This is a genomic window from Aeromicrobium sp., assembly GCF_047607065.1.
Taxonomy (GTDB): Bacteria; Actinomycetota; Actinomycetes; order Propionibacteriales; family Nocardioidaceae; genus Aeromicrobium.
The window spans coordinates 1-56,807 of sequence record NZ_JASGDU010000059.1; the positions used below are offsets into that span (position 1 = coordinate 1).

Consider the following 56,807-nt stretch of genomic DNA (forward strand, 5'->3'; position numbering starts at 1 on the left):
CGTAGGCCGCTTGCGGCCGGAGCCTCGAAGCCTGCGGTGGTAGGTCATTTCGAGGCTCGCAAGCTCGCACCTCAATGACCGGGTTCCGCCTATCCGCGCGGGTTTTAAAGGTCCCGCACACTCCGCCAACGAGACGTGCTCCGCCGGCCCCCGGCTCGCCGGGGCGAGGGGCGGACGACGGAGCACATCCGGTGACGCGGTGAACGACTCAGCGAGCGGCGCTGCCCTCGACGTAGTCGGCGTCGGACTGCTTCCACGCGAAGTGGGCGCGCAGGTTCTTGCCGGTCGTCTCGATCGGGTGACCGGCCTCCTTCTCGCGCAGCTGCAGGAACTCGGCCGCGCCATTGTCCTGGTCGGCGATGAAGCGCTCGGCGAAGGCACCGGACTGGATGTCGGCCAGCACCTCCTGCATGCGCTCCTTGACCGAGGCGTCGATGACGCGCGGGCCGGAGACGTAGTCGCCGTACTCGGCGGTGTCGGAGATGCTCCACCGCTGCTTGGCGATGCCGCCCTCCCACATGAGGTCGACGATGAGCTTCAGCTCGTGCAGCACCTCGAAGTAGGCGATCTCCGGCTGGTAGCCGGCCTCGGTCAGCGTCTCGAAGCCCGCCTGGACCAGGTGCGACACGCCGCCGCACAGCACGGCCTGCTCGCCGAACAGGTCGGTCTCGGTCTCTTCGGTGAAGGTCGTCTTGATGACGCCGGCGCGCGTGCCGCCGATGGCCTTGGCGTACGACAGCGCGAGGTCCCAGGCCTTGCCGGTGGCATCCTGCTCGACACCGATGATGTCGGGGATGCCGCGACCGGCGACGAACTCGCGGCGCACCGTATGGCCGGGGGCCTTCGGGGCGACCAGCAGCACGTCGACGCCCTCGGGCGCGGTGATGTAGCCGAAGCGGATGTTGAAGCCGTGGCCGAACACCAGGGCGTCGCCGGCCACGAGATGCGGGGCGATCTCCTCGGCGTACAGCGAGCGCTGCACCTGGTCGGGCGCAAGGATCACGATAACGTCGGCCTCCTCGACGGCCTCGGCCACGGGCAGGACCCGCAGGCCCTCGGCCTCGGCCTTGGCCTTGCTCTTGGAGCCTTCCTTCAGGCCGATGCGGACGTCGACGCCCGAATCGCGCAGGTTGAGGGCGTGGGCATGGCCCTGGCTGCCGTAACCGATGACCGCGACGTTGCGGCCCTGGATGATCGACAGGTCGGCATCGTCGTCGTAGAACAACTCGGGCACGTTCTCTCCTTGGGTGGGGTATTCAGGACACCTGGGTGCCGGGCACGGCACGCAGGCTGCGGTCGGTGATGGAGCGGGCGCCGCGGCCGATGGCGACGCGGCCGGACTGGGCGATCTCACGGATGCCGAACGGTTCGAGCACCCGCAGCATCGCGTTGAGCTTGCCCGAATCGCCGGTCGCCTCGATGGTGACGGCGTCGGGGGCCACGTCGACGACCTTGGCGCGGAACAACTGCACCGTCTCGAGCACCTGGCCGCGGGTCGCCGAGTCAGTCTTGACCTTGACGAGCATGAGTTCGCGCTCCACGGCCGTCGAGGTGTCGAGTTCGACGATCTTGAGCACGTTGACCAGCTTGTTGAGCTGCTTGGTCACCTGCTCCAAGGGCAGCTCGTCGACGTTGACGACGATGGTCATGCGGCTGATCTCGGGGATCTCCGTCGGGCCGACCGCCAGCGACTCGATGTTGAAGCCCCGGCGCATGAACAGGCTGGAGACCCGCGCGAGCACGCCCGGCGTGTTCTCCACCAGGACCGAAAGGGTGTGTTGGGTCGTCATCAGAGTTCGTCTGCCTCCCAGTCGGGCGCGAGGTCGCGCGCGATCTTGATGTCGTCGTTGCTCGTGCCGGCGGCCACCATCGGCCAGACCATCGCGTCGCGCTCGACGACGAAGTCGATAACGACCGGCCGGTCGGTGACGGCCATCGCCTTCTCGATCACCTGATCGATCTCGTCGACGGACTCGCAGCGCAGGCCCACGCAGCCGTAGGCCTCGGCCAGCTTGACGAAATCGGGGATGCGCAGCGCGCCGATACTCTCCGGACCGGTGTTGAGGTCGGTGTTGGAGTAGCGGCCGTCGTAGAAGAGGGTCTGCCACTGGCGGACCATGCCGAGCGAGGAGTTGTTGATGACCGCGACCTTGATCGGAATGCCCTCGATGGCACAGGTAGCCAGCTCCTGATTGGTCATCTGGAAGCAGCCGTCGCCGTCGATGGCCCAGACCACCCGGTCGGGGGCACCCACCTGGGCACCCATCGCCGCAGGCACCGCGTAGCCCATCGTGCCGGCACCGCCGGAGTTGAGCCACTGGCGCGGGCGCTCGAAGTCGACGAAGTGCGCCGCCCACATCTGGTGCTGACCGACGCCTGCGGCGTACACGGCCTCGGGGCCGGCGATGGCGCTGAGCCGTTCGATGACGGTCTGCGGTGCCACGCCCTCGGCGGGAGCCTCGTAGGCGACCGGGTACTTGGCCTTGAGCGCGGCCATCTGCGCACGCCAGGCGGCATAGTCGCCCCGCTCGCCGTCCTCGGCCAGCGCGCCGAGCACCCCGAGGAGATCGGCGATGACCTCGCGGCAGTCGCCGACGATGGGCACGTCGGCGTGCCGGTTCTTGGAGATCTCCGCCGGGTCGATGTCGGCGTGGATCACCTTGGCACCGGGCGCGAAGGAGTCCAGATTGCCGGTGACCCGGTCGTCGAATCGCGCGCCGAGGCTGACCAGCAGATCGGCCTTCTGCAGCGCGGCCACCGCCGCGACGCTGCCGTGCATGCCCGGCATGCCCAGGTGCAGCTCGTGACTATCGGGGAAGGCACCGCGGGCCATCAGCGTCGTCACGACCGGGATGCCGTAGTCCTCGGCGAGCCGCAGCAGTTCGGCCGAGGCGCCGGCCTTGATGACGCCGCCGCCGACGTAGAGCACCGGGCATTCGGCGTCGATCATCATGCGCGCCGCCTCGCGCACCTGCTTGCCGTGCGGGTGCGTGGTCGGCCGGTAGCCGGGCAACGCCAGCTCGGTCGGCCAGGCGTACGGAACCTCGGCCTGCAGGGCGTCCTTGGCGATGTCGACGAGCACCGGGCCGGGCCGGCCGGTGCCGGCGATGTGGAAAGCCTCGGCGATCACGCGCGGGATCTGCGTCGCGTCCGTCACGAGGAAACTGTGCTTGGTGATCGGCATGGTGATGCCGCGGATGTCGGCCTCCTGGAAGCCGTCCGTGCCGATCAGGTGCGTGGAGACCTGACCGGTGATCGCGACGATGGGCACCGAGTCCATGTAGGCGTCGGCGATGGCCGTGACCAGGTTGGTCGCGCCCGGCCCCGACGTCGCCATGCAGACGCCCACCCGGCCGGTGACCATCGCGTAACCCTGCGCAGCGTGGCCGGCACCCTGCTCGTGTCGCACCAGGATGTGCCGGATCGAGGAGTCGAACAGCGGATCGTAGGCCGGCAGGATCGCACCGCCGGGAATCCCGAAGATGACCTCGACTCCGACCTGCTCCAGCGAGCGAACGAGGCTCTGGGCACCGCTCAGCGTCGGTGCCTCGGCGTCAATCGACGAAGGAGAGTTCGTCTGGCCCGTCATGGTGTGTCCTTCGGTGGTGCTGGTCGATGGTCAGGAGAATCCGGCCGGTGCGTCACATCTAGCCCGTGACATAAAAAAGCCCCTCGGCCCGAGGGCAAACGAGGGTGACGTGCGCCCCGGCGGGGCGATCACGTCATACGGATACGAGAGGAAGCGCGTACACGCGCCCCAGTCTGACCCGCCGATCCCTCCTGGTCAAGTTCCGAGACACTTGATACCACGATGTGGACGGCGGCGGGTCCTCCGGCGTCCGCCCAACCCGCCACCGCCTTACCATGAATCCCTCAGACCGCGCATAGCGTCGGCCCGTCAGGAAGAAGCGCCATGACCACCTCCGCCCCGCACCGGCTCGCCACCGGCCTGCTGCTGACCGCCCTCACCGCTGCGGCCCTGGCCGCATGCTCGGGCGAACGCCCAGACCCGGCCGACCTGAAGAAGGGGCTGACCGCCGACTCCTCACTCTTCCCGGTCGCCGAACAGCAGGCTGCGTGCGCCGCGAAGCTGCTGACGAAGTCCGACCTGTCCGACGAGGCGCTGCGCGCCATCGCCGACAGCGACGCCGACTACACCTTCACCGACGAGGAGACGTCGGACCTCGGTACTCTTCAGGTTCACGTTCTGACCGATTGCGCTCCGTGAGCCGCTCCGACTGCCGCCGATCGCCGAAAAGAAAGAAGCTCCCCCCCCAATGAAGACTCCCCTCCTCACCGCCGTTGCGGTCGCCGTCCTCGCTCTGGCCGGAGCGTGCGGAGACAGTGATCCGAAGTCCGACCCGACGAGCAAGGCCGAGGACAAGCGCCCCAGCGCCAGCGACATCTCCGAGGCCCTCTCCGCAGACGATGCCGACCCCTTCGAGATCGAGGGTTACGACGAGGTCGCCGACTGCATCGCCGAGGCGATCTACGACTCCAAACTGTCCGACGACGAGGTGCAGAACATCGTCGACGGCCAGGAGTACAACATCGACGAGGTCCGCAGCAGTTTCACGACGGCTGTCGTCTGCCAGCGCGAGGGCCGCCCCACCAGCGACGAACTCGCCGACACCTTCGAGAGCCAGAGCAGCGACAGCCTGCCCATCGACCGCGCGGGTGCCGAGTGCATGGCGGGAGTCCTGCTGAACTCCGCCATCTCCGACGAGACCTTGCGAGACATCGCCGACGAGATGATCAACATCACCGGCCTCACCGTGAGCATGCCCAGCAGCGACATCGAAGCGTGGCAAGCCATCACCGACGACGTGGTCGCCTGCCTTGCGTGACCGCGTGCCGCCCCGCTTTGCGCGCGCGACGCGGGGACGGCACAATGTGGCCCAAGAGCGGCACCACGACCGCGTAACCACCAGGAGCATAGGGAACTGCGAATGAAGAAGATCATGGCCATCACTGGTGCCAGCGCGGCGCTGATGTTCACTGCAGCCTGCGGTGCAGACCGTCCCACCGAGGCTGAGCTCTCGAAGACCATCGAGAGCCAGAGCAGCGACAGCCTGCCCATCGATGGCGACGCCGCCGACTGCATCGCCAAGTTGCTCGTCAAGTCCGATATCTCCAACGGCACGCTGGCCGATATCGCCGACGAGGAGATCAAGGTCACCGGTTACACGGTGCGCATGCCCGAAGATGACATCAAGGCATGGGAAGAGATCACCGACGACGTCGTCGCGTGCGTCATGTGATCTGCCTGCATCGATGACGGCGGCCCGTCCCGGATCTTCGGATCGGGGACGGGCCGTTGCCGTTGGGCACTTCGGCCGAGCCAGGTCCCTTTGAAGGGTGCTGCGCTCGCGCCTGCGGGGTTGACCTCGGTCCCTGAGGTGCGAGCTTGCGAGCCTCGAAGGGACTCCACCGTCGCAGGCTTCGAGGCTCACTCGTTCCTCGCTCGCACCTCAGCCAGCGGGGCCTACTGGCGGACGTTCTAAGGCGCGTAGGCCACCCGAGACTGAGCCTTCTACCAGGGGGAGGGCTCGTAGTCCTTGAGGAAGACGCCGTACAGGTCCTGCCCCGCCTCGCCGCACACGATGGGGTCGTAGACGCGCGCGGCCCCGTCAACGAGGTCCAGCGGTGCCTTGAAGCCCTCGGCGGCCAGCCGCACCTTGGTCGTGTAGGGACGCTCGTCGGTGATCCAGCCGGTGTCGACGGCCGTCATCAAGATCCTGTCGGCCTCGAACATCTCCTCGGCGCTCGTGCGGGTGAGCATGTTGAGCGCCGCCTTGGCCATGTTGGTGTGCGGGTGCCCCGCACCCTTGTAGCGCCGGCCGAACTGGCCCTCCATCGCCGAAACGTTGACCACGTACTTGCGCCGCGCGCGCGAGGCCGCCATCGCCGGCCGCAGTCGGCTGACGAGGATGAACGGCGCGACACTGTTGCACAACTGCACTTCCAGCAGTTCGAGCGCATCGACCTCGCCGACGGTCTGCACCCAGCTATTGGTGTCGACGACATCGGGCAGCAGTCCCCCGGCGTCGATGCGGTCGACGTCGGCCGACCCTGCGGTCAGCGCGATGGCCGTCAGTTCGTCGGCGGTGGTCGCGTCGGCGGCCAGCACCGGGTGCGCTTCCACCGAGCCGACCAGGGCGGCCGGATGGGCGTCGCTGGTGTGCCCGAAGGTGACCAGCTCGACCGGCGAACCGGCCGGCAGCGGCTGCGTCTCGGCCTCGGCGAGCGCCGAATAGGCACCCGGACGGCGTTTGACGGTCTGCGCGGCGTTGTTGATGAGGATGTCCAACGGCCCTGCGGCAGCGACATCGTCGGCCAGGCCGATGACCTGGGCCGGATCGCGCAGGTCGATACCCACGACCTTGAGCCGGTGCAGCCATTGGTCGGCGTCGGGCATCTGCGAGAACCGGCGCACCGCATCGCGCGGGAAGCGGGTGGTGATCGTCAGGTGGGCGCCGTCGCGCAGCAGCCGCAGGGCGATGTACATGCCGATCTTCGCCCGCCCGCCGGTCAGCAACGCCCGGCGGCCACTCAGGTCGGTGCGGGCGTCGCGCTTGGCGTGGCTGAAGGCGGCGCACTGCGGGCACAACTGGTGATAGAAGGCGTCGACCGTCGTGTACTTGTTCTTGCAGATGTAGCAGCCGCGCGGAACCAGCAACTCCCCCGCCGTCGCGCCCGGCGCGCTGGAAACCAGCGGGATACCGGCCGTCTCGTCGTCGATGCGGCTGGCCGATCCGGTCGCGGTCTGCTCGACGACGGCCCGGTCGGCGGCGTTGACCGCATCGCGCTTCACCTGGCGGCGATGGCGCTTGGCGTCCTTGAAGAAGGTCGAGGTCGCCCGGCGCAGGGCGACGAAGTCCGGATGCTCGTTGTCGAGCTGCCCGGCCTCCTTGAGCACCCGCAGGGCGATGTCCAGGTCGTCGGGATCGATGCTCACCGAAGGAGGCTATCGACCTCGAACGTCACCGGGAACGGACGGGTGAGCGTGACTGTCTGCCCCGCGCGCCAGGTGCCCAGTTCGGTGTAGACATCCGCACCGGGTTCGAGGCATAGGCCGTCAGCGCCACCTCCGGATCGATCTCGACTCGCCAGTACGCGCCGATGCCCGCAGCCGCGTACTGCGCGGGCTTGGTGATGCGATCGGTCGTCAGCGACGACCGAGACGACTTCGACGGCCAACAGAATGTCCGTCGGCGCGAGCCATTTCCCGGTCGGACTGACGTCGGAGCGCACCACCACATCGGGCTGACGGTAATTGCGGGCACCGAACTGCACCCCCATCTCGGCCGCCGGCAGATATTCATCTCCCAGTTCTCGCGACGGAACCCGGACGAGCCGCGTCGCGATGCGCGGATAGGCGCTGGCTGAGGTGCGTAGGCCTCTTGCGGCCGGAGTGGGGGCACCTCCCTGCACGAAGTGCTCCTGGGATCGAAGCCTGCGGTGGTGGGTCATTTCGCCCTTCGAGGCTGGGGGCACCTCCCTGAACGGAGCGCAGCGGAGTTCTCGGGGGACTCCTTCGTCGCAGCACCTCAGGACCCGGCTCGCAAGCTCGCACCTCAGTGACCGGCCCCGCCGAACTGCGAAATCTCGTAGGCTGCGACGGTGAGGCTTCCGATCCCCGCCGCAGCACGCACCGTGATCGACGGCGGCGAGCGGCTGCTCACCTACGAGATCGCCCAGAGCACCGTCGGCGAGAACCGGATCGGCATGACCGGCCGACCGCAGATCATCGCCCGCGTCCATTGGCGCCTGTGGCGCTATCTCAACCCGCTCAACTGGGAGACGCCGCCCATCGAGTTCGACGAAGGCGTCGCGCAACGCTGGGTCGCCGGGATCGGGACCACCGGAGGCACCGACTCGCGAGCGACCCGCGCCCGGCAGGCGATGGAGGCCGTGGGCGCGGGAGGAGGCGTCCTCGTGACCGATCGACGCCTCCTGCTGGTCGCCCTCCCCCACGGCGGCAACCCCGTCGTCCACCTGGCGCTGCCGCGCCACGACGTCGCCGAAGCCCGGTGGAGGCCGCGGCTGTTCATGGCCGGCCGGGTCATCGTGCGCTTCACCGACAGCTCGACCCTCGCCCTCATGTGCGGAATGCTCTCGCCCTTCGCTGCCCGCCGGCTGCGGCGCGCGCTGTCGACACCATCCTGAGCAGACGCCGCTTACGCGGCGGCGCGGGCGTTCATCGACCGGGGCTAGCCGGTCCGTCCGGATGCTTGGCGATCCACTTGCGCGCGGCCGCGTAACCGGCGTCGTAGAGGGACTGCTGCTGCTCGCGGCTGAGGTCGAAATCCGTCCAGCGCACGCCCTTGGGCCGGGCGAAGATCGTCCGCTCGGCGTCACGGGGATCGTCCAGGTGACGGATCTGCGTCGAATCGACCGTCGTGTAAATGAGGCTGCGCAGCATCGAGATCGGCCCGGTGACCGGTACCGCCGGGGCGCGCTCACTGGCCCGCGAACTCAGCCGGACGCCGATGGTCGGCCAGCGCGCCGGCTCGTCGTCGGTACGGTCGAAGGCCGCCACCGGATAACTCTCCAGCAGGGAGCCGTCGGCCAGCGTCGACTCGCCGTACCGACCCTTGAGCCGGACCGGCTCGAACAGGAACGGGATACCCGACGACGCCCGCACGGCCACCGGCACCGAGAACCGGTCCGGGTCGATGCCGTAGGCCGGCAGATCCCACGGAATGCGCAGGACCCGCTGACGCGACAGGTCGCTGGTGGTCACGACGAGCCGCGAGCGATGCCGCAGGTCAGAGTCGGGGTCCTCGATCACCAGGTCGCCGAAGGTCCGCACCCCGAGGTCGCCCAGCACACCGCGCAGCCAGTCGGTCAGGTGTGAGCCGCGGTACATGCCCAGGTGGAACAGGATCCCCCAGGCGTCGGCCACCCGCGGCAGACGGCTCAGCCGGTCCATCGGCGGGCGCCGGTCGAGCATGCGCCGGTAGTCGAGGGTGCGGACGATTTCGTCGGCGCCGCTGAGTGGTTCGCCGGCCTGCTGCATCGCCGCGATCACCGAGCCGACGATGGCTCCTGCCGAGGACCCGGCTACCCGTTCGAAGCGCCATCCCGCCTCGTCCAGCGCTGCGGCGGCTCCGACGAGGGCGATGCCTTTGACTCCGCCGCCTTCGAGGACCAGATCGGCCGAGCGTCGTGAATCGGGCATGTCCCGACTCTAGGCGTGGCAGTATGCAGCCTGTGATTCAGCCCGCACTCGTCCACTTCCACGATGTCGTCAGCGCCGACGGCACCACGCTGCGCGCCTGGGGCAACGACGGCGACGGGCCGCAGGTCGTCATCTCCAACGGCCTCGGCACCAACCCCTACGCCTGGCCGACGATCCTGCAGCCCGACAGCGGCCTACGGGCGGTGGGCTGGAACCACCGCGGCATCGGCGGTTCGGAGCGGCCCGCCTCCGGCCGCATCGACGTCGAGGCGCACCTGGACGACCTGGTGGCGGTCATGGACGACGCGGGCATGGAACGCCCGGTCATCGTCGCCTGGTCCATCGGAGTCAACGTGGCCTTCGAGTTCGCCGTACGCCACCCCGAGCGGGTAGCCGGCATCCTGGCGGTCGCGGGTGTCCCCGGCTCGACCTTCTCGACGATGCTCGAACCGTGGAAGGTGCCCCCGCCGGTCGCCGAACAGATCATGGTCAACCTGGCGCGCGTCACAACCGTCACAGGACACGGGCTGGCCCCCTTCACCAGCCGTATCCCGTGGACACGGTTCTCGGTCAATCTGCTCAAGATGGCCGGCCTGTTCTCCTCCGAGGCCGACAGTGCCGTGCTGCAGTCGGTCGTGCAGGAGTTCTGCACCTCCCATCCGGCCTGGTATGCGCATCTGGCGCTGGAAGCCGCGCGTCACGACCGGGTCTCGCTGTCGCAGGTGACCGTGCCGACGACGCTCATCGCCGGCACCAAGGACCTGCTGGCCGGGCCGGGCGCGATGCGCAGCGCGGCCGAGCGCATCCCCGGTGCCCGCTACCGGATCGTCGAGGGCACGCATTTCATCCCCGTGGAGCGCCCCGATGTGGTCCTCGACGAGCTGCGCCGCCTGATCGAGCGCGTGCGCGAATAAGAGATTCCGCAGATAGGCGGAACCGGTCATTGTCCCCCGCAAGCGGGAGGGGACACCAGTGCGCGTGCAGCACACCGGGTTCTGAGGTGCTGCGACGAAGGAGTCCCCCGAGAACTCCGCTGCGCTCCGTTCAGGGAGGTGCCCCCAGCCTCGAAGGGCGAAATGACCACCACCGCAAACTTCGCCCTTCGAGGTTCGGCCGTGAACGGCCTCACACCTCAGGACCCGGCTCGCTCGCACCTCAATGAGCGGCATCAACCTGTAAATCAGCGGATCCTCCGTGAACCTCGACCCCTGGAGGTGCAGCGAGGAACGAAGACGCGCGGTGCCTGTGGAAGGGCGTTTGACGGCGGCCTGACGAGCGGTGAGGCTCGGAGCAGGGTCGATCAGGGGGTGGTGAGGCACCATGAGTGTCATGGAGACGTTGCAGGTGGAGGGGCCGTGGACGGTGGCCCAGCGAGATGCGCTGCCCGATGACGGCCGCCGGTACGAGGTCGTCGACGGGGTGCTGCTCGTGAGTCCGGCACCGCGACCCGCCCATCAGGGCGTCGTCGCCCTCCTGTGGCACCTGCTACACGACGCCGCGCCGTCCGGACTTCGGGTGTACTTCGCACCATTGGATGTCGTCTTGGCCGGCGACACCGTGGTCGAACCCGATGTGCTCGTGGCACCGCGCGAGGCGTTCACCGATCTCAACCTCCCGTCGGCCCCGCTGCTGGCTGTCGAGGTGTTGTCGCCCGGCACCCGCATGATCGACCTCAATCTGAAGAAGCAGCGTTACGAACGCGCCGGCATCCCGTCGTACTGGGTCATCGACCCCGACACCCTGGTACTGACGGTCTTCGAACGGCGCGACGGCACCTACGCCGGCGTCGCGGAGGTCGGACCCGGCCAGTCCTGGACCGCCGAGCGTCCCTTCCCGGTCACGATCACGCCGGAAGACCTGCGCTACTGACCGGATCAGCCGAGTTTGTCGAGGATCAGCTCGCGGACACGGGCGGCGTCGGCCTGGCCCTTCATCTCCTTCATCACCGCGCCGATCAGTGCGCCGGCGGCCTGCACCTTGCCGTCACGGATTTTGCCGGCCACGTCCGGATTCGCCGCAATCGCACGATCCACCGCCTCGCCCAGGGCGCCGTCGTCGGAGACGACCTCCAAGCTGCGGGCGACCACGACTTCCTCGGGCGTGCCCTCCCCGGCGAGCACGCCGTCGAACACCTCGCGGGCGAGCTTATCGTTGATCCGTCCGGCGTCGATGAGCGCCTGGATGCCGGCCACCTGCGCCGGGCTGATCGCCAGCTCGGTCAGATCGACCCCGGTGTCGTTGGAACGGCGCGCCAGCTCGCCGAGCCACCACTTGCGGGCGGCCTGCGGCGCGGCACCGGCCGCGATGGTGTCGGCGACCAGATCGAGCGCCCCGGCACCGATGGTGTCGCGCATGTCGAGGTCGGAGAAACCCCACTCGGCCTGCAACCGCTTGCGCCGCTCGGCCGGCGGCTCGGGCAGCGTGCCGCGCAGCTCCTCTACCCATTCCTGTGACGGCGCGACCGGCGCGAGGTCCGGCTCGGGGAAGTAGCGGTAGTCCTCGGCGTCGGACTTCTCCCGGCCCGGTGACGTGGAGCCGTCGGACTCGTGGAAGTGTCGCGTCTCCTGCACGACCTTCTCCCCCGCGTCGAGCAGGCCTGCGTGGCGGCCGATCTCGAAGCGCACCGCCCGCTCGACCGAACGGAAGGAGTTGACGTTCTTGGTCTCGCTGCGCGTGCCGAGCACGTCGGAGCCGGTCGGCTTGAGCGACAGGTTCACGTCGGCGCGCAACGACCCCTGGTCCATGCGGGCATCGGAGACGTCGAGCGCCACCATGAGGTCGCGCAACTGGTTGACGTACGCCCGCGCGACGGCCGGAGCCTTGTCACCGGGCACCTCGATCGTCTTGGTGACGATCTCGATGAGCGGGATGCCCGCGCGGTTGTAGTCGAGCAGCGAGTGGTCGGCACCGTGGATGCGGCCGGTCGCGCCGCCGACGTGCAGCGATTTTCCGGTGTCCTCCTCCATGTGCGCCCGCTCGATCTCGATCCGGTACGTCTCGCCCTCAACCTCGACGTCCATGTAGCCGTCGAAGGCAATCGGTTCGTCGTACTGGGAGGTCTGGAAGTTCTTCGGCATGTCCGGGTAGAAGTAGTTCTTCCGGGCGAACCGGCACCACTGCGCGATCTCGCAGTTGAGCGCCAGGCCGATGCGGACGGCCGACTCGACGGCCTTGGCGTTGACGACCGGCAGCGCGCCGGGCAGGCCCAGGCACACCGGGCAGACCTGGGTGTTCGGCTCGGCACCGAAGGCCGTGGCGCAGCCGCAGAACATCTTCGTCGCGGTGTTCAGCTCGACGTGGACCTCCAGGCCCATGACCGGCTCGTAGCGGGTCAGCGCGTCCTCGAAGGAAACCATCTTGCTCATCGGACGACCTCCTCCAGGGCGGGGGCGGACACGAGGCGCTCCAGGGCGGCACCGGCGTTGTAGAGCCGATCATCGGCCATCGCCGGAGCGAGGAACTGAGCGCCGACGGGCAACCCGTCGGCCAGGCCGATGGGCACGCTGATGCCCGGCACTCCGGCGAGGTTCGCCGGGATCGTGCAGACGTCCTCCAGGTACATCGCCAGCGGGTCGGCCGACTTCTCGCCGAGCCTCCAGGCCGTCGCCGGGGCCGTCGGCGACAGCAGCACGTCGACGGTCTCGAAGGCGGCCGCGAAGTCGCGCGCGATGAGCGTGCGGACCTTCTGTGCCGAGCCGTAGTAGGCATCGTAGTAGCCGCTCGACAGCGCGTAGGTGCCCAAGACGATGCGGCGCTTGACCTCGTCGCCGAAGCCCGCCTCACGGCTGGCGGCCATGACCTGCTCGGCGGACGGATCGCCGCCCGGCAGCACCCGCAGGCCGTAGCGCATCGCGTCGAAACGGGCGAGGTTGCTGGAGACCTCACTGGGCATCACCAGGTAGTAGGCGGCGATGCCGTGGACGAAACTCGGGCAGGAAACCTCGACGATCTCCGCCCCCGCCTCGGCCAGTTTCGTGACGGCCTCGTCGAAGCGGGCGCGCACACCGGGGGCGAAGCCCTCGCCGCCCAGTTCGGCGATGACGCCGATCCTCAAACCCTCGACATCGCCGCGACGGGCCGCTTCGACGACCGACGGCACGGGCGCGTCGATGCTGGTCGAATCCATCGGATCGTGACCGGCGATGACCTCGTGCAGCAGCGCCGCGTCGAGCACCGTGCGGGCCATCGGGCCGACCTGATCCAGGCTGGACGCCATCGCGATGACACCGTAGCGCGAGACACCGCCGTAGGTGGGCTTGACGCCGACCGTGCCGGTCATGGCACCCGGCTGGCGGATCGAGCCTCCGGTGTCGGTGCCGAGGGCCAGCGGCGCTTCGTACCCGGCGACCGCCGCCGCCGAACCACCGCTGGAGCCGCCGGGGATGCGGGCGGTGTCCCACGGGTTGCGCGCCGGGCCGTACGCGGAATGCTCGTTGGACGACCCCATCGCGAACTCGTCGAGGTTGGTCTTGCCGAGGATCGGCAGGCCCGCAGCACGCAGCCGCGAAACAACCGTAGCGTCGTACGGCGGGACCCAGCCTTCGAGCATTTTCGAGCCGGCCGTGGTGGGCTGGCCGGTGGTGTTGATGAGATCCTTGACCGCGATGGGAACGCCCGCGAGCGTCGGCAGGCTCTCGCCTGCGGCCCGGCGCGTATCCACATCGGCCGCAGCCGCGATGGCCCCCTCGGCATCGATGTGCAGGAAGGCGTTCAGTGCGTCGTCGACCGCCGCGATGCGGTCGAGGTGGGCCTGCGTCGCCTCGACGGAGGTGACGTCACCGGCGGCGAGCGCGGCGGCAAGGTCGGCGGCAGTACGCCGGGTCAGATCTCCCACGATCACTCCTCCCCCAGGATCTTCGGGACGAGGAAGCGCTGCTCCTCGCTGGCCGGAGCACCGGCCAGCGCCGCCTCGGGCGTCAGGCCCGCTCGCACCTCGTCGACGCGGAACACGTTCGTGACGGGCACCGGATGGCTCATCGGCGCGACGTCGCCACCGGCGGACTCGACCACGCTCTGCACGGCGGCAACATGGTCGAGAATCGCGGGCAGCTCGGCACCGAGACGGTCGAGTTCGGTATCGGTCAGGCTGATGCGGGCGAGGCTCGCCAGATGGGCGACGTCCTCACGCGAGAGGGGCGACGACATGCGTCTCCTGGGTCGGATGGGCAGTACCGCGCCATCCTAGTGCTCCTCGCGCTGCTCCTGATCGCGGCGCTCGCGCTCGTCGAGCTGGCGCTGTAGGTCCTTGACCTGCCGACGACGGCGGGCGGCCAGGATCGACGTGATCGTTCCGGCAGTCACGAGGACGACCGCCACCGCCGCGCCGATGGCCGAGGCCGTCCGGAATCCGGGGCCGTCGACGTCGAGGATGCGCTCGCCGGCGTGGGCCGCACGACTCGTTCCGAGAACCACCGACAGGGTGAGCCAGTTCGGGATCGCCAGGAGAACGGCGATCCCGACGAGTACGCCGCGCCACGGCCAGGAGAAGAAGGGGCGGCGCACCTGTGCCAGAACGACCAGGGGCACCGCGACGAAGACGAAACCATAGAACAGCCCCCAGAGCGTGCCGCTGGCCATCGAGCCGTCGACGCGGTCGGCGATGCGCTGCGCCCACCACCGGGGGAAGAAGGCCAGCGCCAACCGGTAGGCGACGTAGCCGAGCGCGAGGGCCACGAGCAGAAGCAGGATCCGCTTCGGCCAGCGGTTCGGGTCCTGCGGCCTTTGCCATGCCGGCCGCGAGGATTCGGGCTGCAGTGACGGCGTCTCGGGCGTGCTCATGGAGTTCATCATGTCAGCCGCAGCGGCTCCGGGGGCGATTCCACGGGAGGCCCGCCGGGCAAGGCGTCTTCGTGGTGGTGAACCGCCCGCTTCCAGCGTGCTCCGCTCTGCCGCCGAACCGGCTATTTCCGCCCGTGCCTTCCTGGACAGTGAAACGAAATCCACTGCGTTGCCTCACGATCAGGCATCGCATAGGCGGAAGTCGGTCGATCCGGCTGACTCTCCACGGATATCAATCCGAGGCGGCGAGTCCTCCGCCGTCTAGCCCGAAGCTGCCGCCGAGCACGTCGAACACAACGATCAAAAAGGGTGGTCCTTCGGTGGTCATGGGTCTCCCAGTCCGTTGGCCGAGGCCCGACTCACGAGTCGGTCAGTACCGCCGGCGAGGATGCGGAGCCATCCGTGGTCGATCAGAAGGCCAGCACAGTTGTACGCGAGCGCGCCCAGGGTCGACCCCGTGGTGACCTGGGGGCAGGGAGCGATTCCACAGCCCGAGCCTCATCGATGTCCAGTACCTGAACCAGCACGATGGCCGATCCGACGACGGCTGGCAGGAGCCTGCGGTCTTTTCAAAGCAACACCGAGCATCGCCGCCCAGTTCTCACACGTTGAACCGAAATTCGACCACGTCGCCGTCGGACATGACGTAGTCCTTGCCTTCCATGCGGACCTTGCCGGCGGCTTTGGCGTCGTTCATCGAACCCGCCGCCACGAGATCGGCGAAGGAGACCACCTCGGCCTTGATGAAGCCCTTCTGGAAGTCCGTGTGGATGACGCCCGCAGCCTCCGGAGCCGTCGCGCCCTTGCGGATGGTCCAGGCCCGCGCCTCCTTCGGCCCGGCCGTCAGATAGGTCTGCAGGCCGAGGGTGTCGAAGCCGACGCGGGCGAGCTGGTCCAAGCCGGGTTCGGTGATACCCAAATCCGCCAGCATCTCGGCGCGCATTGCCTGCGCCTCCTCGTCGTCACCCAACTCGACCAGCTCGGCCTCACTCTTGGCGTCGAGGAACACCGCCTCGGCCGGTGCCACGAGATCGCGCATCTTCGCCTTGAGGTCCTCATCGGCCAGCTCGTCGGCATCACAGTTGAACACGTAGAGGAACCGCTTAGCTGTCAGCAGGTGCAGGTCGCGCAACAACTCCAGGTCGAGGCCCGCCTTGAGCACGCCCGTTCCGGCCTCCAGCGCCTCCTTGGCCTTCTTCGCCTCCTCCAGCGCCGGAGCGAGCGCCTTGTCGCGGCGGGCTTCCTTCTCCAGGCGCGGGATCGCGTTGTCGACGGTCTGCAAGTCGGCCAGCACGAGTTCGATGGTGATCGTCTCGATATCGCTGCTGGGGTTGACCTCGCCGTCGACGTGCGTCACGTCCTCGTCGCGGAACACCCGCGTCACCTGGCAGATCGCGTCCGACTCGCGGATATGGGACAGGAACTTGTTCCCCATGCCCTCGCCCTCGGACGCACCGCGCACGATGCCGGCGATGTCGACGAACTGCACCGTCGCGGGCAGGATGCGCTCCGAGCCGAAGATCTCGGCGAGCTTGGCCAGCCGCTCGTCGGGGACGCCGACGACACCCACATTGGGTTCGATCGTCGCGAACGGATAGTTCGCCGCGAGGACGTCGTTCTGGGTCAGGGCGTTGAAGAGGGTGGACTTGCCCGCATTGGGGAGTCCGACGATGCCGATGGTGAGAGCCACGACGCATGAGCCTACTGGGCATATCGGACACTCCAGCGATCAGTGCAGCGGCAGCCGGTACAGCCGGCGATCCCGGCCTGCCAGGGATCGGGATAGTTCCCCGAGTTCCTCCGACCCCAAGCACCGGACTACCGCCAGAGGCCGACCGCCGGGAGTCGGAACACGGGAGTCCGTCAACCCGGTATTCGTCGTGAAAACCGCCATTGGCACCGAGCGGCGGTGCCCCTTGCGCTTCCTCATGTGTCCGACACGACCCCCACTCTGCCGCTCAGGTCCGACATCGTGACCCGTGCCCGGCTACCGTCGGAGTATGGCCGTCCTCGCCCCCATCACGACGCTGGCGCAGCGCGACCTGACTCCGGGCATTGCCGTGCTCGGCTCGGCCGGCCTCGTTCTGGCCATGACAGTGGCCGATCTGCTCGACGGCAGCCTCGGTGCCTGGACGACCCTCGGAATCCTCATGGCTGCCGCCACCGTGCCGCTCGCACTCGCGCGCCCGCACCTGTGGAACGCGATCTTCTTCCCGCCGCTGCTGCTCGGCATCGCCATGCTGCTCGTAGCCTTCTTCGTTCCCGGAGCCATCGTGCCCGACGGCATCCCGGCCACGGCGACACCCGGCGGCCGGGCGCTCGCGGGCTTCGTCGACCGGGGTGTGGCCCTCGCCGTCGCCGAACTGGTCACCCTGGCGACCATCGGCCTGCGCTACCTCGGCCGCGAGTGAGCAGTTTCGCGGATAGCCGCTGGCTGAGGTGTGTAGGCCGCAAGCGGTCGGAGCCGGGTCCTGAGGTGCGACGAGGAACGAGGAGCCTCGAAGGGCGAAGCCTCAATGACCGAGTTCCGCCTATCCGCGTTCTCAGGCTTGGGCCTTCTTGAGGTCGCGGCGCAGCTCGGGCGGCAGCGCGAAGATCAGGCTCTCGTCGGCGGTGCGGATCGCCTTCGCGTCGCCGATCCCCCGCTCGGCGAGGTAGGCCAGCACGTCCTGCACGAGGTCGTCGGGAACGGAGGCCCCCGAGGTGACGCCCACGGTGCTCACACCGTCGAGCCAGGCCTCGTCGATCTCGCTGATGTCGTCGATGCGGTACGAAGCCTTGGCACCGGCCTCCAGCGCCACCTCGACGAGGCGGACCGAGTTGGAGCTGTTGGCCGAGCCGACCACGATCACCAGATCGGCGTCCTGTGCGATCTCCTTGACCGCGACCTGCCGGTTCTGGGTGGCGTAACAGATGTCGTCGCTCGGCGGGTCCTCCAGCTGCGGGAACTTCTCGCGCAGCCGACGCACCGTCTCCATCGTCTCATCGACGCTCAGCGTGGTCTGGGACAGCCACGACAGCCGCGTTCCCTCGGGGAACTCCAGGCCGTCGACGTCATCGGGATGCTCGACCAGGGTGATGTGCTCGGGAGCCTCACCAGCCGTGCCCTCGACCTCCTCGTGACCGGCGTGCCCGATGAGCAAGATGCGGTAGCCGTCCTTGGCGAAACGCTTGGCCTCGTGATGCACCTTCGTCACCAGCGGGCAGGTGGCGTCGATGGTCTTGAGGTCGCGCTCGGCGGCCTGCTGGTGGACCATCGGCGACACACCGTGGGCGCTGAAGACGACGGTCGCCCCCTCGGGTACCTCGTCCAGCTCCTCGACGAAGACCGCCCCCCGTGCGGCGAGGTTCTGCACGACGTGCTTGTTGTGGACGATCTGCTTGCGCACGTAGACCGGCGCGCCGTACAGGTCGAGCGCCTTCTCGACGGTGATGACCGCGCGGTCGACGCCGGCGCAGTAGCCGCGGGGGTCGGCGAGCAGCACTTGACCGCCGACCGGAGGCATACCCAGTTCAACCGTGGAAGACACAGCGCCATCGTAACGGGCCTGTCGGTGGCCGCCTCTAGGGTGAAGGCATGGCCTTGGACACGAGCGCGGACTCCCCCGCCCCGCTGCGCACGATCTCGCAGGCGATGGACGAGTACATCGGCCGGCTCGGCGCGGTGTGGGTGGAGGCCGAGGTCGCCCAGCTCAATCGCCGTCCGGGCATGTGCTTCCTGACCTTGCGCGATCTGGAGGCGAAGGTCTCGATGAGCGCCAAATGTCATGTCAGCGTGCTCGACTCCTGCCCGGTGCCGGTCACTGCGGGCGCACGGGTCGTGGTCCAGGCCAAGCCCGCCTTCTACGGCCCCAACGGCAGCCTGTCACTCGATATCCGGGAGATCCGCCCCGCAGGCGAGGGCGAACTGCTGGCCCAGTTGGAGCGCCGCAAACAGCTACTCGCCGCCGAGGGTCTGTTCGAGGCGCGCTGGAAGAAGCCGCTGCCGGTGCTACCGCTCGGCATCGGACTCATCACCGGACGCGCCTCGGCGGCCGAGCGCGACGTCGTCCAGAACGTGCGGCTGCGCTGGCCCGCCGCGCCGCTGCGGGTGCGGTACTCGCTCATGCAGGGCACCGAGTGTGCCGGCGGCGTCATCGACGCGCTCGGCGAACTCGACGCCGATCCTGCCGTCGACCTCATCGTCATCGCACGCGGCGGCGGATCGGTCGAGGATCTGCTGCCGTTCAGCGACGAGGCTCTGGTACGGGCCGTGTTCGCCTGCGCCACGCCGGTCGTGTCGGCCATCGGGCACGAACCGGACACGCCGCTGCTCGATCTCGTGGCCGACCTGCGCGCCTCGACCCCCACCGACGCCGCCAAGCGCATCGTGCCCGACGCCGCTGCCGAATCCGAGCAGATCGCGGCCATGCGCGAGCGGGCGCAGTACGCGATGCGTCGGCTTCTCGACCGGGAGTCCACCGCGCTGGCGGCCGTGCGCAGCCGACCTGCGCTGGCGCGGCCGAGCGTGCTCATCGACGCGCAAGCCGAACTCGTCACCGAGGCCCGCGACCGGGTCCGGCGCGCGCTCGGGCATCGTCTCGACCGGGCGCACGACGAGATCGGTCATCATCTGGCCCGGGTTCACGCCCTCTCCCCGCTGGCCACGCTCCAGCGCGGCTACGCCGTGGCCCGGCACCCCGACGGCACGGTCCTGACCTCGGTCGGCGACGTTCCCGAGGAGTTCTCGATCCGTCTGGCCGACGGGCACATCGCGGCCCGCCGCGTCTCGATCACTCCGACCACCTCCGACAAGGACCCCGCATGAGCGACACCCCCGACCTCACCTACGAACAGGCCCGCGACGAGCTGGTCGCCACGGTGCAGCGCCTCGAGACCGGCGGAACGACGCTGGAGGAATCACTAGCCCTGTGGGAGCGGGGCGAGGAACTGGCACGGGTCTGCCAGCAGTGGCTCGACGGAGCCCGCGAACGCCTCGACACCGCCGTGACCCCCGCCGACCCCGAATCCCCGGCCTGACTACCGGCGTGTCTCGCCTGCGTATCCGACGACCACGATCTGGTGGTTGACCGCCGAATGCAGATAGGACAGCAGATGGCATTGGGCGAGTAGTCGCGGTATCCGCTGGTCCCGCTGCCGAGATTGCCGAGCCAGGTGACACCGCACGCATAGTGGTGGTTCATTGCAGGACCTCCGAGAGGCGGTAGCCAACGACCTCGTCCAACTGCCGGTAGGTACACGATTCCGGCTCCCGGTCGATCCGCCAGCGTTTGAACTGGGCGGTGTGCCGGAAGCGGGCCTCCTCTCCCGGTCCCTCCATGTGCTCGTAGCCGACCTCGGCGACGCGGGTTAGCGCGATGGGCACGAAGGAGAGGTCTTTGCCCGCCGACCAGCGGTTCTGGCCCATCGCGAGGGCGCGCCACGGGTGGTCGGCGAGATCGACGGCCTCGGCCGACAACTCGGCGGCGAGTTCGGCCCGGCGGGCGGCGGTGAACGACGCGCACACGCCGACGTGATGCAGCGAACCGTCGGAGGCATACAGGCCCAGCAGCATCGAGCCGAGCAGCGGTTCGTCGGCGGTGGAGTTCTTGTGGAGGCGGTATCCGGCGACCACGACGTCAGCGGTGCGTTTGTGCTTGATCTTGAGCATGGTGCGTCCGCCCGGCGTATAGCCCAAGTCGAGCGGTTTGGCGATGACGCCGTCGAGTCCGGCTCCTTCGAACCGGGTGAACCACTCGGCGGCCACGTCGGCGTCGGCGGTCACGCGGGTGAGGTGGATCGGCGGGACGACACCGGCGAGCAGGCTCTCGGCACGGGCGCGTCGCTCCCGCAGCGGCAGATCGAGCAGCGACTCGTCGCCGGACGCGAGCAGATCGAAGACGACCAGGCGCGCGGGCATCGCCTCGCTCAGTTCATCGATGCGTGACTGCGCCGGATGGATACGGGCGCTGAGCAGGTCGAATTCGAGGCGATCCCCCGCGACCACCACCAGCTCGCCGTCGACGACACACCGTTCGGGCAGGTGTTCGCGGGCAGCGGCGACGATCTCCGGGAAGTAGCGCGTGAGCGGCTTGGTCGACCGGCTCGTGAGCTCGACCTCGTTGCCGTCGCGGAACACCAGGCAACGAAAACCGTCCCACTTCGGCTCGTACAGGAAGCCCCCGGCCTGGGGCAGGCGCGGCGTCGACTTGGCCAGCATCGGCTGAATAGGCGGCATCACAGGCAGGTCCACGACTCGACCCTAGATCCCGCCGGATTTAGAGATTCCGCAGATAGGCGGAGCCGGTCATGCAGGTGCGCCCTTCGAGGCCCCTCCTTCGTCGGGGCACCTCAGGATCCGCGCAGCACACCTCGAAATGACCCGCCCACCGCAGGCTTCGAGGCTCCGGCCGCAGGCGGCCTACGCACCTCAGCCAGCGCCTATCCGCGCGTCCGTAGGCACCTCTAGACTGTGCCGGTGCCTGCTCCCGCCGTCGAGATCCGCGATCTCGTGATGCGCTACCGGGAGCGGACGGCGGTCGACGGCCTCGATCTCGACGTTGAGGCGGGTTCGGTGACGGCGATCCTCGGACCGAATGGTGCCGGTAAGACCACCACCATCGAAACCTGTGAGGGATTCCGCGCGGTGCAAGAGGGCACCGTCCGCGTGCTCGGCCGCGACCCGCGCGACCCGGAACTGCGGCCCCGCATCGGTGTCATGTTGCAGTCCGGCGGGGCCTGGTCGGGATCGCGGGCCGACGAGATGCTGCGGCACATCGCCGCCCTGCACGCCCATCCGCTCGACGTCGACGCGCTCATCGAACGGCTCGGCCTCGGCTCCTGCGGCCGCACCCCCTACCGCCGGCTGTCCGGCGGCCAACAGCAGCGTCTCTCCCTCGCGATGGCCATCGTCGGACGCCCCGAGCTGCTCTTCCTCGACGAGCCGACCGCCGGCCTCGACCCGCAAGCCCGCCGTGCCGCGTGGGATCTGATCGACGAACTGCGCGACCACGGCGTCACCACCGTCCTCACCACGCATTTCATGGACGAGGCCGAGCAGCTCAGCGACACCATCCACATCATCGACTCCGGCCGCGTCATCGCCTCCGGCACACCCGACGAACTGACCCGCGAGAGCGCCCGCGGAACGCTGCGGATCACCGCCGAACCCGGCCTCGACGTCGTCTCGCTCATGCACGCGCTCGGCTACGAGACGAAGGCCGAGGAACGCACCGACGGCTCCTACATCGTCTCCGGCGACATCGACCCAGCCCTCCTCTCAGCCGTCACCGCCTGGTGCGCCGACCAGGACGTGCTGGTCGAGTCGATCCTCGTCGAACAGCAGACCCTCGAAGACCGCTTCCTCGATCTGACCGGACGGAGCCTGCGATGAGCCTCGACGTCTCCCCGAAACCGGGAGCCGCGCCGGCCGCCGCGATGTTGCGGGCGCAGACGCTCATGGAACTCAAGCTCATGCTGCGCAACGGCGAACAGGTGCTGTTGACCCTCGTCATCCCGCTGCTCCTGCTGTTCATGGGCACCCGCGCCGACAGCATCGTGGACCTCGGGCCGGGCCGCACCATCGACATCATCGCCCCCGGAGTCATCGCGCTGGCCGTGCTCTCGACCTCCTTCACCTCGCTGGCCATCAGCACCGGATTCGACCGACGATACGGCGTGCTCAAGCGACTCGGGGCTTCTCCCCTGCCCCGCTCGATCCTGCTGCTGGGCAAGGTGGGTGCCGTGGCCGCCGTCGAAGCCATCCAGCTCGTCGTGCTGACCGTCGTCGCCCTGCTGCTCGGCTGGCAGCCGCAGGCGGCCGGCTGGCCGTGGATGATCGCGCTCGTCGTCGCCGGGACGGCCGCCTTCGGCGCGCTCGGCCTGCTCATCGCCGGCACGCTACGCGCCGAGGCGACGCTCGCAGTCGCCAATCTGGTCTACGTGCTGCTGCTGGTCGGCGGCGGCCTCATGGTGCCGCTCTCGCGCTACCCCGAGGCGGGGCGGCGCGTCATGGAGCTGATCCCCTCCGGAGCCATCGGCCAGGGCCTGCGTGACGCCTTCGCCGGCGAGCCGGCCCTCGGAGCGCTGCTCACGCTGACCGGCTGGGCCGTGATCGCCGGTGTCACGACAGCCCGCACCTTCAAGTGGGAGTGAACGTGAACGTCAGGTTCTGGGCATGGGCCTCGGTCGTGGCCAATATCGTCATCATCTTGACCGGCGGGCTGGTCCGGCTGACCGGTTCGGGCCTGGGCTGTGACGAATGGCCCAAATGCACCGAAGACTCCTGGACGGCACACGGTTCCCTCGGCATCCACGGTGCCATCGAGTTCGGCAACCGCCTATTGATGTTCGCCCTCATCGGGGTGGCCGCCACCACGTTCCTCGCCGTGTGGCGCTGGTCGGGCACGAACCGCTCCCTGCGCCGTCACGCGGCCGTGCTGACCGTGGGGGTTCCGTTCCAGGGCGTCATCGGCGGCATCGTCGTCCTGACCGAACTGAATCCCTGGATCGTCGCACTGCATCTGGTGCTGTCGATGGCGCTGGTCGCCGGGTCGATCTGGCTCGTGCAGCGCGTCGGCGACCGGCCGCCCGTGGCGATCTCGCCGCGCCTGCACGCCCTCGCATGGGCCACCTTCGCGGCGTTGCTCGTGGCAATCTACCTCGGCACCATCGTCACCGGTTCCGGCCCGCACGCCGGCGACGAAAAGGCCCCGCGCAACAACCTCAACCCCGAACAGTGGAGCAAGATCCATGCCACGAGCGTCTGGCTGCTGGTCGCCCTGACCGTGGCCCTGGTCGTTCTCCTGCGCTCACGCATCGTCGCCATCCTGCTGCTCGCCGAACTCGCCCAAGGCACCATCGGCTACGTGCAGTACTTCACCGACCTGCCGATCGCCCTGGTCGCCGCCCACCTCGTCGGCGCGGCAACCCTGCTGGCCATCGCGACGCGGATCGTGGTGGGGGTCAGGGGAACCGACGTTGCTGCGCGCACGTGACGCACTCCATCGGCCGACGAGGCGCGCGACGCCCGGAAGTAAGAGGTTCCGGCGATAGATCCGCCGGCTAAGGCGGTCCCTTCGAGGCTCGGCCGCGAGCGGCCTCGCACCTCAGCGACCGGCCAACAGCACACAACCCGAATACATCAGCACTCCCTCAGCCGATGAACGGATCGGCTGCGGCGGCGACGAAGAGCAGGGCGAGGTAGGCGTTGCTGAGGTGGAACAGGCGCATCGGCTTGATGATGCTCAGTTCCTCGGTGTCGCGCGCGCGGCTCTGCAGGTCGTAGGCCTCGACCAGGAAGATCACCCCGAGCACGATGGCCGCCGACGGGTAGAACCACCCGGTCTCGGCCACCGGCCACAGCGCCAGGGACGTGGCGAACATGACCCACGAATAGCCGACGATCTGCCGGGCCACCTCCCGAGAGGAGGCCACCGAGGGCAGCATCGGCACATCGGCCGCCGCGTAGTCCTCGCGGTAGCGCATGCCGAGCGACCAGAAGTGCGGCGGCGTCCAGAAGAAGACCACACCGAACAGCACGACCGGTGCCCAGGCGAGTTCGCCGGTGACCGCGGTCCAGCCGATCAGTGCCGGGAAACAGCCGGCGGCTCCCCCCCAGACGATGTTCTGCGGGGTGCGCCGCTTGAGCAGCATCGTGTAGCCGACGACGTAGAACACATTGGCCGCGAGCGCCAGCATCGACGACAGCCAGTTGACGAACATGCCGAGCCACAGTGTCGACACGACGCCCAGCACCAGGCCGAAGACCAGCGCCCGCTGCGTCGAGACCTGGTGGCGCGGCAGCGGGCGACGCGACGTACGGCGCATCTTCTGGTCGATATCGGCATCGACCACACAGTTCAGCGCGTTCGCGCTGCCGGCCGACAGCGTGCCGCCGACCATCGTGGCCACGACGAGCCACAGATCGGGCACGTCGCGGGCCGCCAAGAACATGACCGGCACCGTCGTCAGCAACAAGAGCTCGATGATGCGCGGTTTCGTCAGCGCGACATAGGCGGCGACGACATCGCGCACCGATGCCGTCCCGGTCTGCTGCTGTTCGGCATCGACAAGACTCACGTGACCGATTCTAATCCACCCGAGTAGGCTCGATGTGACCCACGGTCCGCCCTTCCGAGGAGATCTGCTCGTGACCTCTGCCCCCGCCCCTCTCGACTGGTCCGAACTCGACGCGCGTGCCGTCGACACCGCCCGTCTCCTCGCCGCCGACGCGGTGCAGAAAGTCGGCAACGGCCACCCCGGCACCGCAATGAGCCTGGCCCCTGCGGCCTACCTGCTGTACCAGAAGGTCATGCGGCACGACCCCGCCGATCCGGCCTGGATCGGCCGGGACCGGTTCGTCCTGTCGTGCGGCCATTCGAGCCTGACGCAATACGTGCAGTTGTACCTCGCCGGTTACCCGATGAGCCTGGACGACCTCAAGAGCCTGCGCACCTGGGGCAGCCAGACCCCCGGCCACCCGGAGCACGGACACACCCCCGGCGTCGAGGTGACGACCGGCCCGCTCGGCCAGGGCATCGCCAACGCCGTCGGCATGGCGATGGCGGCTCGCCGCGAGCGCGGCCTCCTCGACCCGGGTGCCCCGGCCGGACAGAGTCCGTTCGACCATCACGTCTACGTGCTGGCCTCCGACGGCGATGTGCAGGAGGGCGTCTCCGGCGAGGCGTCCTCCCTCGCCGGGCACCAGGAGCTCGGCAACCTCACGGTGATCTACGACGACAACCAGATCTCCATCGAGGACGACACCGACGTCGCCTTCAGCGAGGACGTCGCCGCCCGGTACGCCGCCTACGGCTGGCACGTGCAGACCGTCGACTGGCGGGCCGGTGCCGAGTATCGCGAGGACGTGCCCGCCCTGTGGGAGGCGATCTCGGCGGCGCAGGCCGAGACCGGCAAGCCGAGCCTGATCGTCCTGCGCACGATCATCGCCTGGCCGGCGCCGAACGCGCAGAACACCGGAGCCTCCCACGGTTCGGCCCTGGGTGCCGAGGAGATCGCCGCCACCAAGGAGATCCTGGGCTTTCCCACCGGGGAGAGTTTCGTCGTCGAGGACGCCGTGCTCGCCAACATCGAGGCGTCGCGCGAGCGTGGACGGGCCGCCCATGCGGCCTGGGCCACGGGTTTCGACGCCTGGAGCGCCACCCACCCCGAGGCTGCGGCGCTGCTCGACCGCCTGAGCGTCCGCGAACTGCCCGACGGCTGGGACGCCGACCTGCCGGTCTACGAACCCTCCGAGAAGGGCGTCGCCACACGGGTCGCCTCCGGTGACTTCCTGACCGCCGCCGCGCCGCACCTGCCCGAGTTGTGGGGCGGTTCGGCCGATCTGGCCGGCTCGAACAACACCACCCCGAAGGGCCAGCCGTCCTTCCTGCCGCCGCGCCGCTCGACCGGCAAGTTCACCGGCGACTGGTACGGCCGGGTACTGCACTTCGGCATCCGCGAACACGCGATGGGGTCGATCCTCAACGGCATCGCCCTGCACGGCCCGACGCGGCCCTACGGCGGCACCTTCCTCGTCTTCAGCGACTACATGCGCCCGGCGGTCCGGCTCTCGGCGCTGCAGCAACTGCCGGTCACCTACGTCTGGACGCACGACTCCATCGGCCTGGGCGAGGACGGCCCCACCCATCAGCCGGTCGAGCATCTGGCCTCGCTGCGAGCCATCCCCGGCCTCGACGTCATCCGCCCAGCCGACGCCAACGAGACCATCGCCTGCTGGAAGGCCGTCGTCGCCCAGCACGAGCGTCCGGCTGCCCTCGCGTTGAGCCGCCAGAACCTCCCGGTCTTCCCGCGCGGCGGCGAATGGGGCGAGGCCTCCCTGGCCGCCCGCGGTGCCTACACGCTGATCGACACCCCCGGCGGCGAGCCGGACGTGATCCTCCTGGCCACCGGATCGGAGGTGCAGCTCGCCGTGGCCGCCCGCGAACAGCTGGCCGCTCAGGGTGTCGGCGCGCGGGTCGTGTCGATGCCGTCGCGCGAATGGTTCGAGGCCCAGGACGCCGAGTACCGCGACAGCGTCCTACCGCCAGCCGTCCGGGCGCGGGTCGCGGTCGAGGCGGGCGTAGCGCTCGGCTGGCGCGAGTTGGTCGGCGACGCCGGGCGCATCGTCAGCCTGGACCATTTCGGCGCTTCGGCCGACTACCAGCGTCTCTACTCCGAATTCGGCATCACCGCCGAAGCCGTTACCGAGGCCGCCACCGCATCCCTCGCCGCCGCTCGATAGGAGCACCGATGAACGCACGACTGCAGGCCCTGTCCGATGCCGGAGTCTCCCTCTGGCTCGATGATCTGTCCCGCGAGCGCCTCGACTCGGGCAACCTCGCCGCGATGGTCGCCGACAGCAATATCGTCGGCGTCACCACCAATCCGACGATCTTCGCCGCCGCGCTGGCCGACGGCACGCGGTACGCCGGTCAGGTGGCCGAGTTGAAGGCGGCCGGCACCGACGTGGGCGAGGCGATCTTCGAGTTGACCTGCACCGATGTTCAGCGGGCGTGCGATGTGCTCCGTCCCGTCTACGACGCCACGGGCGGCGTCGACGGGCGCGTGTCCATCGAGGTCGAGCCGGGTCTGGCCCGCGACACCGAGGCGACCGTGGCGATGGCGCAGCAGTTGTGGGAGCGCGTCGACCGGCCGAACGCGATGATCAAGATCCCCGCGACCGAGGAGGGCCTGCCCGCCATCGCCGAGACCATCGCGCGCGGCATCAGCGTCAACGTGACACTGATCTTCGCGCTGGAGCGCTACCGCGGGGTCATGGACGCCTACCTCGACGGCTTGGAGCGGGCTGCGGCCAATGGGCACGACCTGGCGGGCATCCACTCGGTCGCCTCGTTCTTCGTCAGCCGCGTCGACACCGAGGTCGACCGCCGCCTGCCCGCCGACAGCCCGCTGCGCGGCACCGCCGCCCTCGCCAACGCCCGGCTCGCCTACGCGGCCTACCAGGAGGTCTTCGAGGGTGAGCGGTTCGCGGCCCTCGCCGCCGCCGGAGCGCATCCCCAGCGTCCGCTGTGGGCGTCCACCGGCGTCAAGGACCCGGCCCTGCCCGACACCCTCTATCTCAGCGAACTCGTCGTCGCCGGAACAGTCAACACGGTGCCGGCGAAGACCCTGGAGGCTTTCGCCGACCACGGCGAGGTCCACGGCGACACCGTGACCGGCACCGCCGCCGAGGCGCAGCAGACCATCGACGCGCTGGCCGATGCCGGCGTCCCTTACGAGGAGGTGGTCGAGGTGCTGGAGACCGAGGGACTGCAGAAGTTCGACGATTCCTGGTCCGATCTCGTGTCGACCGTCGGCGACGCACTCGCGGGGGCCTGATCGTGGGAACCGTTCACGTCTCGGCTCCGGTCCGCGCCTACGAGGCCGTGCTCCGGCGGCTGGTGAAGGACAAGTTCGCGTCGCGGCTCGGTGCCCGCGATCACACGCTCTGGGGTCCGGCCGCCGAGGCGGAGGCCGCGCAACGGCTGGCCTGGATCGACCTGGCGAAAACCTCCCGGCCCCTGCTGCCGCGCATCGCGGCGGCGCGAGACGACTTCAAGAGCGCCGGACTCGATCACGTCGTGCTGTGCGGGATGGGCGGGTCCTCCCTGGCACCCGAAGTCATCTGCGCGAGCGCGGGGGTCGCCCTGACCGTGCTGGACTCCTCCGATCCGAGCATGGTGCGCCGCGCCGTCGCCGACCGCCCGGAGAACACCGTCGTCGTGGTGGCGAGCAAGTCCGGCGGCACTGTCGAAACCGACAGCCAGCGCCGCGCTTTCGAGCAGGTGTACGGGGCGGCGGCCCGCGATCACCTGGTCGTCGTCACCGATCCCGGTTCGCCGCTGGACGAATACGCGACTGCGGCCGGATACCGCGTCTTCCGTGCCGATCCGCAGGTCGGCGGGCGCTACTCGGCGCTCTCGGCCTTCGGTCTCGTCCCGTGCGGGCTGGCCGGGGTGCCGTTGGCTCCGCTGCTGGAGCAGGCCGCCGCCGTGCATGAGGACTACACCGGCGACTCGGTGGAGAACCTCGCGTTGCGGCTCGGTGTCCTGCTCGGGGTCGCCGCCGACAACGACGTCGACAAACTCGTCCTGGTCGATCACACCGGCCATGGCATCGGCGACTGGATCGAACAACTCGTCGCCGAGTCGACCGGCAAGGACGGACGCGGCATCCTGCCGGTCGTCGCCACGCCGGAGGCCGTCGGCGCTGTGACACCGGACTGCCTCGTGGTCGCCATCGGCACCGAAGAACTGCCCGACTGCCCCTCCGGATACGCCGCAGCCATCGACCTCGACCTCGGTGCACAGATGCTCCTGTGGGAGGTCGCTACGGCCGTCGCGGGCGAGATCATCGACATCAATCCCTTCGACCAGCCCGATGTCGAGAGCGCCAAGAAGGCCGCCCGCAGCCTGCTCGGCGGTGACGTCGAGTTGCCCGCCCCAGCGGCCGTCGACGGAGTCATCGAGCTGTTCGGCACCGAGGCCGCCACCGCCGAGGACGCCCTGACCGAACTGTTCGCCGCCGTGGACCCGGCGGCCGGCTACCTCGCGGTCCAGGTCTACCTCGACCGCTGGTCGCACGCCGACCTGGCGGCCGTCCGGGTGCCGCTGAGCGAACGGCTCGGCCGACCGGTGACCTTCGGTTGGGGTCCGCGCTTCCTGCACTCGACCGGCCAGTACCACAAGGGCGGTGCCCCGACCGGGGTCTTCCTTCAGGTCACCGGTGCCAACGATCCCGACCTCGAGGTCCCGGACCGCGACTTCACCTTCGGCGGATTCATCACGGCCCAGGCCGTCGGCGACGGGCAAGTGCTCGCCGAGCGCGGGCGTCCTGTGCTACGGCTGCACCTGACCGATGTCGCGCAGGGGCTGGCCCGGCTGCGCGAGTTGCTGGCGTGATCGTCACCGACGATCCGGCCGGGACCCTGGCCGCCGCGTTGACCGAACGCATCGCCGCAGTACAGGCAGGCGGTAACGTCGCGCGTATCGCCTTGACCGGCGGGACCATCGCTGCCGAGGCATACCGGCGACTCGGCCCCGGTAAGGCCGACTGGTCGCGGGTCAAGTTCTGGTGGAGCGACGAACGTTTCGTGCCCGAGGGACATGCGGATCGCAACGCCGTCCAGGCGCGCGAGGCATTCCTGGACCGGCTCGCGGTCCCGCCGGAGCATATCCATCCGATGCCGGCGCACGGCTGCGACCGGTCGATGGCCGACGCTGCGGACGACTACGCGACGAGCCTGCCCGAGGGCGGCTTCGACGTCATGCTGCTCGGCCTCGGACCCGACGGGCATGTCGCGTCGCTGTTCCCCGGCTTCGCCCAATTGACCGAAACGCGCCGCCGGGTCGTCGAAGTGTTCGGCTCCCCCAAGCCGCCGCCGGAGCGGATCACGCTGACCTATCCGGCCCTCAACGACGCCGATGCCGTGTGGCTCGTGGCCAGCGGCGAGGGCAAGGCCGAGGCCGTTGCCCGCGCGTTGGCCACCGAAGGCAGCGTGGCCGAAACCCCCGCCCGCGGCGTCCAGGGCCGGGCCGAGACCCGCTGGTTCCTCGACCCCGCCGCAGCCTCGAAAGCGGACCTCACCGGCCCCTGAGGTTCACCTACCGGCGGAACCTCTCAAAACACGCGCCCATAGGCCCGCTGGCTGAGGTGCGAGCGAGCCTCGAAGCCCCGCTGCGGGTGGGTCCCTTCGAGGCTCGCAAGCTCGCACCTCAGGGACCGAATTCACCTATCCGGCGGAACCTCAGAAGATCAGTTCACCGGACTTGCGGCGGGAACGAAGCAACTGCAGCGCTTCGTCGAGGATCTGCTTGGCCTCGTCGTCGCTGCGGCGTTCTTTCACGTAAGCCAAATGCGTCTTGTACGGCTCGGTCTTCGGCGCGGTCGGCCGGTTCGCGGCATCAACGCTCGCCGGCAGGCCGCAGCGCGGACAGTCCCACGAATCGGGTACATCCGCTTCGACCGAGAACATCAGCGCCGTCTCGTGGTCGTTCGCGCAGAAGTACTGCACACGCTGCCGGGGGGCGGCCTCGCCGCGCTCGGCCTCCCCCATCGGCCCCGAGCCGATGCGGCTGCCGCGGATCGCTCCGGCAGCCACTAGCTGTTCACCTTCAGCAGCAGGCCGAGGGCGAACACGCACACGACCCACACCACCGCGATACCGACGGTGATGCGATCGAGGTTGCGCTCGGCCACCGACGAGCCGCCGAGCGAACTGGAGACGCCGCCGCCGAACATGTCGGACAGGCCGCCGCCACGCCCCTTGTGCATCAGGACGAGCAAGATCAGCAGCAGGCTGCTGATCGCCAGCACAATCGAGAAGAGCAGGATCACGAGACAGGCTTCCTGTAGGTCGGTTTCGGGTTCAGATCGTCGGCAGGGCGTAAAAGCGCGCGATGCCCGCGAACTCGTCCGCCTGCAGGCTCGCACCACCGACCAGGGCACCGTCCACATCGGGCTGGGCCATGATCGAGGCGACATTGGCTGCCTTGACCGATCCGCCGTACAGGATACGCAATCCCTCGGCGGCCTCGGGCGAGAAGGTCTCCGCGACACGCCCGCGGATGGCGGCGCACACCTCCTGAGCGTCCTCCGGCGTGGCGACCTCGCCGGTACCGATGGCCCACACCGGCTCGTAAGCCACCACCAGGCCGGCGACCTGCTCGGCGGTGAAACCGGCCAGCGATCCGTCGAGCTGCGCGAGCGTGTAGGCGACATGCTCGCCGGACTGCCGGACCTCCAGGCCCTCGCCGACACAGACGATGGGCGTCATGTCGGCGGCGAGCGCCTTGGCGGCCTTGGTGTTGACCACGGCATCGCTCTCGGCGTGGTATTCGCGCCGCTCGGAGTGCCCCACCACCACGTAGGAACAGCCGAGCTTGGCCAGCATCGCCGCACTGATCTCGCCGGTGTAGGCACCGCCGTCGTGCTCGGAGACGTCCTGGGCACCGTAGCGGATCGACAGGCGATCTCCGTCGACGAGCGTCTGCACGCTGCGGATGTCGGTGAACGGCGGAATGACGACGACCTCGGACTTCTCGAAGTCGTGCTTCTTGTCCTGCAGGGTCCAGGCGAGCTTCTGGACGAGCACCACGGCCTCTTGGTGATTGAGGTTGCTCTTCCAGTTGCCGGCCATCAGCGGGGTACGGGTCATCGTGACTGCTCCTCCAGGACGGCCAGGCCCGGCAGGGTCTTGCCTTCGAGATATTCCAAGCTGGCACCGCCACCGGTCGAGATGTGACCGAACTGGTCGTCGGCGAAGCCCAACTGACGCACGGCTGCGGCCGAGTCGCCGCCGCCCACGACCGACAACCCGTCGGTCCGTGTCAGCGCCTCGGCGACCGCGCGGGTGCCGCCGGCGAACGCCTCGAACTCGAAGACGCCCATCGGCCCGTTCCAGAAGACGGTCTTCGCTCCCCGCACGTACTCGGCGAACACCGCCGCCGAATCCGGGCCGATGTCCAGGCCCATCTGATCGTCCGGGATGGCATCGGCCGCCACCACCGTGGCCGGCGCGTCGGCGGCGAACGCCGGGGCGACCACGACGTCGGTCGGCAGCAGGAGATCGACCCCGGCCGCCGCAGCTCGCTCGATGTAGCCACGGGCGACGTCGATCTGGTCGGCTTCCAACAGTGACGAGCCGACGCCGTGACCTTGCGCGGCGAGGAAGGTGAAGACCATGCCGCCGCCGATGAGCAGGCTGTCGGCCTTCTCGATGAGGTTGTCGATGACGCCGAGCTTGTCGGAGACCTTCGAGCCGCCCAGCACCACGACGTACGGACGCTCCGGCGACTCGGTCAGCCGGCGCAGCACCTCCACCTCGGCCTGCACGAGGTCACCGACCGCAGCCGGGAGCCGGGTGGCGACGTCGTACACACTGGCCTGCTTGCGGTGGACCACGCCGAAGCCGTCGGAGACGAACATGTCGGCGAGGGCCGCCAACTGGTCGGCGAAGGCACCCCGCTCGGCGTCGTCCTTGCTGGTCTCACCGGCGTTGAAACGCACGTTCTCCAGCACTGCGATCTGGCCGTCGGACAACTCCGCAGCCACCCGCTGCGCCTCCGGGCCGACGGTATCGGTCGCGAAGGCGACCGGCCCGCCGAGCAGTTCGGAGAGCCGAGCGGCCACCGGAGCCAGCGAGAACGCCGGATCCGGCTCGCCCTTCGGGCGGCCGAGATGCGCCGTTACCAGCACTCGCGCCCCGGCCTCGGTGAGGCGGCGGAGCGTCGGCAGGCTCGCGCGGATGCGGCCGTCATCGGTGATAGTCGCGCCGTCGAGGGGCACGTTGAGGTCGCTACGGACGAGCACCCGCTTGCCGCGGAGGTCGCCCAGGTCGGAGATCGTCTTCACGGTCGAGGGACCCCGCAGTTCAGCGGGAAGTGCCGACGTGCGCGACCAGGTCGACCAGGCGGTTGGAGTAGCCCCACTCGTTGTCGTACCAGGACACGACCTTGACCTGGTCGCCGATGACCTTGGTCAGGCCCGAGTCGAAGATGCTCGACGCGGGATCGGTGACGATGTCGGTGGAGACGATGGGGTCCTCGGTGTAGGTCAGGAAGCCCTTCATCGCGCCCTCGGAGGCGTCCTTGACGATCTGGTTGACCTCTTCGACCGTGGTCTCGCGGCTCGCGGTGAAGGTCAGGTCGGTGGCCGAGCCGGTCGGCACCGGCACGCGCAGCGCGTAGCCGTCCAGCTTGCCCTTCAACTCGGGCAGCACGAGGCTGACGGCCTTCGCGGCCCCGGTCGAGGTCGGGACGATGTTCAGCGCGGCGGCGCGGGCGCGGCGCAGGTCCTTGTGCGGCGCGTCCTGCAGGTTCTGGTCCTGCGTGTAGGCGTGGATCGTCGTCATCAGGCCGCGCTCGATGCCGAGGGCGTCGTTGAGGGCCTTGGCCAGCGGCGCGAGACAGTTGGTGGTGCAGGAGGCGTTCGAGATGACCGTGTGCGCCGCCGGGTCGTACAACTCGTGGTTGACGCCCATGACGATGGTGATGTCTTCGTTGCTGGCGGGCGCGGAGATGATGACCTTCTTCGCGCCCCCGTCGATGTGGGCCTTCGCCTTGGTGGCGTCGGTGAAGAAGCCGGTCGACTCCACCACGATGTCGACGCCGACGGCGGCCCAGTCGAGGTTCGCCGGGTCGCGCTCGGCGAAGGCGGCGATCTTCTGGTCGCCGACGGTGATCGAGGTGTCGTCGTAGGTGACGTCGGCGTCGAGGCGACCGAGGATCGAGTCGTACTTCAGCAGCGTGGCGAGCGTCTTGTTATCGGTGAGGTCGTTGACGGCGACGATCTCGATGTCGGCGCCTGCGGCACGCGCCGCCCGGAAAAAATTGCGGCCAATGCGGCCAAAGCCATTGATGCCAACGCGAACGGTCACGGCGTGATGCTCCTGAAAGTGGATGTACCAAGGTCAGAGGCCAGCCTAACGGGGCCGGTAGGCCGTCGCGACTGCGGTGGCCTACCGGCCGTTCTCATACGCGCTCCCGTTCATGCGTCGCCCAACTCGTCGAGCGTCGCCTCGGTGTTCGGGATACCGCGCTCGGCGGCGGTTTTGTCGGCCATCGCCAGCAGCCGGCGGATGCGCCCAGCGATGGCGTCCTTCGTCAGCGGCGGCTCGTGCAACTGGCCCAACTCCTCCAGGCTCGCCTGACGATGCTCGACCCGTAAGGCGCCCGCGAGGCGCAGATGGTCGGGTACGTCGTCGCCGAGGATCTCCAGCGCACGCTGCGCCCGTGCTCCGGCAGCCACTGCGGCGCGGGCCGAGCGGCGCAGATTGGCGTCGTCGAAGTTGGCGAGCCGGTTGGCGGTGGCGCGCACTTCGCGGCGCAGTCGTCGCTCCTCCCACGCCAGCAGCGTCTCGTGCGCGCCGAGCCGGGTCAGCAGGGCACCGATGGCCTCGCCGTCACGGATGACGACTCGGTCGAATCCCCGTACCTCCTTGGACTTCGCCGAGATTCCCAAGCGGCGCGCAGCCCCCACGAGCGCCAGCGCCGCCTCGTGGCCGGGGCAACTCACTTCGAGCGCCGACGAGCGACCTGGCTCGGTCAGTGATCCGTGGGCGAGGAAGGCACCACGCCACACCGACACCGCATCGCACGACGCCCCTCCGACGACCGCAGGCGGCAGCCCGCGAATCGGGCGGCCGGCACCGTCGACGATGCCGGTCTGCTGGGCCAGGGCGTCTCCCCCGGCACTCACCCGCACGACATAGGTGGTGTTCTTGCGCAGGCCGTTGGGCTGCAAGACAACGATGTCGCTGCGATGGCCGTAGACCTCGGCGATGTCCTTGCGCAGGCGGCGCGCGGCCGCTCCGCTGTCGAGTTCGGCTTCGATCACCACCTGACCGGCGACGAGGTGCAATCCCCCGGCAAAACGCAGGATGGAGGTCACCTCGGCCTTGCGACAACAGGCCTTCGTCACGGTGGTGGCCACCAATTCGGACTTCACCTGGGAGGTCAACGCCATGCGGGACACTCTATGCCGGGGTCAGAAACCCGCCGAACGCCTCGGCCAGCCGGGCCGCGTCGTGCTGATCGCTGCCGGGCGAGCGAGCCACGTCGGCCACGATCAGGCGCGCCCCGAGTTTGCCGGCCATGGCCTCGAGGCTGCCGGCCGCGTCGACCACACTGCGGTCGGCAACCACGGCGTCGAGGCCGAGTTCGGGCGCATGCGCCGCGAGCACATCGAGGTGGTCGGTGGCGTTCAGGCCCGCCGTCTCGCGGTCGCCGCGCAGGTTCAGCACGAGGGCGCGCCGCGCGCGGGTGCGCAGCAGGGCATCGCGCAACTCCGGCACCATCAACGTCGGCATGACGCTGGTGAACCAGGATCCGGGACCGACAACGACCCAGTCGGCCTCCTCGACGGCCTCGACGGCCTCCGGGCAGGCCGGCGGATCATGCGGATCGAGGCGGACGCTGACCACCTGGCCGTCGACCGAGGCAACCTCTGCCTGCCCCCGCACGACGGTCAGCCGGTCGGGTGCGGAGAGGAGATGAACATCGGCCTCGATGTCGAGCGGGACCGCTGCCATGGGCAGCACCCGGCCTTGCGAGCCGAGCAGGTCGCCCACGAGGTCGAGGCCCGCGACGTGATCCCCCAGTTGATCCCAGATCGCGGCGATCAGCAGGTTGCCGAGGGCGTGTCCGCCAAGCGGGCCGTCGCCGGCGAAACGGTGCTGCAGGACGCTGGCCCACTGCTGCCCGCGGTCATCGTCGCCGCTGAGCGCCGCCAGGGCCATGCGCAGGTCCCCCGGCGGCAGGATGCCGAACTCCTGGCGGAGCCGCCCGGAGGAACCGCCGTTGTCGGCGACGGTGACGATGCCGGTGAGTGCGGGCGTCAGCCGGCGCAAGGCGGTCAAACTGGCGGCCAGCCCGTGCCCGCCGCCGAGGGCCGCCACCCGCAGCGGACCGGCGCTCATTCGCGCCCCAGGTCGCGGTGGACGACGAGCGTGCTGACGCCGTGGGCGCGCAGCCGCTCGGCGAACGCCTCCGACATCGCCACCGAGCGGTGCCGGCCGCCGGTACAGCCGATGGCGAGGGTCAGGAAGTGTTTGTCCTCGTGGAGGAAGCCGTCGGTGAGCAGCGAGATCAGCTCCTCGTAACGGTCGAGGAACTCCACCGCCCTCGGCTGGCCGCGCACGAACTCGCGCACCGGGTCGTCCAGGCCGCTCATCGGACGCAGCTCGGGGTCCCAATACGGATTCGGCAGGAAGCGCATATCGGCCACCATGTCGGCGTCGATAGGGATGCCGTATTTGAATCCGAAGGACATCACCGAGGCCCGCAGGCCGGTCGACCCCGGCTCGCCGAACGCCGCCCGGAGCCGCTGGCCGAGCAGGTGGACGTTGAGCGACGTTGTGTCGAGGACGAGATCGGCACGCGCCCGGACCCGGCGCAGTAACTCGCGCTCCTTGACGAAGCCGTCCATGAGCCGGCCCTCCAGGCTGAGCGGATGAGGGCGGCGGGCCGCCTCCTGCCGGCGGACCAGAACCTCGTCGGAAGCCTCCAGGTAGAGCACGCGCGTTGGCAGCCCGCGCTGACGCAGGCGCACCAGGGCGTCGTCCAGTTCGCCGAAGAACGAGCGGGAGCGCGCGTCGACCACCACCGCGAGCAGGTCGATGTCGCTGGCCGCCTCGACCGTGTCGAGGGTGCGGTCCAGCAGGATCGGCGGCAGGTTATCGATGACGTAGTAGCCGAGTTTCTCCAGCACCTTGGCCGCCGTGCCGCGACCGGCCCCCGTCATGCCGGTGATGAGCACGACCTCGTTGAGCTTGGTCATCGCGGGACCTCCTGATTCACTCCTCGACCACCTCGCCAGTGGCAGTGTTGATCGCCACCGTACTGGGTGTCTGCGCGAGCGCCTCGGCAATCACCGCCGCAGTGGCCGGACCGATGCCCGGAACCTCGGCGATCTGTGCCGGATCGGCCGCACGCAGCTTCTTGAGCGAGCCGAAATGCTTCATCAGCGCCGCCCGGCGCGACGGCCCCAGGCCCTCGATACCGTCGAGCGCGGAGACCGTCATCGAGCGGTCGCGGCGCTTACGGTGGTGCGAGATCGCGAAGCGGTGTGCCTCGTCACGCACTCGCTGCAGCAAGTACAGGCCCTCGCTGGAGCGGGGGAGGATGACCGCATACTCGTCGTCGGGCAGCCAGACCTCCTCGAGCCGTTTGGCCAGGCCGACGAGGGCGATATCACTGATACCAAGTTCGTCGAGGGCCCGTTGCGCGGCGGCCACCTGGGGCGGTCCGCCGTCGACCACGACCAGCGACGGCCGGTAGGCGAAGCGCCGCCGCCCTTCCTGCGGTTCGTCGGCGACGGCTTCCTCGCGCTGGCGCCGGAAGCGCCGGGTGATGACCTCGTGCATCGCCGCGACGTCGCTCTGGCCCTCGTGGCGCACCACGAACCGGCGGTACTCGGACTTGCGCGGCAGTCCGTCCTCGAAGACCACCATCGAGGCGACGATCTCGGTGCCCTGGAGGTTGGAGATGTCGAAGCATTCGATGCGCAGCGGTGCTTCGGGCAGCGCCAGGGCCTCCTGCAGTTCCTCCAGGGCGCGGCTGCGGGTGGTGAGATCACCGGCCCGCTTGAGCTTGTGGCGGGCGAGCGCCTGCTGGGCGTTCTGCTCCACGGTCTCCATGAGCCGGCGCTTGTCGCCGCGCTGCGGCACCCGGAACCGCACCGGCCCGCCGCGCTGCTCGGCCAGCAACTCCTCCAGCGCGGCGGTATCGGCCGGGAGGACGGGGACGAGCACTTCGCGGGGAACCGCCGTCGGCGCACCGTCCTCGTAGAGCGCCATCACCGCGCGCTGGACGAGTTCGGGCAGGTCGGTGTCGGCTGTGGACGCGCCGGCATCCGTGCTCGCAGCCGACGGCAGCGGTGCCGGCCGGTCGGCGACCCAGCCGCGCTGCCCGCGGATGCGCCCGCCGCGCACCGAGAAGATCTGGACGGCCACCTCCAGCGGATCCTCGGCGAAGGCGAGCACGTCGGCGTCGGTGCCATCGGCCAACACCACGGCCTGCTTCTCCAGCACTTTGTCGATGGCGGCCAGGTCGTCGCGGTATTTCGCGGCCAGCTCGAACTCCAGGTCGTCGGAGGCCCGCTGCATCTTGGCTGTCAGGTCACGGGTGATGACGCCGGTGCTGCCGCCGAGGAATCCGAGGAAGTCCTCGACGATCTCGCGGTGTTCTTCGGGACTGACCCGCGCGACGCACGGCGCGGCGCATTTGCCGATGTCGCCGAGCAGGCAGGGCCGCCCGCTGACCCGCGCGCTTCGGAACACCCCGGCCGAGCACGAGCGCATGGGGAAGACCCGCAGGAGGGTGTCAACGGTGTCGCGGATGGCCCAGGCGTGAGAGTACGGGCCGAAGTAGCGCACCCCCTTGCGCTGAGCACCGCGCATGACCTGGACGCGCGGAAACTCCTCACCCACGGTGACCGCGAGCCACGGGTAGGACTTGTCGTCGCGGTATTTGACGTTGAATCGCGGATCGAACTCCTTGATCCAGGTGTACTCCAGTTGCAGCGCCTCGACCTCGGTGGCGACCACCGTCCATTCCACGGACGCGGCGGTGAAGACCATGCGCCGGGTACGTTCGTGCAGGCCTGCGGGATCGGCGAAGTAGGAGGTGAGCCGTTGCCGCAGCGACTTGGCCTTGCCGACGTAGATGACGCGCTGCTCGGCATCCCGGAACTTGTAGACGCCCGGATCGGTGGGGATCTCACCGGTCTTCGGGCGGTAGGTCGCGGGATCGGCCATGCCGTCAGACTACGACCGTGGACCGACAGAATCGGCCGCGTGGAGGCGCGAGGGCGTCGCCGCGCTCCTGTCCGAACAACTGGTCACCGGGGAACTCGGCCTTGACCTGGGCGATGATGGCCCGCGCCTCCTCCACCGTGAGTTGCCAGCCCGGTTCGCTACCGCTGACGTCGGCGAACTCCCCTTCGTCGTCGCGTAAAAGCCTCAAGCCCGGCAAATAATCAGCGACCACATCAGCCACGTTCGCTGTCATTCCCCCATCGACATCTGTCATGCGACCAGCCCGCCGCTGGCGACCGACGGGAATCAAGGAATGTGTTCGCCGAGCAGGGGCTTGAGGAAGTGGCCGGTGTGGCTGGCCTCGACGAGGGCGACCTCCTCGGGCGTGCCCTCAGCGATCACCATGCCGCCTCCGCTGCCGCCCTCCGGACCCATGTCGATGATCCAGTCAGCGGTCTTGATGACGTCGAGATTGTGCTCGATCACCACGACCGAGTTGCCGTTGTCGACCAACCGGCCGAGGACCAGCAGCAGTTTGCGGATGTCCTCGAAGTGCAGGCCCGTCGTCGGCTCATCGAGGACGTAGAGGGTGCGACCGGTGGACCGCTTCTGCAGCTCGGCGGCGAGCTTGACGCGCTGCGCCTCACCACCGGACAGCGTCGGAGCCGGCTGGCCGAGCCGCACATAGCCCAGGCCGACATCGACGAGCGTGCGCAGGTGACGGGCGATGGCCGGGATGGCCTCGAAAAAGTCGACAGCCTCCTCGATGGGCATGTCGAGCACTTCGGCGATGGTCTTGCCCTTGTAGTGGACCTCCAGCGTCTCGCGGTTGTAGCGCGCGCCGTGACACACCTCGCACGGCACATAGACATCCGGCAGGAAGTTCATCTCGATCTTGATCGTGCCGTCGCCCGAGCACGCCTCGCAGCGGCCGCCCTTGATGTTGAACGAGAAGCGCCCCTGCTGATAGCCGCGCATCTTGGCCTCGGGCGTCTGGGCGAACAGTTTGCGCACGTGGTCGAAGACGCCCGTGTAGGTGGCCGGGTTCGAGCGCGGCGTGCGACCGATGGGCGACTGGTCGACGTGGATGACCTTGTCGACCTGATCGAGTCCGTCGATGGTGCGGTGGCGGCCAGGGATCGTGCGCGCACCGTAGATGCTGCGCGCCAGCGACGTGTAGAGGATGTCGTTGACCAGCGTGGACTTGCCCGAGCCGGAGACGCCCGTAACGGCGACAAGCTGGCCCAGTGGGAAGGTCACGTCGACGTCGCGCAGATTGTTCTCGCGTGCACCGCGAACGGTCAGTTCACGGCCCGGCTGGCGCGGCCGACGAACCTGCGGCACGGGGATCTTCTCGCGCCCCGACAGGTACTTGCCAGTGATCGAGTCCTTGCTGGTCAGCAGCTTCTTGACCGGCCCGGAGACGATGACCTCGCCGCCGTGCTCGCCGGCCCCCGGACCGATGTCGACCACCCAGTCGGCCACGGCGATGGTGTCTTCGTCGTGCTCGACCACGATCAGCGTGTTGCCGAGGTCGCGGAGGCGTTCGAGGGTGTCGATGAGCCGGCGGTTGTCGCGCTGATGCAGGCCGATGGACGGTTCGTCGAGCACGTAGAGCACGCCCACGAGTCCGGCGCCGATCTGCGTGGCGAGCCGGATGCGCTGCGCCTCACCGCCCGAGAGCGAACCGGCCGCCCGGTCGAGCGAGAGATAGTCGAGGCCGACGTCGAGCAGGAACTGCAGGCGCTCGTGGATCTCCTTGAGCACACGCTCGCCGATCTGCCGCTCGCGCTCGCTCATGGCCAGGCCCTTGAGGTAGTCGGCGGCCTCGGCGATGGACAGGCGGGCGACCTCGGCGATGTTCTTGGGACCGAGGTCGGGGTGATCGAGCAGCACCGCCCGGATCACCGGCTTGAGGCGGGTGCCGTCGCAGGCACCGCACGGCACTTCGCGCATGAAGCCCTCGAGCCGTTCGCGGTTGGTCTCGGACTCGGTCTCGGCGTGGCGGCGCTGCACGAACTCGACCGCGCCGTCGAAGACGGTGTCGTACTCGCGGCGTCGGCCGTAGCGGTTCTGGTAGACGACATGCACCGAGCCGGGGCGGCCGTACATGAGCAGCTTCTTGACCTCGTCGGACAGGTCGCCGTAGGGGACGTCGGTGCGGAACCCCTCCTCGCGGGCAAGGGCCTGAAGGATGCGCAGGAAGTAGTCCGACATCTGGTTGTAGGACCAGGGGGCGATGGCACCGTCGTCGAGTGACTTGGCGGGGTCGGGCACGACCAGTTCCGGATCGACCTCCATGCGCACGCCGAGGCCGTGGCACTCCGCGCAGGCACCGAAGGGTGCATTGAAGGAGAACGAGCGCGGCTCCAACTCGTCGACCGCGAGCGCATGGTCATGGGGGCAGGCGAGTTTCTCGGAGAAACGGCGAGTGCGGCCCGCATCGTCGTCGGGCAGGTCAACGAAGTCGACGATGACCAGGCCGTCGGCCAGCCCGAGGGCGGTCTCGATGGACTCGGTGAGCCGCTGCTGTGCGCTGCGCTTGGCCTGGAGCCGGTCGACCACGACCTCGATGGTGTGCTTCTTCTGCTTGGCGAGCTTCGGCGGCTCGTCGGCGAGCAGGTGCGGCTGGCCGTCGACGACCGCCCGGCTGAAGCCCTGCGACTGCAGTTGCCGGAACAGGTCCAGGTACTCCCCCTTGCGGCCGCGGACGACCGGCGCGAGCACCTGGAAGCGGGTGCCCTCCGGCGAGGCGAGGATGCGGTCGACGATCTGCTGCGGGGTCTGCCGGGTGATCGGCTCGCCGCACTCGGGGCAGTGCGGCCGGCCGGCACGGGCGTAGAGCAGGCGCAGGTAGTCGTAGACCTCGGTGATCGTGCCGACCGTGGAGCGCGGGTTGCGGGAGGTGGACTTCTGGTCGATGGAGACCGCCGGCGACAGGCCCTCGATGAAGTCGACATCGGGCTTGTCCATCTGGCCGAGGAACTGGCGGGCGTACGCCGACAGCGACTCCACGTAGCGGCGCTGCCCCTCGGCGAAGATCGTGTCGAAGGCAAGCGAGGACTTGCCCGAGCCGGACAGCCCGGTGAACACGATCAGCGCATCGCGGGGAAGGTCGAGGGAAACGTCCTTGAGGTTGTGCTCGCGGGCACCGCGGACGACGATCCGGTCGATGCTGGAACGGGGGGACGACGACGCTCGAGTGGCCACCCAATCAGCCTAGCCACGGCCTCGGACAGTTTTCGGCCGCGCGTGAGCAACCTCTCCCTGAACGGCACGCCGTCGTCGTTCAGCCGCGTCGGCGAAGCGTCATCTGGGCCGCGATGAGATCGCGGCTATGCCGGTGCTGCGCGTCCCGCTCGAAACGGTCGGCCGCAAGAACCTCCACAATGCGCCCCCGATGCATGACGGCGATCCGGTCGGCCAGGTGCTGAACGACGCCGATGTCATGTCCGATCAAGAGCTGGGCCATGCCCGACGATGCTCGGAGACGGCGCAGCAAATCGAGAATCTGGCGCTGCGTCGCGACGTCGAGCGCGCCCGTCGGCTCGTCCAGGACCAGGACATCGGGAGACACCGAGAGCGCTCGGGCAATGACCACCCGTTGCAGTTCGCCGCCGCTGAGTTCGCCCGGCAGCCGGTCGGCGAAGCCCTCGTCCAGCCCCACCTGCTCCAACATGGCTCCGACCGAGCCGCGCGCCCGAGCCGCAGAAACCCGGCACAGGTGACGTAGGCCCTGCTCCAGGAAGACTCCCATCGTCATCCGAGGACTGAAGGCTGCGGGAGGATTCTGGAACACCATCTGGACATGCCGGTGAACCCTACGGCCTTCACGGCGGCGCATCACCTCGACCGGCTCCCCGCCGATCAGCACCTCCCCGCGACTCGGACGAATCAGCGACGCCAGCATCCGGGCCAGGGTCGTCTTCCCGCTCCCGCTCTCGCCGACCAGTCCAAGGCATTCCCCTTCATGCAGGCTCAGATCGACCGACGACACGGCATCCACCCGAGCAGGGCCAGATCCGAAGGACCGTCCCAGCCCGCGAGCGGCCAGCACCTCCTGCCCATCGCCGGGCGGACGTGTCGGGCACTGCGGGCTATTCACGTCACATCCCATTCGACAAGCTGCCTGGTGTAGGGATGCCGTGGATCGCCCACGACCTGCTCGGCGCTCCCGATCTCCACGATCCGGCCGCGATGCATGACCGCGATGCGGTGCGCCAACCGGTAGGCCAGTCCCACGTGATGAGTGACCAGAACGATGCTCACGCCGTCGTCGCGGTTCAATTGCGCCAACTGGTCGGCTACGTGCTTCTGCGACACCGCGTCGAGAGCGCTGGTCGGTTCATCGGCCAACAACACCGGCGGCTCCAGACTCATCACCATCGCCAACGCGACACGTTGCATCATGCCGCCGCTCAACTCGAACGGATAGGCCTTGAGCACCCGGTCGGGGTCCTCCAGCCGTAGCCGCGACAACGCGGCGCGCATCACCTCGTCCCGCCCCGCCCGCGACGAGGTGCCGTGGACGCGAAGCATGTCGCCGAACTGGGCCGCGATACGCCGGTTCGGATTCATGAACTGCACCGGATGCTGGAAGATCATCGCCACATCCCGGCCGAGTTCGAGTCGAAGCCGCCCCCGGAACAGGACCTGACCACTGCGAAGACGGGCGGTGTCCGGCAACAGGCCCATGACGGCCCGTAACAACGTCGATTTCCCGCTGCCGCTCTCCCCGACGATCACGAGGATTTCACCCTCGCCGACGCTCAGTGAGATGTCGTGCAGCGCATCTGGACCCTCGCCATAGGCCAAGGTCAGATTCTCGACGCGCAACAGCCCGTTCATGTCCGTGCTGCCGGACACCGCCCGCCTCCTAGCCCTCAGTCGTTGATCGTCAACTCATTCGTGATGAAGTAGTAGTCGATCGGATGAGCCAGCACGTTCGACACCTCGCTCGACGACGCCACGACATTGGCCTGCGACACCGTGTAGATATCGACCGCGTTCTCCAGCATGTAGGTTTGCGCCTCGCCGACCAGTTTCGCCTTCGCCGCCTGATCGAACTCCTGGCTGATCGCATCGACCATCGCATCGAATTCCGGATCGTTGTAGTGCCCGTAGTTGGTCTCGCTGCCCGAATGGTAGAGCGACGTCAGAAGCCACCCCGGATCGCCCGTCGACAGATACTGGGTGTTGCGCTCCTTGATATCGAAATCCCCCGTGGCCTCAACGTCGTCGAGGTTTTCGACCAGGTTGAGTTCGAGTTCGATCCCCGACTGCTTGAGCATGTCCTGAATAGCCTCATTGAAAGCAGTCATGTCGGCCAAGTCGTAGGTCAACTCCAGATGGAGATTCTGTCCGTCCTTGTCGACGTATCCGTCGGCATCGCTGTCGGAGAATCCGGCCTCGGCGAGGTGGTCGGCCGCCGCGTCCTTGTCGAACTCATAAGCCGGCACCTCGCCATACCCGTAAACCTCGAGGGGGAAGGGGGCCGCAGCCACCTCGGCGTCGTCGCCGAGGACTTCGGCCAACGCCTCATAGTCGAGGCTCTCGGCAATGGCGCGGCGCACATTGGCATCGGCTAGGTAGGGGTTGTCGTAGTTGAACTGGAGGGCGCGCGAGCGAATGCCCCGAGTCTTCGTCAGCTCGTACTCGTCATCGCCTGAGAAAGTATCGAGGTCACCGGCAGCGATCCGCTGGACGACATCCACGTCCCCGGACTGCAACGCCGCCGCGCGCGTGCTGTCCTCCTCGATGTTGACCACAGTGATCGTGTCGAGGTCCGACGCACCGTTCCAGTAGTCGTCGTATCGTTCCAGCTCGATCTTCTCGTCCGGCTCGAACGAGGTCACCTTGAACGGCCCCGACGCGATCGGCGCGTTTTCGTAGTCGATTCCCTCGCCCACGGCAACGACCGTGAACAGCGGCTCGGAGATCGCGTTGAGGAACGATGCCTGCGGCCCGTCGGTCGAGAAGACGACATCCTCGCCGTCGACGGTGATGTTGCTGATACCCGTACTGGTACGGGCGCGCTCGGCCAACCCGAGCACGCGCTCGAAGGACGCCTTCACCGCTTCCGCGTCGACAGGATCGCCGTTGTGGAAGGTGACCTCCGGGCGGATGTGGAACCGCCAGGTCGTGTCATCGACCATCTCCCAGGAGTCGGCGATCTCGCCGACGATCTCCAGGTTCTCGTCGATGGTCACCAGGTTCTCGCCGATACCGGCCCGGCGCACCGTCCAGCCGTTGTATTCGACGGCAGGATCGAGATTCGTGCCGAACCAGTACAGCGCCGCGTCGACGTGCTTGGGACCGTTGTTCGACCCCCCGCCGGAGCAGCCCGCGACCAGCAAGGTCGCCGATAGAACGGCCAGGATGACCGCCTTCAGGATGTGTTTTCTCATGTTCTCCCTTTCTTGTGGAGTCGTGCCACAACGCCCCCAGAACGGGGTCGCTGAGAATCTGTGCGCGCGCGAGCCGTGAAGCCGCTGCGGCGGTCGGTCATCGTCTGGGGCTGGAGAAGATCCCTGAGCCGGTCGCCGAGGAGACTGAAGACGATGACGTGCAGGACGATGACCAGGCCAGGACTGGCCATCATGTGCGGGGCGGTCTGGATGAAACGGCGGCCTTCGGCCAGCATGAATCCCCACTCCGGGGTCGGCGGCTGCGAGGCCAGCCCCAACAACGACAAGCCGGCCAGGTTCAGGAGGCACTCGCCGAAGCCCTGCGTCACGATGACGAGGGTGTGGGGCAGCACGTTGGGCAGCACATAGCGCCCGAGGAGTCCGGCCGGGCCGACCCCGCTCAACGTGGCCTGGGCGATGTAGTCCGCGTTGCGGATCGAGAGCACCATCGCGCGGCTCACCCGGGCGTACTCGCACCAGCCGATAGCGGTCATCGCGATGATCGTGTGCGAAAGACCCGGACCGGTCATGCCGACGAAGGCGATCACGAACACCAGGGAGGGAAGCGCCATCGTCATGTCGACCAGCGCGGAGACGGCCAGATCCACCCGCCCGCCGATCCAGCCGGCGACCATGCCGATCCCGATCCCGACAGCCGAGGAGATCGCCAAGACCACGAAGACGATCAACAGCGACGTGCGCCCACCGTAGATCAAGCGCGACAGGACACAGCGTCCGAGTTGATCGGTTCCGAGCGGGAACTGCCAACTGCTGCCAGCGAGGATGTGGTCGTAGTCGGTCTTCAGCGGATCGTGCGGTGCCAGCACCGGCGCCAGCACCGCCACCGCGATCAGGCTGATCGCCAGCACGCTCAAGACGAGGAACCCCGGCGATTCCGACAACCTCCTGACCGTCCGGTTCATCGTGTTCCCGTCGCTGCACGGCGTGCCTGCGGGTCAATGGCACGGCCGAGAAGATCGACCGCCGCATTGGCGACCACGAAGATGACCGACACCCAGGTCACGTAGGCCATGAGTACGGGGTAGTCGCGGACCGTGGTCGCCGCGACGGCCATCTTCCCGATGCCTTGCCACGCGAAGATCGACTCCACGATGGTGGCACCGCCGAGAAGCGCGCCCACGCTGAGTCCCACCAACGGCAGCACGGAGATCAGCGCGTTCGGCAGGACATCGCGCCAGAGGACCAGGTGCCGGGGAACGCCGCGCGCGATGGCTCCCACCACATAGTCCTTGCCGAGTTCTTCCAGGAGGCTTCCCCGCAGCCGCCGTACGTAGAGCGCGGCGAGCCAGAACGTCAGGGTCGCCGTGGGCAAGATGATGTGCCGGGGTGACGAACTCCCCATGACCGGCAGCCACGACCACCGCACGGCGAACTGGTACATCAGGAGCAGCCCCACCCAGAAACTCGGCATCGCCGCACCGCAGAACGAGAACAGCCGCACGAGAGTGTCCGGCCAGCGTCCGTGATAGCAGGCCGCCACCAGGCCCATCGGCAGCGCCAGCATGATCGTGGTGACCAGCGTGGCGACCGCGAGCCAGATCGTCCGCGGCAAGCGGCGCAGGACCTCCGTGCCGGCGTCCGCGCCGTAGGCGTAGGACTCGCCGAAGTCTCCGTGGATCGCGCCGAAAAGCCAGCGCGCGTATTGCACGAGGAAGGGGTCGTTCAGGCCGGCGGCCGCCCGCTCGCGAGCCAGTACGGCCGGATCCGGGGTGATGCCCAAGTAGCTGTACTTGGCGGTGATCGGGTCGGAAGCGGAGAAGTGCGCCAGGGCAAAGGTCACCAGGGACACGAAAAGCAGTGTCGGCACCACCAGCGCCAACCGCTTGGCTGTATACGACAGCACCGTGGCGACCCACCTCTCCGTACGCGCGGAGAACGCGACAGGAGATGGAAAGCCCAACGATGGGAAGTCCAGCCGGATGGCGCGTCCGTATGACTTACTGCCCGGCTAGGTATCTGACTCAGGTCCTTATATTTCAGACCCTCACAGTGGCGCGACCGTCCCGGATTCTCACCGGGTTCCCTCACACCAGACGGCCCGAAGGTACCACAGATACGGAGTCGTCGGCACCTTCGCGGGCCTCTATGATCGCCCCGTGACGTACACCGGAGAAGTCGAGGTCGGCGGCCCGGCCGACGTGCAGGACGCCAGCGATCTAGAGATCACGAAGTTCGCGGTCGGAGACCTGGCGAACAACGTCTACCTCCTGCGCTGCACCCTGACCGGCGAACGCGCCCTGATCGACGCGGCCGACGACGCCGAGCGCATCCTCGCCGAACTCGACGGCGCTCCCCTGGCCCGCATCGTCACGACGCACTGGCATCCGGACCACTGGAACGCGCTCGCGGCCGTCCGCGAAGCCACCGGCGCGGAGACCCTCGCCAGTCCGGTCGACGCCGAGCACATCCACGTGCCGGTCGATGTCACGGTCACCACGGGAGCGCGCGTGCGCGTGGGATCGTGCGAGTTAGAGGTCCTCGAGATCGCGGGGCACACCCCCGGTTCCATCGCGCTGGCCTACGACGACCCGGACGGCATCGCCCACCTGTTCACCGGCGACTCGCTGTTTCCCGGCGGCGTCGGTAAGACGTGGTCCGAGGAGGACTTCGCCACCTTGATCGACGAGGTGGAGTCCAAGATCTTCGCCCGCTTCCCCGACGACACCCGCTTCTACCCCGGCCACGGCCCCGACTCGACCCTCGGCACCGAACGCCCCCACCTCCCCCAGTGGCGCGAGCGGGGTTGGTGAAGCGCGGCGCTCAACTGCCGTCCCAGGGGTTGTAGAGCACGAGACCGGTGTCGTCGAAGTCGCGGGCATTGCGCGTGGCGAGGGCGTGACCGCCGACCAGGCAGATCGCCGCGATCATCGTGTCCTCGACCGACACGACTCGCCCGCGCGCCTCACGAGCAGCCCGCAGCCGCGCATACTCCGCAGCCGCGCCGTGATCGTAGGCCAGCACGCGCCCGCCCGCGCCGGCCGCCATGCTCGCCACTCCGCTCACAAGCGAGTCCCGCCACCTGCCCGGAGCGAGGCGGTTGACGCCGTACAGCAGCTCACCGATCGTGACGGCCGTGATCGCCACCTCGCCACGATGGTCGGCCAGCCACTCCACGACTCGCGGTTCGGGCATCGGCCGCAGCGGTTCGGACAGGACATTGGTGTCCAGCACAATCACGACAGGTCCACCTCGCGGGCCGCTAAGCGTTCCGGCAACTCGAACTCGCCCCGCACGCTCTCGGCCAGATCCAGCCAGTCACCGATGAAGTCCACCTCGCCGTGCACCGCAGTATGCAGAATCTCGCGTACCTCAGCCTCCATGGACCGATTGCGCCGCGCCGCACGCTCCTTCAGGGCGATGCGGGTGCTCTCCGGCAGGTTGCGAATCGTCAGGGTCGCCATCGCCACCACCTCCGACAGCAATGCTAGCAGTCTTACACCGCCACGGGGAGGTACTGCCAGCCGCGCAGGACGCGATTGGGGCGGCGGCGAGCCACACCGTCGGGCCGCAGGCCGGGGAAGCGGGCGAACAACTCCTCCAGCGCGACGCGCCCCTCCAGACGCGCCAACCCGGCACCCGGACAGAAGTGCGCACCCGAGGAGAACGCCAGATGCTGCCCAGCGTTGGCCCGTGTGACGTCGAACCGCGCCGGATCGGCGAACACCTCAGGGTCGCGATTCGCGCCCGCCAGCATCACCAGCATCGTGGTGCCGGCCCGGACCGGCTCGCCCTGCACCTGCGTGTCCTCGTACGCCTGCCGCACCGTTAACTGGACCGGCGACTCCATCCGCAGCGCCTCATCGACCGCCGTCGCCCAGCGCGAGGGATCCTCGCGGAGCACGGCCCGCTGGTCGGGATGCTCGAACAACAGCCCAACGGCGTTGCCGATCAGGTTCACGGTCGTCTCGAATCCCGCGCCCAGCAGCAACAGCCCCATCGCGCGCAGCTCGTGGGTCGTCAGCGCGTCCTCACCCTCCAGGTCGACGAGGCGGCTCATCAGGTTGTCCTCGGACTCGCGCCGCAGCCGCTCGACATGACCGTCGAACCAGGCGTGCAGCTGCCCGACTCCCGCGACGACCCGGCGGTACTCGCGCCACGACATCGTCGGATCGAGCAGCCGGGCCGCATCGTCGCCCCACCTCAGCAGGTCGTCGTGCTGCTTGGCCGGTACACCGAGGAGGTCACCGATGATGACGACCGGCAGCCGAGCGGCATACTCTCCGACCAGATCGACCGATCCCCTGCCCTCGATCTCGTCGAGCAGCCGACGGGCGACGCCTCGAACGCGGTCCTCCAACGCCGCCACCGACTTGACCGCGAAGTCGTGGGACACGAGCCGGCGGTAGCGCGTGTGCAGCGGCGGATCGACGGCGAGCATCGACGGCGGATCGAGCGGGCCGTACTGATCCACACGCATCAGGGACCTGCGCAGCCGCCGCCACGCGGGAGGCATCGGGGCACCGCCGTCGGCCACGCCGAAGGCGGTGCTGCGCAGGATCTCGGTGCAGGCCGCGTGGCTCACGGTGCCGGACACGACCTGGCCGCGCACGATCACGCCGGTGTGCCGCAATGACTCGTACCCCGGATACGGGTCGGCGCGTAGCTCCGGGTCCATCTCGAGCCGGGCGAACGGATCACCCCTGCGCACCCCGACCCGCAGGCCCGCTCGGGCGATGCCGTGGCCCAGCGCCCACGAGGCCCACTCGGCGCCCGGCCAGCCCGCTCTGCGCCCGGGTTCTTCGGTCCACGCCGCCGTGGTCGTTCGCGGCGACGTAGCCGATGTCAAGATGTCCATGACTCGACGATAGGTCCGTACTCGCTGCTCGGCATCGTCCCGCAGGAGGCATCATCTCTCCTACCGCAGCAGGAGGACGCCGCAGGCTGATAGGCCTAGGCTTCCTTCCATGACTGCCGTACTGCGCCGGGCGGGCGGCTCGTGGCTGCGACGCTTCGAGGGGAAGTCCGGGCGTCACGGTCTGGCCTATCCGTGGTGGATCGCTATCGCCGCCCACGTCATGCTCGTGTCCTGCCTCTGTGTGGCCCTGGTCCAGCGCGATCTCGTCCTCCCGCCGTCGTGGCTCCTGCTGGCGGCCGTGCCGATCGTGCTCCCCGACCTGCTCCAGGGAACCATCCGCCCGTGGGTGCCGTGGTGGCTGGCCGCCCCGTCGGCCGTCGGCGGGATCGCCTGGCTCATGACCGCCGGGCCGGCCGTCGACCCGACCCGCGATCTCGCCCCTGCGGTGCTGGCAGTGGCCGTCGCGCGGCTGACCGCGACCGACGGCTGGCGTGCCGGCGGCCTCACGATGGTGGCCGGCATCGTGACCGTGGTCGCGGTCGGCACCGCCTCGACCGTCCCTGCCGCGACGACGGTCGTCTTCGGCTTCCTGGTCTTCGGCTTCCTCATCGGCTGCATGCTGCGCTGGCTCATGCGGGCGCTCACCGCGGAGCGGGCGGCCGTATCCAGCGAGCGCGAGCGGGCGACGCTCGCCGAGCGGGAGCGCATCGCGCGGGAGATCCACGACCTCGTCGCCCATTCGCTGTCGGTGACACTGCTGCATGTGGCGGGCGCACGGCAGGCGCTCCTCGACGACGATGACGACGACGCCCTGGCGGCACTGGCCGACGCCGAGCGGGTGGGTCGGGGCGCGATGGCCGACATCCGCGCCACCGTCCGGCTGCTCTCGGACGAACCCGCCCAGCGGCACGCGCTGCCTGTGGCCGCCGATCTGCCCCGCCTCATCGAGGACGTGCAAGGGGCAGGGCTGCCCGTCGACTGGGAGGCGACCGGCAACCTCACGTCGCTCGACGCGACGACCGGGCTGGGTCTGTACCGAGTGCTGCAGGAGTCCCTGGCGAACGTCGCGCGGCACGCTCCCACGGCGACCGCACTCATACGGCTGAGTATCGACGAGGGCATGACCCGTCTGACCGTGACGAACCGGCTCACCTCGTCTCGGCGCGGCGACGGCCTCGGCTCCGGCATCGACGGCATGCGGGTGCGGGCGGCCCAGCTCGGCGGCTCCCTCGTCGCAGGACCTGACGGCGACGCATGGCGGGTCGACCTGACGGTGCCGTCGGAGGTAGCTCGATGAGCCAGGTCCGCCTCGTGCTCGTTGACGACCAGGAGCTCGTCCGCTCGGGGCTGCGCCGCATCCTGCGCCGCCGCGACGGCTTCGAGATCGTCGCCGAGTGCTCCGACGGCGACGAACTGCCCGCCGCCCTGGCCCATGTCACCGTGGATGTCGTCGTGATGGACCTGCGCATGCGGCGGGTCGACGGCATCACCGCGACGCGGCGGCTGCGTGCCGACCCCGGTGCGCCGCCCGTGCTGGTACTCACGACCTTCGATGACGACGAGATGCTCTCGGGTGCCCTGCGAGCGGGCGCAGCCGGATTCGTCCTCAAGGACACCCCGGCCGACGACCTGATCCGCGCGGTGCGGGCGGTGGCCGGCGGCCGGGCATGGCTCGACCCGGCGGTGACCGCCCGGGTGCTCACCGCCTACCGCCGGTCACCGGCGCCTTCCGGCGAGGCCGCCTCGACCCTGACCTCGCGTGAACTGGAGGTCCTGCGAGCCATCGCACGGGGGCTGACGAACCGCGAGATCGCCGACGAACTCGTCATCTCCGAGTTGACCGTCAAGAGCCATGTCGGACGTATTTTCAGCAAACTCGACCTGCGTGATCGCGCCGCCGCAGTCGTCTATGCCTTCGAGCACGGCCTGGCGGGCACGGCATCTGACCGGCCTCTCAGAGCCTGACGGGCAGTTCTTCCACGCCGAAGACGAACGACAGCTGGCGGAAGGCGAGTTCGGACTCCGGCCGGTCGAGGGCCAGGTCCGGGAACCGCTTGAGCAGCCTCGGGAAGACGATGCGCAGTTCCATGCGTGCCAACTCGGCCCCGATGCAGCGGTGGATGCCGTGCCCGAACGCCAGGTGTCCGCTCGCCGGGACCCGGTACGGATCGAAGCCGTCGGGGTTCTCCCCCGCACTCTTCGGGTCGCGGTTGGCACCCGACAGCGAGGCCAAGATGACGTCACCGGCCTTGATCTTCGTCCCGAACAACTCCATGTCGGCCTTGGCGAAGCGCGGGAAGGCCACCTGCACCACGGCGAGGTAACGCAGCAGCTCCTCGACCACCTGGTCGACCTGCTCGGGTGAACCGTCGCGCACCAGCGCCGCGTACGCGGGATCGCGCATCAAAACGATGGTGCCGAGCGCGATCATGCCTGCGGTCGTCTCGAATCCCCCGGTGAAGACGCCGTCGGCCAGGCCCGCCAAGTCGACGTCACTGATCGCGTCGCCCTCGTCGCGGATGATCTGGCCGATGAGACCCGGCCCCGGCTCGATCCGCTGCCGCGCGACCGCATCAAACAGGAACTCGCGCTGCGCCGACACCGCGCCGAACGCCGCCGCCGCGCCGTTGGTCGCGTCGAAGCGGGCGCTGCCGAGGCCCGCGAAGGTCTCGCGGTCCTCATAGTCCAGGCCCAGCAGATCGCAGATGGTCTGGAAGGGGATCGGGAAGGCCAGGTGCTGGGCGAGGTCGGCCACCCCGCCGTCGGCCGCGGCCGCCTTCTCCAGCTCGTCCAGCTGACGCTCGACGATGCCTTCGATCATCGGCTCCAGACGCGCCAGCCGGCGCATCGTGAACTCCGGCGTGATGATCTTGCGCAGCCGGGTATGCAGCGGCGGGTCGGTGAAACCCAGGCCGCCCACGTCGTCGGCCGTCGCCGGGCCGTGGCCGGAGAACAGGTGACGGATGTCGTTGGAGTACGAATCGCGGTCGGTGAGAATCGCCCGCGTCTGTTCGTATCCGGTGACCAGATAGGCGGTGAAGTCGAACGGCAGGTCCAGCGGCACGAGCGGCTGCGTCTCGCGCCACTGCCGGATCTGCGGCAGCGGATCGGTGCGGTCGCGCTGCAGCGGCACCTTGGTCTGCTCGGGCAGGAACGAGATCGTGGACAGGTCGATGCCCTTGCGGCGGATCCGACGCACCACGAGGGCGCTCACCCAGCGTTTCACGACGGCGGGCACGGGCAGCGATAGCGTCGACACGTCAGCAACCTACACCGGAGTCTGCTCCCGTAGACTGGCTCGGTGGTCAGCACTCCGGTTCCCGACACGCTCACGGTGACCCGTCTGGAGTGCCGGGACCCGCTCTGGTCCGGCGGCACGATCCGCCTTCGGTACGCGGCCCTGGCCGGCGAAACGGTCGCCGTCGAGTTCACCGAGGTCATCGAGTTGCCAGCCGGACTGGATCACGTTCCCGCAGCGACGCTCGATCCGATCCTGCGGCTGCTGTCGCTGGCGGCCTCGCTGAGCTACTTCAAGGCGTTCGCTCCTGCGGCCGTGGCGGTGCCGTCGGGCCTGACGCCGCGCGAACGGCACTTCCTCGCCGATGTCACCCGCCACGGACTCGGCGAGTTCGCCTACGTGAACCGGATCCCGGAAGTCTTCGAGACTGTCATCGAGGCACCGGAACTACCCGAGCAGGCTGCCGAGCAGGCCTCAGAGCCGGGTGAGCCGCGCCGGGCGCTCGTGGCCGTCGGCGGCGGCAAGGACTCCATCGTCTCCATCGAGGCGCTGACTGCGGCCGGCCTCGACGTCGGGCTGTTCGCGGTCAACTCCTACACCCCCATCAGCCGCACCGCCGAGGTCGCCGACATACCCCTGACCTCTGCGCGCCGCACGCTCGACCCGGCGCTGTTCGCCCTCAACGAGGCCGGCGCACCCAACGGGCACGTGCCCGTGACCGCCGTGAACTCGCTCATCGCCGTGCTGACCGCGCTCGCCTGCCGGTTCGACACGGTGGTGTTCAGCAACGAGGCCAGCTCGTCGTTCGGCAACGTCGACTGGGAGGGCCAGCAGATCAACCACCAGTGGTCCAAGGGCATCGAGTTCGAGCGGCTGCTGCGCGAGAGCCTGCCGGCCGGTGCGCCGCAGTACGTCTCGCTCCTGCGTCCACTGACCGAGCTGCGGATCGCGCGACGCTTCGCCGAGCACCGCGCCTATCACCGGGTCTTCACCAGCTGCAATCGCGCCTTCAAACTGCGCGAGTCCGACCGGACCTCATGGTGCGCCGACTGCCCCAAGTGCCGTTTCGTCTTCTTGTGCCTGGCACCGTTCCTGGAGCGCGAGGCCCTGCTGGACATCTTCGGCGGACGGGACATGTTCGCCGACCCGGCCCAGCACGGCGGCTTCCTCGAACTCCTCGAACTCGACGGGCTGCACAAGCCGTTCGAGTGCGTCGGCGAGCCGGCCGAGTGCCGGGTCGCGCTCGGGCTGCTGCGCGAACATCCCGGCTGGCGCGATCACCCCTTCCTCGCGCTGCCGCAGATCGCCGCCGTGCCCGTCGATCCGGCCGAACGCGAGGAGGCTTTCGCCTTCCGCGAGCACGAGCACTTCCTCACGCCGAGTCTCGAAGCGGTGGCCCGTGCGGTATGACGACCTCGCCGATGCCGCAGTTGTCATCTGGGGGGCCGGGCGCGAAGGCCGGGCCGCGAAGGCGGAACTGACGCGGCGCGGCATCGACGCTGCGGTAGCGGTGACCGGCGACGGCCCGCCGCCCGCTGACCTGCCTACGGTGCACGGTCCGGCGGCCCTCGACCTGCTGCGTTCGGCCGATGTCGTCGTCAAGTCCCCCGGGGTCCCCCATGCCTCACCGGAGTTCGCGGCCCTGCACGCGGCCGGTGTCACCGTCACCTCGCTGACCGACCTGTGGCTGGCCGAGAACCGGGATCGCACCATCGCGGTCACCGGCAGCAAGGGCAAGAGCACCACCTCGGCGCTGATCCATCACCTGTTGAACGCCTCCGGCATCCCGGCCTCGCTGGTCGGCAACGGCGGCACCCCGGTCACCGAGGACGACCGGACGGCGGCCGACGTGGCCGTGGTGGAGATCTCCAGTTACCAGGCCGCCGACCTGACGACATCGCCCCGGATCGCGGTCCTCACCTCCCTGTATCCGGAGCATCTGCCCTGGCACGGCGGCTACGAGCAGTACGTCGCCGACAAGCTCAACCTCATCGCGCACGCACCGCGGATCGTGGTGGTGCCCGATGCCGGCGAGATGACCCGCCTGGCCCGCGAGCAGGTCTCCGGGGACACGCGCCTCGTCCGCCCGGCCGATCTGGGCCTGACGGTCACCGAGTCCGGCATCACCTGGCGCGACGCAGGGGAACCGCTGCCGGCTGGCCGGGTTCCGCTGCGCGGCACGCACAACCTCGGCAACGTGGCCCTGGCCCTGGCCGCCGCCTGTCTGTTCGCGGACTTCGACGCCGCCGCACGGGCACGCGCGCTCGCCTCGGTAAGCGACTTCGCGCCGCTCACGCACCGCCTGGAGACGGTGCCGTCAAACGACGGGCGCACCTGGGTCGACGACAGCCTGGCCACCGCTCCCGAGGCCGTGGTCGCGGCGCTGGAGACCTATCCCGGCACCCGTGTCACGCTGATCGTCGGCGGGGCCGACCGCGGACTGTCCTTCGCGCCGCTGCTCGACTACCTCGCCGGCCGACCGGCCGCCGCGCGCGTCCACATGATCGCCGTCGGCCCCGTCGGTGCCCGCCTCGCCCGCGATCCCGGTGCCGCCGGCGTGGGGCTGCAGGTGGCCGCCGACTTCGCCGAAGCGCTGCACCTGGCCCGCCACGACGACGGTCAGATCGTCCTGCTCTCCCCCGGAGCGCCCAGCTTCGACGAGTTCGCCAACTACGAGGAACGGTCCGCCGCCTTCCGCCGCGCCGCCCTCGCCGAACCGCACCTGTAGCCTCATCCGGGTGATGACGCGAGTTCGGTCCCTGCGCAGAGAACACCTGGTCATCGGCACGGTTGCGCTGTTCTTCGGCGTCGGCTTGATCGTCATCAGTGCCACGTGGCCGGAGGCCTTCGGTGTGTTCATCGCCATCGGCGGTGTCGTCGGCGCTCTCATGGTCCTGTACGAGGTACGGCTCACCAAGCAGATCGCCCAGGCCGAGTTCATCCGCGACCTGCAGAGCGGCTTCGCCAGCGACGAGAACATCGGCACGCTGTGGAAGAAACTCCTGCTCAAGGAACCGATCACCGAGGCCGACCGGCCGCTCGTTAGCAGTTACCTCACCTTCTTCGAGACCCTGCACCTGCTGGTCTCAAGGGCGCGCTCGAACTGCCACTGACCGACGATCTGTTCCGCAATCGCTTCTTCACCGCCA

Annotated in this window: 57 protein-coding genes and 1 riboswitch; of the genes, 22 read left to right on the forward strand and 35 right to left on the reverse strand. The window is 68.9% G+C overall.

The window, feature by feature from the left end:
* Positions 1-208: 208 nt before the first annotated feature.
* From ilvC to QM597_RS09895, 3 genes are read right to left on the reverse strand one after another with little or no spacing between them, the layout of a single operon-like run.
* A complete protein-coding gene (ilvC, locus tag QM597_RS09885) occupies positions 209-1,234 on the reverse strand; it encodes a ketol-acid reductoisomerase (protein WP_415004718.1) in 1,026 nt (341 codons plus the stop codon).
* 22 nt (positions 1,235-1,256) lie between these two features.
* Positions 1,257-1,790 carry an acetolactate synthase small subunit gene (gene ilvN / locus QM597_RS09890; protein ID WP_415004719.1) on the reverse strand — a complete coding sequence of 178 codons (534 nt, stop codon included), beginning with the start codon at positions 1,788-1,790 and terminating at the stop codon, positions 1,257-1,259.
* Complete coding sequence (locus QM597_RS09895; protein ID WP_415004720.1) at positions 1,790-3,589, reverse strand: acetolactate synthase large subunit; 1,800 nt, start codon at positions 3,587-3,589, stop codon at positions 1,790-1,792. Before QM597_RS09895 ends, ilvN begins: the two co-directional genes overlap by 1 nt.
* 324 nt (positions 3,590-3,913) lie before the next feature.
* Here QM597_RS09895 and QM597_RS09900 point away from each other — a divergent pair, with 324 nt between their 5' ends.
* From QM597_RS09900 to QM597_RS09910, 3 genes are all read left to right on the forward strand, one after another.
* Positions 3,914-4,228 carry a hypothetical protein gene (locus QM597_RS09900; RefSeq protein ID WP_415004721.1) on the forward strand — a complete coding sequence of 105 codons (315 nt, stop codon included), beginning with the start codon at positions 3,914-3,916 and terminating at the stop codon, positions 4,226-4,228.
* 49 nt (positions 4,229-4,277) lie between these two features.
* Entirely contained in the window at positions 4,278-4,847 is a 570-nt protein-coding gene (locus tag QM597_RS09905; RefSeq protein WP_415004722.1) for a hypothetical protein, read from the forward strand.
* Between the two features lie 102 nt (positions 4,848-4,949).
* Positions 4,950-5,261, forward strand: coding sequence for a hypothetical protein (locus QM597_RS09910; RefSeq protein ID WP_415004723.1), 312 nt, complete (start codon positions 4,950-4,952; stop codon positions 5,259-5,261).
* A 272-nt stretch (positions 5,262-5,533) separates the two neighbouring features.
* On the opposite strand, the gene QM597_RS09915 is transcribed toward QM597_RS09910, so the two are convergent.
* On the reverse strand, positions 5,534-6,958 hold the full coding sequence (locus tag QM597_RS09915) for an SDR family NAD(P)-dependent oxidoreductase (protein WP_415004724.1): 1,425 nt from the start codon (positions 6,956-6,958) through the stop codon (positions 5,534-5,536).
* Positions 6,955-7,473: a hypothetical protein gene (locus QM597_RS09920; protein ID WP_415004725.1), complete on the reverse strand. Its 519-nt coding sequence runs from the start codon at positions 7,471-7,473 to the stop codon at positions 6,955-6,957. Before QM597_RS09920 ends, QM597_RS09915 begins: the two co-directional genes overlap by 4 nt.
* 150 nt (positions 7,474-7,623) lie before the next feature.
* Between QM597_RS09920 and QM597_RS09925 the strand changes: the two genes are divergently transcribed.
* The gene (locus QM597_RS09925) at positions 7,624-8,169 is read left to right on the forward strand and encodes a hypothetical protein (protein WP_415004726.1); all 546 of its coding nucleotides are present in this window, start codon (positions 7,624-7,626) and stop codon (positions 8,167-8,169) included.
* Between the two features lie 31 nt (positions 8,170-8,200).
* On the opposite strand, the gene QM597_RS09930 is transcribed toward QM597_RS09925, so the two are convergent.
* Complete coding sequence (locus tag QM597_RS09930; RefSeq protein WP_415004727.1) at positions 8,201-9,184, reverse strand: patatin-like phospholipase family protein; 984 nt, start codon at positions 9,182-9,184, stop codon at positions 8,201-8,203.
* A gap of 23 nt (positions 9,185-9,207) precedes the next feature.
* Between QM597_RS09930 and QM597_RS09935 the strand changes: the two genes are divergently transcribed.
* Together QM597_RS09935 and QM597_RS09940 are read left to right on the forward strand one after the other, a co-directional pair.
* Positions 9,208-10,098 carry an alpha/beta fold hydrolase gene (locus QM597_RS09935; RefSeq protein ID WP_415004728.1) on the forward strand — a complete coding sequence of 297 codons (891 nt, stop codon included), beginning with the start codon at positions 9,208-9,210 and terminating at the stop codon, positions 10,096-10,098.
* A 415-nt stretch (positions 10,099-10,513) separates the two neighbouring features.
* Positions 10,514-11,053, forward strand: coding sequence for a Uma2 family endonuclease (locus QM597_RS09940; RefSeq protein WP_415004729.1), 540 nt, complete (start codon positions 10,514-10,516; stop codon positions 11,051-11,053).
* 5 nt (positions 11,054-11,058) lie between these two features.
* Here QM597_RS09940 and gatB read toward each other — a convergent pair whose 3' ends face one another.
* The 6 genes from gatB to ychF all read right to left on the reverse strand — a co-directional run bounded on the left by gatB (position 11,059) and on the right by ychF (position 16,652).
* Entirely contained in the window at positions 11,059-12,549 is a 1,491-nt protein-coding gene (gene gatB, locus QM597_RS09945; RefSeq protein WP_415004730.1) for an Asp-tRNA(Asn)/Glu-tRNA(Gln) amidotransferase subunit GatB, read from the reverse strand.
* Complete coding sequence (gene gatA, locus QM597_RS09950) at positions 12,546-14,018, reverse strand: Asp-tRNA(Asn)/Glu-tRNA(Gln) amidotransferase subunit GatA (protein ID WP_415004731.1); 1,473 nt, start codon at positions 14,016-14,018, stop codon at positions 12,546-12,548. Before gatA ends, gatB begins: the two co-directional genes overlap by 4 nt.
* A gap of 2 nt (positions 14,019-14,020) precedes the next feature.
* Positions 14,021-14,329: an Asp-tRNA(Asn)/Glu-tRNA(Gln) amidotransferase subunit GatC gene (gene gatC, locus QM597_RS09955; protein ID WP_415004732.1), complete on the reverse strand. Its 309-nt coding sequence runs from the start codon at positions 14,327-14,329 to the stop codon at positions 14,021-14,023.
* A 36-nt stretch (positions 14,330-14,365) separates the two neighbouring features.
* A complete protein-coding gene (locus QM597_RS09960) occupies positions 14,366-14,962 on the reverse strand; it encodes a hypothetical protein (protein WP_415004733.1) in 597 nt (198 codons plus the stop codon).
* 324 nt (positions 14,963-15,286) lie between these two features.
* Entirely contained in the window at positions 15,287-15,445 is a 159-nt protein-coding gene (locus tag QM597_RS09965) for a DUF2625 family protein (RefSeq protein WP_415004786.1), read from the reverse strand.
* Between the two features lie 118 nt (positions 15,446-15,563).
* Entirely contained in the window at positions 15,564-16,652 is a 1,089-nt protein-coding gene (gene ychF / locus QM597_RS09970; protein WP_415004734.1) for a redox-regulated ATPase YchF, read from the reverse strand.
* Positions 16,653-16,962: 310 nt separating this feature from the next.
* Between ychF and QM597_RS09975 the strand changes: the two genes are divergently transcribed.
* Entirely contained in the window at positions 16,963-17,373 is a 411-nt protein-coding gene (locus tag QM597_RS09975; RefSeq protein WP_415004735.1) for a hypothetical protein, read from the forward strand.
* A gap of 132 nt (positions 17,374-17,505) precedes the next feature.
* Here QM597_RS09975 and QM597_RS09980 read toward each other — a convergent pair whose 3' ends face one another.
* Complete coding sequence (locus QM597_RS09980) at positions 17,506-18,468, reverse strand: 4-hydroxy-3-methylbut-2-enyl diphosphate reductase (RefSeq protein ID WP_415004787.1); 963 nt, start codon at positions 18,466-18,468, stop codon at positions 17,506-17,508.
* 71 nt (positions 18,469-18,539) lie between these two features.
* On the opposite strand from QM597_RS09980, the gene xseA reads away from it, so the two are divergent.
* Together xseA and QM597_RS09990 are read left to right on the forward strand one after the other, a co-directional pair.
* A complete protein-coding gene (gene xseA, locus QM597_RS09985) occupies positions 18,540-19,769 on the forward strand; it encodes an exodeoxyribonuclease VII large subunit (protein ID WP_415004736.1) in 1,230 nt (409 codons plus the stop codon).
* Positions 19,766-19,981, forward strand: coding sequence for an exodeoxyribonuclease VII small subunit (locus tag QM597_RS09990; RefSeq protein ID WP_415004737.1), 216 nt, complete (start codon positions 19,766-19,768; stop codon positions 19,979-19,981). Before xseA ends, QM597_RS09990 begins: the two co-directional genes overlap by 4 nt.
* Positions 19,982-20,141: 160 nt before the next feature.
* On the opposite strand, the gene QM597_RS09995 is transcribed toward QM597_RS09990, so the two are convergent.
* Positions 20,142-21,194: an ATP-dependent DNA ligase gene (locus QM597_RS09995; RefSeq protein ID WP_415004738.1), complete on the reverse strand. Its 1,053-nt coding sequence runs from the start codon at positions 21,192-21,194 to the stop codon at positions 20,142-20,144.
* A gap of 225 nt (positions 21,195-21,419) precedes the next feature.
* Here QM597_RS09995 and QM597_RS10000 point away from each other — a divergent pair, with 225 nt between their 5' ends.
* From QM597_RS10000 to QM597_RS10010, 3 genes are read left to right on the forward strand one after another with little or no spacing between them, the layout of a single operon-like run.
* Entirely contained in the window at positions 21,420-22,334 is a 915-nt protein-coding gene (locus QM597_RS10000; RefSeq protein ID WP_415004739.1) for an ABC transporter ATP-binding protein, read from the forward strand.
* The gene (locus QM597_RS10005) at positions 22,331-23,095 is read left to right on the forward strand and encodes an ABC transporter permease (protein ID WP_415004740.1); all 765 of its coding nucleotides are present in this window, start codon (positions 22,331-22,333) and stop codon (positions 23,093-23,095) included. Before QM597_RS10000 ends, QM597_RS10005 begins: the two co-directional genes overlap by 4 nt.
* Positions 23,096-23,097: 2 nt before the next feature.
* Entirely contained in the window at positions 23,098-23,937 is an 840-nt protein-coding gene (locus QM597_RS10010; protein WP_415004741.1) for a COX15/CtaA family protein, read from the forward strand.
* A gap of 157 nt (positions 23,938-24,094) precedes the next feature.
* Here the strand turns inward: QM597_RS10010 and QM597_RS10015 are convergent, their stop codons facing one another.
* Positions 24,095-25,021, reverse strand: a complete 927-nt coding sequence (locus tag QM597_RS10015) for a heme o synthase (protein WP_415004742.1) — start codon at positions 25,019-25,021, stop codon at positions 24,095-24,097.
* 70 nt (positions 25,022-25,091) lie between these two features.
* Here QM597_RS10015 and tkt point away from each other — a divergent pair, with 70 nt between their 5' ends.
* From tkt to pgl, 4 genes are read left to right on the forward strand one after another with little or no spacing between them, the layout of a single operon-like run.
* Positions 25,092-27,185: a transketolase gene (gene tkt, locus QM597_RS10020; RefSeq protein WP_415004743.1), complete on the forward strand. Its 2,094-nt coding sequence runs from the start codon at positions 25,092-25,094 to the stop codon at positions 27,183-27,185.
* Between the two features lie 8 nt (positions 27,186-27,193).
* The gene (tal, locus tag QM597_RS10025; RefSeq protein WP_415004744.1) at positions 27,194-28,282 is read left to right on the forward strand and encodes a transaldolase; all 1,089 of its coding nucleotides are present in this window, start codon (positions 27,194-27,196) and stop codon (positions 28,280-28,282) included.
* The gene (locus QM597_RS10030) at positions 28,282-29,844 is read left to right on the forward strand and encodes a glucose-6-phosphate isomerase (RefSeq protein WP_415004788.1); all 1,563 of its coding nucleotides are present in this window, start codon (positions 28,282-28,284) and stop codon (positions 29,842-29,844) included. The genes tal and QM597_RS10030 overlap by 1 nt, the downstream gene beginning before the upstream one ends.
* A complete protein-coding gene (gene pgl / locus QM597_RS10035) occupies positions 29,841-30,539 on the forward strand; it encodes a 6-phosphogluconolactonase (protein ID WP_415004745.1) in 699 nt (232 codons plus the stop codon). Before QM597_RS10030 ends, pgl begins: the two co-directional genes overlap by 4 nt.
* A gap of 150 nt (positions 30,540-30,689) precedes the next feature.
* Here the strand turns inward: pgl and QM597_RS10040 are convergent, their stop codons facing one another.
* The 16 genes from QM597_RS10040 to QM597_RS10115 all read right to left on the reverse strand — a co-directional run bounded on the left by QM597_RS10040 (position 30,690) and on the right by QM597_RS10115 (position 47,468).
* The gene (locus tag QM597_RS10040; RefSeq protein WP_415004746.1) at positions 30,690-31,043 is read right to left on the reverse strand and encodes an RNA polymerase-binding protein RbpA; all 354 of its coding nucleotides are present in this window, start codon (positions 31,041-31,043) and stop codon (positions 30,690-30,692) included.
* Positions 31,043-31,279 carry a preprotein translocase subunit SecG gene (gene secG / locus QM597_RS10045; protein ID WP_415004747.1) on the reverse strand — a complete coding sequence of 79 codons (237 nt, stop codon included), beginning with the start codon at positions 31,277-31,279 and terminating at the stop codon, positions 31,043-31,045. Before secG ends, QM597_RS10040 begins: the two co-directional genes overlap by 1 nt.
* A 31-nt stretch (positions 31,280-31,310) precedes the next feature.
* On the reverse strand, positions 31,311-32,099 hold the full coding sequence (gene tpiA / locus QM597_RS10050; protein ID WP_415004748.1) for a triose-phosphate isomerase: 789 nt from the start codon (positions 32,097-32,099) through the stop codon (positions 31,311-31,313).
* On the reverse strand, positions 32,096-33,295 hold the full coding sequence (locus QM597_RS10055; RefSeq protein ID WP_415004749.1) for a phosphoglycerate kinase: 1,200 nt from the start codon (positions 33,293-33,295) through the stop codon (positions 32,096-32,098). The genes tpiA and QM597_RS10055 overlap by 4 nt, the downstream gene beginning before the upstream one ends.
* Positions 33,296-33,314: 19 nt before the next feature.
* Positions 33,315-34,319, reverse strand: a complete 1,005-nt coding sequence (gap, locus tag QM597_RS10060; RefSeq protein WP_415004750.1) for a type I glyceraldehyde-3-phosphate dehydrogenase — start codon at positions 34,317-34,319, stop codon at positions 33,315-33,317.
* A 110-nt stretch (positions 34,320-34,429) separates the two neighbouring features.
* The gene (whiA, locus tag QM597_RS10065; protein ID WP_415004751.1) at positions 34,430-35,407 is read right to left on the reverse strand and encodes a DNA-binding protein WhiA; all 978 of its coding nucleotides are present in this window, start codon (positions 35,405-35,407) and stop codon (positions 34,430-34,432) included.
* A 10-nt stretch (positions 35,408-35,417) separates the two neighbouring features.
* Complete coding sequence (locus tag QM597_RS10070; protein WP_415004752.1) at positions 35,418-36,359, reverse strand: gluconeogenesis factor YvcK family protein; 942 nt, start codon at positions 36,357-36,359, stop codon at positions 35,418-35,420.
* Positions 36,356-37,219 carry an RNase adapter RapZ gene (gene rapZ / locus QM597_RS10075; RefSeq protein WP_415004753.1) on the reverse strand — a complete coding sequence of 288 codons (864 nt, stop codon included), beginning with the start codon at positions 37,217-37,219 and terminating at the stop codon, positions 36,356-36,358. Before rapZ ends, QM597_RS10070 begins: the two co-directional genes overlap by 4 nt.
* 16 nt (positions 37,220-37,235) lie before the next feature.
* Entirely contained in the window at positions 37,236-39,197 is a 1,962-nt protein-coding gene (gene uvrC, locus QM597_RS10080) for an excinuclease ABC subunit UvrC (RefSeq protein WP_415004754.1), read from the reverse strand.
* A gap of 4 nt (positions 39,198-39,201) precedes the next feature.
* Positions 39,202-39,438, reverse strand: a complete 237-nt coding sequence (locus tag QM597_RS10085; protein ID WP_415004755.1) for a hypothetical protein — start codon at positions 39,436-39,438, stop codon at positions 39,202-39,204.
* A gap of 65 nt (positions 39,439-39,503) precedes the next feature.
* A complete protein-coding gene (gene uvrA / locus QM597_RS10090; protein ID WP_415004756.1) occupies positions 39,504-42,407 on the reverse strand; it encodes an excinuclease ABC subunit UvrA in 2,904 nt (967 codons plus the stop codon).
* A 79-nt stretch (positions 42,408-42,486) separates the two neighbouring features.
* Entirely contained in the window at positions 42,487-43,314 is an 828-nt protein-coding gene (locus QM597_RS10095) for an ABC transporter ATP-binding protein (protein ID WP_415004757.1), read from the reverse strand.
* A complete protein-coding gene (locus QM597_RS10100; protein ID WP_415004758.1) occupies positions 43,299-44,063 on the reverse strand; it encodes an ABC transporter ATP-binding protein in 765 nt (254 codons plus the stop codon). The genes QM597_RS10095 and QM597_RS10100 overlap by 16 nt, the downstream gene beginning before the upstream one ends.
* 17 nt (positions 44,064-44,080) lie before the next feature.
* A complete protein-coding gene (locus tag QM597_RS10105; protein WP_415004759.1) occupies positions 44,081-45,604 on the reverse strand; it encodes an ABC transporter substrate-binding protein in 1,524 nt (507 codons plus the stop codon).
* The gene (locus QM597_RS10110; RefSeq protein WP_415004760.1) at positions 45,601-46,527 is read right to left on the reverse strand and encodes an ABC transporter permease; all 927 of its coding nucleotides are present in this window, start codon (positions 46,525-46,527) and stop codon (positions 45,601-45,603) included. Before QM597_RS10110 ends, QM597_RS10105 begins: the two co-directional genes overlap by 4 nt.
* Positions 46,524-47,468, reverse strand: a complete 945-nt coding sequence (locus QM597_RS10115) for an ABC transporter permease (RefSeq protein ID WP_415004761.1) — start codon at positions 47,466-47,468, stop codon at positions 46,524-46,526. Before QM597_RS10115 ends, QM597_RS10110 begins: the two co-directional genes overlap by 4 nt.
* An 86-nt stretch (positions 47,469-47,554) precedes the next feature.
* A riboswitch (cobalamin riboswitch) is annotated at positions 47,555-47,681 on the reverse strand.
* 40 nt (positions 47,682-47,721) lie between these two features.
* Here QM597_RS10115 and QM597_RS10120 point away from each other — a divergent pair.
* Positions 47,722-48,375, forward strand: coding sequence for an MBL fold metallo-hydrolase (locus tag QM597_RS10120; RefSeq protein WP_415004762.1), 654 nt, complete (start codon positions 47,722-47,724; stop codon positions 48,373-48,375).
* Between the two features lie 10 nt (positions 48,376-48,385).
* Here QM597_RS10120 and QM597_RS10125 read toward each other — a convergent pair whose 3' ends face one another.
* From QM597_RS10125 to QM597_RS10135, 3 genes are read right to left on the reverse strand one after another with little or no spacing between them, the layout of a single operon-like run.
* Entirely contained in the window at positions 48,386-48,802 is a 417-nt protein-coding gene (locus QM597_RS10125) for a type II toxin-antitoxin system VapC family toxin (protein WP_415004763.1), read from the reverse strand.
* The gene (locus QM597_RS10130) at positions 48,799-49,026 is read right to left on the reverse strand and encodes a FitA-like ribbon-helix-helix domain-containing protein (RefSeq protein ID WP_415004764.1); all 228 of its coding nucleotides are present in this window, start codon (positions 49,024-49,026) and stop codon (positions 48,799-48,801) included. The genes QM597_RS10125 and QM597_RS10130 overlap by 4 nt, the downstream gene beginning before the upstream one ends.
* 32 nt (positions 49,027-49,058) lie before the next feature.
* The gene (locus QM597_RS10135) at positions 49,059-50,420 is read right to left on the reverse strand and encodes a cytochrome P450 (protein WP_415004765.1); all 1,362 of its coding nucleotides are present in this window, start codon (positions 50,418-50,420) and stop codon (positions 49,059-49,061) included.
* 109 nt (positions 50,421-50,529) lie between these two features.
* On the opposite strand from QM597_RS10135, the gene QM597_RS10140 reads away from it, so the two are divergent.
* Together QM597_RS10140 and QM597_RS10145 are read left to right on the forward strand one after the other, a co-directional pair.
* Positions 50,530-51,717, forward strand: a complete 1,188-nt coding sequence (locus tag QM597_RS10140) for a sensor histidine kinase (RefSeq protein ID WP_415004766.1) — start codon at positions 50,530-50,532, stop codon at positions 51,715-51,717.
* Positions 51,714-52,385 carry a response regulator gene (locus QM597_RS10145; protein ID WP_415004767.1) on the forward strand — a complete coding sequence of 224 codons (672 nt, stop codon included), beginning with the start codon at positions 51,714-51,716 and terminating at the stop codon, positions 52,383-52,385. The genes QM597_RS10140 and QM597_RS10145 overlap by 4 nt, the downstream gene beginning before the upstream one ends.
* Here the strand turns inward: QM597_RS10145 and QM597_RS10150 are convergent.
* A complete protein-coding gene (locus QM597_RS10150) occupies positions 52,375-53,679 on the reverse strand; it encodes a cytochrome P450 (protein ID WP_415004768.1) in 1,305 nt (434 codons plus the stop codon). The genes QM597_RS10145 and QM597_RS10150 overlap by 11 nt on opposite strands.
* A gap of 42 nt (positions 53,680-53,721) precedes the next feature.
* Here QM597_RS10150 and QM597_RS10155 point away from each other — a divergent pair, with 42 nt between their 5' ends.
* Genes QM597_RS10155 through QM597_RS10165 form a run of 3 tightly spaced genes read left to right on the forward strand, consistent with a single transcriptional unit; the run spans position 53,722 to position 56,771 of the window.
* The gene (locus QM597_RS10155) at positions 53,722-55,068 is read left to right on the forward strand and encodes a hypothetical protein (RefSeq protein ID WP_415004769.1); all 1,347 of its coding nucleotides are present in this window, start codon (positions 53,722-53,724) and stop codon (positions 55,066-55,068) included.
* Complete coding sequence (murD, locus tag QM597_RS10160) at positions 55,058-56,386, forward strand: UDP-N-acetylmuramoyl-L-alanine--D-glutamate ligase (RefSeq protein WP_415004770.1); 1,329 nt, start codon at positions 55,058-55,060, stop codon at positions 56,384-56,386. The genes QM597_RS10155 and murD overlap by 11 nt, the downstream gene beginning before the upstream one ends.
* 10 nt (positions 56,387-56,396) lie before the next feature.
* On the forward strand, positions 56,397-56,771 hold the full coding sequence (locus tag QM597_RS10165) for a hypothetical protein (RefSeq protein WP_415004771.1): 375 nt from the start codon (positions 56,397-56,399) through the stop codon (positions 56,769-56,771).
* The last annotated feature ends 36 nt before the right edge of the window (positions 56,772-56,807 follow it).

Coding starts and splice junctions, on each gene's coding strand:
- QM597_RS10135 (WP_415004765.1), bottom strand. CDS start 50,420: ATGGACATCTTGACATCGGCTACGTCGCCGCGAACGACCACGGCGGCG.
- QM597_RS09910 (WP_415004723.1), top strand. CDS start 4,950: ATGAAGAAGATCATGGCCATCACTGGTGCCAGCGCGGCGCTGATGTTC.
- QM597_RS09980 (WP_415004787.1), bottom strand. CDS start 18,468: ATGCCTCCGGTCGGCGGTCAAGTGCTGCTCGCCGACCCCCGCGGCTAC.
- ilvN (WP_415004719.1), bottom strand. CDS start 1,790: ATGACGACCCAACACACCCTTTCGGTCCTGGTGGAGAACACGCCGGGC.
- whiA (WP_415004751.1), bottom strand. CDS start 35,407: ATGGCGTTGACCTCCCAGGTGAAGTCCGAATTGGTGGCCACCACCGTG.
- QM597_RS10005 (WP_415004740.1), top strand. CDS start 22,331: ATGAGCCTCGACGTCTCCCCGAAACCGGGAGCCGCGCCGGCCGCCGCG.
- gatB (WP_415004730.1), bottom strand. CDS start 12,549: ATGAGCAAGATGGTTTCCTTCGAGGACGCGCTGACCCGCTACGAGCCG.
- rapZ (WP_415004753.1), bottom strand. CDS start 37,219: ATGACCAAGCTCAACGAGGTCGTGCTCATCACCGGCATGACGGGGGCC.
- QM597_RS09900 (WP_415004721.1), top strand. CDS start 3,914: ATGACCACCTCCGCCCCGCACCGGCTCGCCACCGGCCTGCTGCTGACC.
- QM597_RS09975 (WP_415004735.1), top strand. CDS start 16,963: ATGGCCGTCCTCGCCCCCATCACGACGCTGGCGCAGCGCGACCTGACT.
- QM597_RS09960 (WP_415004733.1), bottom strand. CDS start 14,962: ATGAGCACGCCCGAGACGCCGTCACTGCAGCCCGAATCCTCGCGGCCG.
- QM597_RS09990 (WP_415004737.1), top strand. CDS start 19,766: ATGAGCGACACCCCCGACCTCACCTACGAACAGGCCCGCGACGAGCTG.
- QM597_RS10130 (WP_415004764.1), bottom strand. CDS start 49,026: ATGGCGACCCTGACGATTCGCAACCTGCCGGAGAGCACCCGCATCGCC.
- QM597_RS10095 (WP_415004757.1), bottom strand. CDS start 43,314: ATGGGATGTGACGTGAATAGCCCGCAGTGCCCGACACGTCCGCCCGGC.
- QM597_RS10140 (WP_415004766.1), top strand. CDS start 50,530: ATGACTGCCGTACTGCGCCGGGCGGGCGGCTCGTGGCTGCGACGCTTC.
- gatC (WP_415004732.1), bottom strand. CDS start 14,329: ATGTCGTCGCCCCTCTCGCGTGAGGACGTCGCCCATCTGGCGAGCCTC.
- xseA (WP_415004736.1), top strand. CDS start 18,540: ATGGCCTTGGACACGAGCGCGGACTCCCCCGCCCCGCTGCGCACGATC.
- QM597_RS09930 (WP_415004727.1), bottom strand. CDS start 9,184: ATGCCCGATTCACGACGCTCGGCCGATCTGGTCCTCGAAGGCGGCGGA.
- QM597_RS09920 (WP_415004725.1), bottom strand. CDS start 7,473: ATGACCCACCACCGCAGGCTTCGATCCCAGGAGCACTTCGTGCAGGGA.
- QM597_RS09895 (WP_415004720.1), bottom strand. CDS start 3,589: ATGACGGGCCAGACGAACTCTCCTTCGTCGATTGACGCCGAGGCACCG.
- QM597_RS09905 (WP_415004722.1), top strand. CDS start 4,278: ATGAAGACTCCCCTCCTCACCGCCGTTGCGGTCGCCGTCCTCGCTCTG.
- QM597_RS10105 (WP_415004759.1), bottom strand. CDS start 45,604: ATGAGAAAACACATCCTGAAGGCGGTCATCCTGGCCGTTCTATCGGCG.
- uvrC (WP_415004754.1), bottom strand. CDS start 39,197: ATGGCCGATCCCGCGACCTACCGCCCGAAGACCGGTGAGATCCCCACC.
- QM597_RS10110 (WP_415004760.1), bottom strand. CDS start 46,527: ATGAACCGGACGGTCAGGAGGTTGTCGGAATCGCCGGGGTTCCTCGTC.
- tal (WP_415004744.1), top strand. CDS start 27,194: ATGAACGCACGACTGCAGGCCCTGTCCGATGCCGGAGTCTCCCTCTGG.
- QM597_RS10070 (WP_415004752.1), bottom strand. CDS start 36,359: ATGAGCGCCGGTCCGCTGCGGGTGGCGGCCCTCGGCGGCGGGCACGGG.
- tpiA (WP_415004748.1), bottom strand. CDS start 32,099: ATGACCCGTACCCCGCTGATGGCCGGCAACTGGAAGAGCAACCTCAAT.
- QM597_RS09940 (WP_415004729.1), top strand. CDS start 10,514: ATGGAGACGTTGCAGGTGGAGGGGCCGTGGACGGTGGCCCAGCGAGAT.
- QM597_RS10145 (WP_415004767.1), top strand. CDS start 51,714: ATGAGCCAGGTCCGCCTCGTGCTCGTTGACGACCAGGAGCTCGTCCGC.
- QM597_RS09935 (WP_415004728.1), top strand. CDS start 9,208: ATGCAGCCTGTGATTCAGCCCGCACTCGTCCACTTCCACGATGTCGTC.